A 56315-nucleotide genomic window follows, 5' to 3' on the forward strand; every position below is an offset into this window, starting at 1 on the left:
CAGCCGACCGGCCATCACGGCCGCGCCGACTGCCGCTGCCCTCGGAAGCACGATAAAGGCGACGACGGACCGGGCGGTCAGGAGTTTCGCCCTGGTCCGCCTGGGAAGCACCACGCACACCGTGAACAACGATCAGCGGCGCGTGCCCCTGACGATTTCCGGCTCGAACGGGACGCAGTACATCCTGGCCCTGCCCTCCGATCCGGGCATCGTGACACCCGGCAACTGGATGCTCTTCGCCCTTGACGCAGGTGGTGTCCCGAGCATCGCGAAGATCATGCGGATCCGTTGAAGCTTCCGGGCCGTGAGTTTCGCTCCGACCCATGCGAGCGAAACGCTATGGCGTTCGAGTAAGTCGTACATGAGGGGTTTAACAGGCTCCGTCCAGGGTCATATCTTAAGGAAGCACACGATGAAGACGAGAATTATCGCCTCAGCGACGGCATTATTCTTATTTGTATCGGGGAATATGGTCGCCAGTGCGCAAGGGGCCCAGTCCTCGACGTCGGGCAACAGCGGACAGGCTCAGGTTGACGGCACGGGTTCCTGCACGATTATCTCGCGGGGCAATCAACAGAAGACGTGCATGAACCGCGTTCCGCAGGCCTCCTGCGCCGCGAACGCGCGCGAGCAAAGGACGACGTTCGATTGGAAGGCCGGGATTGAATGCCCTTGAAGGCACCATTGCGCGCCCATCCGGCCGTTTATCTGGTTGCCAGAGCCTGTTCGATCCGACACCTCCCGATGAGGTTGAGGGTGGGATAATTTTGGAAGGTACGTCAAACAGGCTCTGAGGCTTTCGTCCTGGGTCGGGCGGCAGAGGATTGGTCGCCGACGCGAGCATGATGGCGCGCTTCGTCCTCGGCGGCAGCGATGGTGCCGACCGGCGCGGGCAGGCGGCGGTGATCGGACCAGTCGACCCACTCCAGGGTGGCATACTCGACCGCCTCGAAGGCGCGCTGCGGCCCGCGCCGATGGATCACCCCAGGCCGGTCCGGGGCAAGCCCCCCGCCTTGAACGGACCGTCGATCGTCACGACGCCGGTGCCGGCGACGCATTCGCGGTGGTCCGGGCCGGGCTGAACGACGGGTTCGGCGCCGCCATGTCCAGGGCCCGGACGGCCGGTCCCGCACGCCTCACGCGATGGTTCGGATCGCGGCCGGCAGGGCCGCGATCGTCGCGCGGGTCATGGCGGCGCAATCCGCATCGCCCCCGACCTCCATCGGCGTCGTGCCGGAGGACAGCGTCACCGCGATGGCCGCCTCGATCAGCCGGGCCCGCACCTCCAGCTCCGGCGCGGCGTGCCGCTCGGCGAGCCAGTCGAGCATCATCGCGGCGGACAGGAACATCGCGCAGGGATTGGCCTTGCCCTGGCCGGCGATGTCGGGCGCGGTGCCGTGGGCGGGCTGGAACAGGGCGTGGCGGTCGCCGATATCGGCCGAGGGCGCCATCCCCATCCCGCCGACGAGGCCGGCCGCCAGGTCCGACAGGATGTCGCCGAACATGTTCTCGGTCACCATCACGTCGAGGGCCCAGGGCTTCTTGACCATCGTGAGCGCCATGGCGTCGACATAGGCGTGATCGGCCGCGATCTCGGGGTAGGCGGCCGCGACCTCGTCGAACACCTTCCGGAAGAAGGCCATCGAGGTGAACACGTTCGCCTTGTCGATGCAGGTCACCCGGGCCGAACCGCGCCGCGCCCGGCGCCGCTCCGCCAGCCCGAACGCGAAGGCGCTGGCGCGGGCCGTGCCGGCCCGGGTGATCCGCATCGTGTCGCAGGATTCCCGGTCCTCGATCACCTGGCCCCGGCCGCGGGCGTAGAACAGCCCCTCCGTCTGCTCGCGGACGAGCACGAAGTCGATGCCGCGGGCGCGCTCGTCGGCGAGGATCCTGGGCAGGCCCGGAAACCAGCGGATCGGGCGCACGCCGGCATAGAGGTCGAATTCCATCCGCAGGTCGAGCTGCGGGATGATCTCGGTGCCGTCCGGAAACCGCACGTCGGGCCAGCCCATGGCGCCGAACAGGATCGCGTCGGCGTTCCGGCACGCCGCGACGGTCGCCGCCGGCAGCGCGTCGCCGCTCTCGAGGTAGTACTGGGCGCCGGCCGGGTGCGGGGTCAGCGCGAGGGCCGGCCCGCCGGAGACCGCCTCGGCCGCCGCCAGCAGCGCGAGGCAGGCCGCCATCACCTCGCGGCCGATGCCGTCGCCCGGCAGGACCGCGACGCTCAGCGAAGTCGTGATGCCGGCCATGCGGGCCTCCCGTCGGTTCGGGTGAGGGAGCCGCCCGTCACGCGGCCGGACCGTGCGGCGGGAGATGGAGCAGCACCGCCTCGACCTCCGCCGCAGGATGGCGCGGGTAGCGGGCCATGACGAGCGGGTCGTGACCCGGGACGATCCGCTCGGGATCGCCGGCGAGCCGCGCGAGCGTGCGCCAGCTCTCCATCATCGCCGCCACGTCGACCACGATCGGGAAGGGGTTCTGCTGGGCGAGGTTGGCGTAGAAATGCGCCGCGTCCGACGCGAGGACGACCGGGCCGCGGGCGGTCTCGACCCGCACGCATTGCAGCCCCCTCGTGTGTCCCGGCACCGCATGGACCGTCACGCCCGGCGCGATCGCGGCCGTGCCGTCCACGAAGGCGACCCGGCCCTCGTAGACGCGCCGCACCATCGTGCAGACGTCCTCCACCGAGAAGGCGCCGCGCAGTCGCGCGTGGCACATGCAGCGCCCCGTCGCGTAGGCCATCTCGGAATCCTGGAGATGGAAGGTCGCGTCCGGGAACGCCGCCAGGTTGCCGGCGTGGTCGTAATGCAGGTGCGTGATGATCACGTCGCGGACCGCCGCCGGATCGATTCCGATGAGCCGCAGGCCCTCGACGGGGTGGCGCACCATGGTCCGGCCGTAAGCCTCGCAGGCCGGCCGGTCGAAGCCGGTATCGACCACGATCACCCGGGTCGCGTCGCGGATCACCCAGACGAAGTAGTCGATCGGCATCGGCGCGTCGTGCGGGTCGCCGGTCTCCGGCGCGTAGAGGAGGTTCGCCGAGGCCGGGCGGTCGTGCGTCGCGTAGCGCAGCGCGATGATCTCGTAGGCCGGTGCGTCCATCGCCTCACGCGCCTTGCCGGTTTGCCAGGAACGCGTCGATCGCGGTGTGGTCCGCCTCGGTCCCGAGTTCCTCGAGGGCCTCCTGCCACAGGGCGGCGACGGCGTGCGACAGGGGCGCCGGGACGCCCTCGTGGCGGGCCAGCTCGTCGGCCGTGCGCAGGTCCTTGGCCATCAGCGCCAGGGAGAAGCCCGACGCGTAGGTCTTCGGGATCACGAAGGGCTTCAGCTTGACCTCAGTCGAGTTGTTGCGGCCGGTGGAGACGTTGAGGATGTCGGTCATCAGCGCGGGATCGAGGCCGAAGCGGGCGCCGATCCGCAGCGCCTCGCAGGCGGCGGTGAGGCCTGCGGCCGAGACGTAGTTGTTCAGCGCCTTCATGGCGTGGCCGGAGCCGACCGGCCCGGTCTCGAAGATCGCGGTGCCCATGCGCGCGAGGAGCGGCCGGACCGACGCGGCCGCCGCCTCGTCCCCGCCGACCATGATGGCGAGCGTGCCGTTGACGGCACGCTTCACCCCGCCCGAGACCGGCGCGTCGATGAGCACGATGCCGGCCTGCGCGAGTTCGCCGGCGAGGTCGCGGGTGCCGACCGGCGCCGACGAGCTCATGTCGATCACGATCGCGCCCGGGGCGAGGCAGCCTGCGACGCCCTCGGGGCCCGCGAGCACGGCGCGCACCGCCTTGCCGTCCGGCAGCATCGTCACGGCGACGTTCGCCTGCTCCGCCGCGTCCCGCGCCGAGGCCGCCGCCCTGCCGCCGGCCGCCGCGAAGGCAGCGGCGGCGGCCGGGGAGGGATCGAATCCGACGACCGTGAAGCCTCCCGCGACGAGCCGGCTCGCCATCGGCAGCCCCATCTTGCCCAGCCCCAGGAATGCGATGCGGGCGGATGACGGATCGATGCTCATGAGGTCGTGTCGCTCCCTTCCTTCGACGCCGGACGGTTCTCCGGCGCATCGGTCTCACCATCACGCCTGAGAGCTTGTTTGCCTCGAGGGGCCATTATCGTCAGCGTCTCTTTGACCCGACCTGCGCCCTCATCCTGAGGCGCCCCCCGCAGTGGGCCTCGAAGGAAGGCTCCAGAAGGCTCAGGTCTATCTGGAGCCCTCCCTCGAGGCTGCTGCAAGCAGCAGCACCTCAGGATGAGGGCGCGGGTTGGACAAGCACGTAAGCCAAGCCAAACAGTCTCTGAGGCGATGCCCTCAGCCGCCCTCGTGCGCGGCATGCTTACGTCTTGTCGGGAACGGCGCCCTCGGCCTTCAGGACTTCGTGCGCGGCCTTGAACGCGTCGAGGCCGGCCGGGATCCCGCAATACACGGTGGCGTGCAGCAGGATCTCCTTGATCTCGTCGACGCTGACGCCGTTGGCGAGCGCGCCCTTGACGTGGAGCTTGAGTTCCGCCGGCTTCGACAGGGCGGTCAGCATCGCCAGGTTGAGCATCGAGCGCGTCTTGCGGTCGAGCCCCTCGCGCGTCCAGGCGTAGCCCCAGCACCATTCCGTGGTGATGCGCTGGAACGCCATCATGAAGTCGTCGGCCTTGGCGAGGCTGCCGTCGACGTAGTCCGCGCCGAGCACCGCCCGGCGGACCTCGAGACCCTTCTCGAACTGCTCGCTCTCCGCCATCGTCCCCTCCCTGACCCGTCTGTTTCCCGTCACGCTAGCAGGCCCTCCGGCGGAGATCGACCGGGGCGCGGGGCGAAACGGCCGCAGGTCCGGACAGTTCTGCGCGTGGCGCAGAGCCGAAAGAGGGCGGCGCTTCGCGCGACGCAGGCCGGATGGTCGTGCGGGGCCGACGGACGGCCAGCTTGCGTGAGCGCCCGCAGCACGGCCATAAGTCCCGGCATGGACGCCCGGGAGGCCATCCGCATGAGCGCGCCGCAGCACGGGCTGGTCCGGCTCCTGGCCGCCGACGCGTTCTTCGCCCAGCTGGGCGAGGACGCCATCGCGGCCATCGCCGGCCTGTGCCGGACGCGCAGCCTCGCGCGGCACGAGACCCTGTTTCAGAAGGGCGACCCGGGCGACGCCCTCTGCGCGGTCCGCCGCGGCCGGATCCGCATCGCCACCGGCACCGATCACGGGCGGCCCGTGACGCTCAGCCTCCTCGGGCCGGGCGATGCCGTCATCGCGCGGCGGGATTTCCTCGGGCTGCTGGCCCGCGCCGCCGCGATGGCGGCCCGGATCGTCGGGCTCCTCTGCGAGCGGCTTCGCTGGATGAGCGAGCGCAGGGAGGAGGCGACGCCGCTGCCGCGCGACCCCCGGCCGGCGCGGCGCCTGGTCATGGTGTCGGAGGATCACGGCGCCGAGATCCCGGTGACGCGGGCCGAGCTCGCGGCCTTCATGGGCGCGGCGCGGGAGCCGCGTCGTTCAGGGGTGGCGCCGCTCCGGCATCATCGATCTCGGCCGCTCGCGCGTGACCGTCGAGGCCACCGGGCGGCTCGCCGCGCCCGGCGAGCGGTCGCGGCTCCGAGACGGCAGGAAGGATACCAATCCATGAGACATCTCCTGCACGCGGCGGCCGCCCTCGCCGTCATCCTCGCCGCGGGTGCCGCCTCGGCCCAGACCGGCTGTCGCGAGGAGACGCGGTTCGATCCGCCCCTGCGCGTCCTGCGCTGCACCGACGGGCTCGTGCTCGAGACCGAGCAGGGCAGCGGGCTGCGGCCGATCGACCGCGACGGCGACGGGCACCTGGAGGGGGCCGAGATCGGCGGCCGCGCCGTCCTCGTCACCCTGCCGCCGAGCGCGCGCGTCCGCCGGGACGGCTTCCAGATCCTGACGCCGCACGCGATCGCCTCGGTGCGCGGCACCGTCTACGCCGTCGACGTGACCGGCGCCAGAACCTCGGTCTTCGTGCGGCAGGGGCGCGTCGCGGTCGCGCGGCGGGGTGCACCGGAGGCCTCGGTCACGCTCGGGCCGGGGGAGGGCGTCGACGTCGATGCCGAGCAGGCGCCGCTCGCGGTGCGGCGCTGGCCGCAGGAGCGCGTCAGGGCGCTGCTCGAACGGCTCGGGCGCTGACGGGCGCGCTCCGATGCCGGTTGCCGAACCGGGCGCGCGCCGTCGCCGGATCGACCGACGCTTCGCGCTCCTTGCGCTTGCCGCCGTCCTCGGCTGGAGCGGCTGGCTCGCGCAGCGGCACGTCGCCGGGCGCGCGACGCTCCTCGACCGCGCCGAATCGGCCCTCACGGACCTGCGCCTGCGGCTCGCCGGACCGCGCCCGCCGCCCGCCGGCCTCGTCATCGTCGCCATCGACGACGAGACCGTGCGGCGCGAGGGCGGGTTTCCGGTCGCCCGCGCGACGATGGCGCGGCTGATCGAGGGGATCGCGGCCGCGCGGCCGCGCACCCTCGCGATCGACGTCCTGTTCCTGGAGGCCGGCCGCCAGCCGGAGGCGGACCGCGCGCTTCATGCCGCCCTCGCCAGGGCGCCCACGGTCCTGGCCGCGGCGGCCGTCTTCGAGGACGGCGCGAGCGAGGCCGGCATCCCGGTCGCCGCCGCCCTGCACCGGCCGGCCCCGGAGATCGGCGCCGCCACGGCGTCGGGCCTCGTCAACGTGTCGGAGGATGCCGCCGGCGTCCCGCGGCACCTGCCCCTCGTCGTGAGGACGGGCGAGGCGGTCGCCGCGCATTTCGTGCTGCGGGCGGCGTCCCTGGCGGCCCGGACCGATCCGGTGGTCGGCGAGGGCGCGGTGCGGATCGGGGCCACGACCGTCCCGCTCGACCTCGGCCGTCACCTGCCGCTGCGCCCCTACGGCCCGCGGCGCACGATCCCGACGCTGAGCGCCGCAGCCCTCCTCGACGGGACGGTCCCGGCCTCCGCCCTGGCCGATCGGGTCGTGGTGGTCGGCGCCACTGCGCTCGGCGGCAGCGACACCTTCGCGACGGCCTTCGACCCGGTCCTGCCGGGCGTCGAGCTCCTGGCGACCGGCATCGCCCACCTGATGACCGGCGGCGGGCTCGTGCGCGACGCGGGCGTGCGGCGGCTCGATGCCGCCGCGTCCGTCCTGCTGGCCGCCGCCGCCGCGCTCCTGATCGCGCTCGCCCCGCCCGGTCCGGCCATCGTCCTGGCGCTCCTCCTCCTGGCGGGCTGGCTGGCCGCCGGTGCGGTCGCCTTCGCGGGGGGCACGTGGTGGAGCGCCGCCCTGCCGCTCGCCGCGGCCGGGCTCCCGGTGCTGCCGCTCGCCGCCGCACGGCAGGCCCTCGACCGGCGCCGGGCCGCGGCGCTGGCGCGGTCGGAGGAGGCCCTGCGCCGGCTGCAGCCCGCCGCCCTCGCGGACCGCCTCGCCTGGGACCCGGCCTACCTGGCCGAGCCGGTCGCGCGCGACATCCCGGTCCTGTTCATCGACCTCACCGGGTTCACCCGCCAGAGCGAGCGCCTCGGCCCGGTCCGCACCCGCGCGGTCCTCAAGGCGTTTCACGATCTCGTCGACGCCACCGCCTCCGGGCAAGGGGGCCTCGTCGTCAACTTCATGGGCGACGGCGCGATGGTGGTGTTCGGCGCGCTCGATCCCGACCCCGCCGTCGGCGCCCGCGCCGTGGCGGCGGCCGAGGACCTGATCGCCCGCACGGCGGAGTGGATCGCGCGCGAGCCCGAGCTCGCCGGCGCTGGGCGCGCGCTCGACGTGCGGATCGGCGCGCATCACGGGCCGGTGATCCTCTCGCGCCTGGGCAGCGACACCAACCAGCACATCACGGCGACGGGTGACACGGTCAACGTCGCGAGCCGCCTGCTCGCGGTCGCCTCGGAGGCGAAGGCCCGCCTCGCCGTCAGCGCCGACCTGCTGGCGGCGGCCGGCATCGCGGCGCCGGGCGAGCACTTCGACGAGCGGCGCGTCACGGCCATCCGCGGCCGCGCGCAGACCCTCGAGGTGTGGCTGGGGCGCGGCCGGCTGGCGTCATGAGCGCATGGACCAGGCCCCAGGGCTTGTCGCCGCGCAGGCTCCGGATCTCCCGGAGAGGCGGGCCCGGGCAAGTGTGACCCGGATCACGGTTCCCGGCCGCGATCGGGGCCAGGGTGGCGTCACCCCAACAGGGAGACACACCATGACGACGACCTCGATGAAGATGCTCTCGATGAAGATGCTCCTGGCGGCCGGCCTCGCCGTGGCGGCGCTGGCGGGCGGCAGCGCGACCGCGGAGGCCCGCGGCTTCGGGCACGGCGGCTTCCGCCATCACGGCGGGTTCGGCCACCATGGCGGCTTCGGGTACCGCGGCGGCTTCGGCCGGTTCGGCCATGACGGGCGCTTCCACCGCCGCGGCTACCGCCATCGCTTCGGCAATCTGGGCTTCGGCGGCCTGGGTTACGGCGTCCTGAGCGCCGATTATGACGAATGCCGCCTGGTCTTCAGCCCGGTGCTCGGCCGGTACGCCCGCCTCTGCGGCTGACCGCCTCCGCCGCGCCGGACCCGAGGCTGTCCGGCGCGGCGTGACCCCGGGAGCGGCCGGCCCTGGCCGCTCCGGCCTGCCGCCCAGTCAGGCGCCGCGCGCGGTACGGCGCAGGGCCTGGGGCGGCTGGCCGAAGACGCGCAGGAAGGCGCGGCGCATCCGTTCGGGATCGCCGAAGCCGACCGACAGCGCGATCCCCTCGATCGGCTCGCCGGAGGATTGAACCCGCTCCCGGGCGGCCTCGAGGCGCAGCCGCTCCACGGCCTTCGAGGGGGTCGTGCCGGTCTCGGCCACGAAGGCGCGGGTGAAGTGCCGCGCGCTCATGCCGGCGCGGGCGGAGAGGTCCTCGACCGTGAGGGGCAGGTGCAGGTGCTCGCGGATCCACGACAGGAGCGCCGCGAAGCGGCCGCTCGGGGATTTGAGCTCGAGGAGCGACGAGAACTGCGACTGCCCGCCGCTGCGGCGATGATAGAGCACGAGCTGCCGGGCGGTGTCCTGGGCGATCACCTCGCCGCAATCCTCGGCGACCATCGCCAGGGCGAGGTCGATCCCGGCCGAGATGCCGGCGGAGGTCCAGATGAGGCCGTCGCGGGTGAAGATCTGGTCCGGCCGCATCCGCACCCCGGGGTAGCGGGCGATGAAATCGGTCGTGCGGGACCAGTGGGTGGTGGCGCGCCGCCCCTCGAGCAGCCCGGCCTCCGCCAGGATGTAGGCGCCGCTGCAGACGCTGGCGACCCGGGCGCCGCTTGCCGCCAGCGTGCGGACGAAGGCGAGCACCGCCGGGCACCGCGCCGCCTGCGCGACCCCCTCGCCGCCCGCCACGATCACGGTCGACAGGAGGTCGACCGAGGGCAGGCCTGAGGCCAGCATCTCGGCGCCCGAGGAGCTGCGCACCGGACCTGCCCGCCCCGCCAGGACGCAGGACCCCGGCAGGGCCGGAACGTGCCGCCGGGCGATCTCGAACACCGAGATCGGGCCGGCGACGTCCAGGAGCTGGAAGTCCGGGAAGATCAGGAAGCCGATCATCGCGTGTCCGGGAACGAGGGAACTTCGCCATTCCGGCCGGAATGGCACCATGCCACCCTGCTCGGGTCAAGCCGATCGATGCGATCGATCAGGCAGATCAGCATGGAGAGGATCGTGGCGCCCCCGCTTCAGATCGGCCTTCTCGTCTTCCCGGATGTCACCCAGCTCGACATGACCGGTCCGGTCCAGGTGTTCTCCAGCGTGCCGGGCGCCCGGGTGCACCTCATCTGGAAGCGCATCGAGCCGGTGCCGAGCGACGGGCCGATCGTGCTGACGCCGACGACGACGTTCGCCGACTGCCCGCCGCTCGACGTGCTCTGCGTGCCCGGCGGCTACGGCACCGATCCGCTCCTGGCGGATCGGGAGGTGCTGGACTTCCTGCGCAAACAAGCGGCCGTCGCCCGCTACGTCACCTCCGTCTGCACCGGCTCGCTCGTGCTCGGCGCCGCCGGGCTGCTGCGGGGCTACCGCGCGGCGACGCACTGGAGCGCCCGGGAGGCGCTGTCCCTGTTCGGCGCCACCGTCTCGACCGAGCGGGTCTGCATCGACCGCAACCGCGTCACCGGCGGCGGCGTGACGGCGGGCATCGACTTCGCGCTGACCCTCGTCGCCCTGATGATCGACCGGCCCACCGCCGAGGCGATCCAGCTGCGCCTCGAATACAACCCGGCGCCGCCGTTCGAGGCCGGCTCGCCGGACACGGCGCCGGAAGCGGTGCTGGCCGCCATGGAGGAGCGGATCGCGCCCGCCCGCGCGCGCCGGCTCGAGGCGGTCCGGCGGGCGGCCGCCCTGTCCGCGTGACGAAGGCACCCCGTCCCGCCGCGGGGCACGGCCCCGTGGCGCAAACCCGTCGACCGGAGACCCGAATGACCTTGCGCCGACGCCTCCCCACGCGAAAGACCAGGAGGGCCCGCGCCCTCGCGGCCGCCCTCGCGCTCCTGGCCGGGCTGCCGGCGGCGTCCGCCGCGGCCGACCTGTCGGGGGGCGTCGTCCGGATCGGCATCGTCAACGACCAGGTCGGGCCGCTCTCCGACCTCGCCGGGATGGGCTCCGTCGCGGCGGCGCGCCTGGCAATGGAGGAGTTTCGACGGCTCGCGCCGGAGGTGAAGGTCGAGATCGTCTTCGCCGATCACCAGAACAAGCCCGATCTCGGCTCGCAGATCGTGCGCCGCTGGTTCGACGTGGAGGGGGTCGACGTCGTCGCGGATGTCGGCAACTCGGCGGTCGCGCTCGCGGTGCAGGCCGTCGCCCGCGACCGCAACAAGCTCGTGCTCTATTCTGCGGTCGCCACGACCGAGATCAGCGGGGCGCAATGCGCCGAGACCGGGCTGACCTGGCTGCACGATTCCTACAACCTGGTCGCCGGCCCGATCCGGCGCCTCGTCGCGCAGGGGCAGGACACCTGGTTCTTCGTCGCCTCCGACTACGCCTTCGGCCGCAACATGGTCGCCGAATCGCAGCGCGTCCTCGCGGCGGCCGGGGGACGCTCGGTCGGGGCGGTCTTCCACCCGCTCGGGACGAGCGATTACGGCGCCTACCTGCTCCAGGCGCAGGGCTCGGGCGCCAAGGTCGTCGCCTTCGCCAATGCCGGCGCCCAGCTCGTCACCACGATGAAGCAGTGGCACGAATTCGGCATGAACCAGGCGGGACAGACACCGGTGGCGCAGCTGATGTTCCTCACCGACGTCCACAGCATGGGGCCGGCGGTCGCCCGGGGGATCACCACCCTCACGGCCTGGTACTGGGACCGGACCGACGAGACCCGGGCCTTCGCGAAGCGGTTCCACGCGCGCCACGGGGCGATGCCGACGGCCCCGCAGGCCGCCGTCTATTCCGCGGTGCTCCACTACCTCAAGGCGGTGGCGGCGGCCGGCACCGACGCGACCGGCCCGGTCCTCGCCGCGATGCGGGCGACGCCGGTCGACGACGCCTATGCGCGCGGCGCCACCCTGAGGGCCGACGGCAAGCTGATCCACGACTTCTACCTGGTGCGGGTGAAGGACCCGGCCGAGGTGAAGGGCCCGTGGCAGTATTACGACGTGGTCGAGACGGTCCCGGCCGCCGACGCCTACCAGCCCCTCGCGGCGAGCGAGTGCCCGCTCGCCCACGGGCCCTCGGCCCGGCGCTGACGCGCGGGTGACGACCCGCGCGGGCGGCGATACATCTCGGATCCCGGACCTCGCGTGGCGGTGAGCGCATGCATGACCTTGTTCTGAGCGGTGGCCGGGTCGTCGATCCGGAGAGCGGGTTCGACGGGATCGCCGACCTCGCCCTCGCCGACGGCAAGATCGCCGGGATCGGCCGCGACCTCGGCCCGGCGCGGCGGGTGCTGCCGGTGGACGGGCTCGTGGTGGCGCCGGGCTTCATCGACCTCCACGCCCACGGCCAATGCGTCGCGGCCGACCGGATGCAGGCCTTCGACGGGGTGACGACCTCGCTCGAGCTCGAGCTGGGGGTGTGGCCGGTGGCGCGCTGGTACGACGAGCAGGCCCATGCGGGCCGCGTGCTCCATTACGGCGCCGCGACCGGCTGGGTCTTCGCCCGCATCGCCGCGATGACCGCGCAGCAGACCGAATCGAGCATCGCCGGCATGGGGCGCGCCATGCAGGACCGGCGCTGGGCCGACCACGCCGCGAGCGCGGCGGAGACCGCCGACATCGTCGCGCGGGTGCGCGCCGGCCTCGACCAGGGCGGCCTCGGCATCGGCTTTCCCAACGCCTACGCGCCGGGGGCCGGGGTGAAGGAGCTGTCGGAACTGTGCAGCCTCGCGGCGCGCGTCGGCACGCCGACCTTCACCCACGTCGCCTACATGTCGAACATCGATCCCTTGAGCTCGGTCGAGGCCTATACCCGGCTGATCGGCCTTGCCGGCTCGACCGGCGCCCACATGCATATCTGCCACTTCAACTCGACGAGCCTGCAGGACGTCGAGCGCTCGGCCGAGCTCGTGCGCAATGCGCAGGCGCAGGGGCTCAAGGTGACGGTCGAGGCCTATCCGTACGGGACGGGCTCGACGGTGGTCGGCGCGGTGTTCTTCGCCGATCCGGCCTTTCCCGAGCGCACCGGCGGCGGCTACGCCTCGGTCGAGACGCTGGCGACCGGCCACCGCTTCGCCGACCGGGACGAGATCCTGGCCGCGCAAGAAGACGATCCGGGCGCCCTCGTGCTCTGGCACTTCCTCGACACGGCGGCGAACGAGCGCCACCGCGCGCTCCTCGACGTCTCGGTGCTGTTTCCGGGCGGCGCCATCGCCTCCGACGCGGTGCCCTGGCTGATGCCGGACGGCACGACCTATGCGGGCGACGCCTGGCCGCTGCCGGACGAGGCGGTCTCGCATCCGCGCTCGAGCGGCACCTTCACCCGCTTCCTGCGCGAATGGGTGCGGGAGCGGCAGGCCGTGTCGCTGATCGAGGGCCTGGCCAAGTGCACGCTGATCCCGGCGCAACTGCTCGAGGCGAGCACGCCGGCGATGCGGGAGAAGGGCCGGCTGAAGGCCGGCTGCGACGCCGACATCGTCTGCTTCGACCTCGCGACCCTGACCGACCGGGCCGATTTCCGCCACCCGAACCGCCCGTCCGAGGGCGTGCGCCACCTGCTCGTCGGCGGCGAGGCGGTGATCGCGGACGGCGCGCTGGTGCGCGAGGCCCGGCCGGGCCGCCCGGTCCGGCGGCCGGTCGCCGCGTGAGCGTCCCGGTCGTCCTCGTCGCGGGCTTCCTCGGGGCCGGCAAGACCACCCTGGTCAACGCGCTCCTGCGCGACCCCGGGGGCCGGCGGATCGCCGCCCTCGTCAACGATTTCGGGGCGATCGACGTCGATGCGGACCTGCTGGGTCTCTCGAACGACGGCGTCGTCAGCCTGCGCAACGGCTGCATCTGCTGCAGCCTGCAGGGCGATCTGATGCGGAGTCTGACGCGCCTGCTCCGCCGGGACCCGGCGCCGGACGCGATCGTGATCGAGACCAGCGGCGCGGCGGACCCGGCCGAGATCGTGCGCCAGCTCCTCGACCCGGTCATCTTCGCGGCGACCCCGCTGGAGACCGTCGTCACGGTGGTGGATGCGCGCCACCTCGCCGACCGGCCGGACCTGTTCGAGGATGGCCTGTGGCGCGCGCAGGTCGCGGGCGGCGACCTGTGCGTTCTGGCGAAGACCGACCTCGTCGACGCATCCGACCTCGCGCGCGTCCGCGCAGACCTCGCCCGCCACAAGCCGCCGCGCCTCACCTTCGACGCGCCGGCGCTCCCCGCGGCCGACCTGCTGTTCTCCGGCGAGGGCCGGCCACCGGAGGGCCGCGCCCCCGCCCGCCTCCCGCGCCTCGCCGCGGCGGCGGACCTGTTCGAGAGCGTGAGCTTCACGGCGCAGCGGCCCCTGTCGCTCCCGCGCTTCCAGGCGGCGGTCGGCCGGCTCGCGCCCCGCCTCCTGCGCGCCAAGGGCTTCGTCACCTTCGACCATCAGCCCGACCGGCCGATGCTGTTTCAGCTCGTCGGCACCCGCGCGACGCTCGTGCCGACAGCGGTGACCGGGGACCTCGCGGCCCGCCTCGTGCTGATCGCTCGGGCCGGGGACCTCGACCGCGACCGGGCGGCCGCGTGGCTCGACGCGGCGGTCGGTCCGGGGGACGAAGCCCGGTCGGGGTGATCGTCCGCTGGGCTGCCGAGGGTGGGAACCGGATGTTGGCCTGATGCCCGGAAGCGGACCTTCCGCTCGGCGCCCATTGCTGCCGTCCAGCCGATCCAGACGGCTTCCCCGAACCGGCCCTTCGCCGGGTGGGTGCTATGGAGCGGCCCGCGCGAGATGTGACGTCTTGATTTGACGCCTCGGTGATCCGCACGGCCCGGCAGGCCCCTCGTCTCACGGCGGAAGAGCCCGTCGCCCGGCGCCGTGCCCGGGGCAGACGCGATTTGCGCGGCAATTGTCCGCTTGGATCAAGTCAAAAGAACGAGGACCGTCTAGAGTACGAATTTCCGTCAGCTCTGGGCGGACCAAGAAGACAGAGTCGAGCAGTTCATGGACACGCGGCAGCGGGGTGATCCTTGCCCTCCTTCTCGGGACATTCGGATGAGAGGCGCAGGGGAATTCGAACGTCCGTACCGCTCAGGGCACCGTCACGACCACTGACGCGCAGATCGATCGCATGGAGCAGGACTCGATGACGACGTCAGACACGACGCCCATCGATCCCGGTCCCGAGACGGAGGGTCGGGAGCGGCCCGCCCTTCGCGTGCCGCGCCGCCGACGCTGGGGTCGTCTCGTCGCCGTCATCGCGGGTCTGGTCCTCGTCGCAGCCGGGTTCGGGCTGGCTCACCTCTGGTCGCCGCACGCCAACCTGCGCATCACCACGGGTCCGCCAGGAAGCACAGCGCAGCGCTTCATTTCGGCCTTCGCGTCCGTCGCGAAAACCCAGCATCCGCGCATCAACCTGGACCTCGTGCAGGTCGACGACCTGGCGGCGAGCGCCAAGGCCCTGGAAGACGGCCGCACGGACCTCGCCATCGTGCGCAGCGACGTGGCACCACCCGCCAACGGCCAGACCATCGTCATCCTGCGCCGGGACGTCGTCGCCTTCGTCCTCCCGCCCAAGAGTCACGTTGGTTCGATCGCGAACCTGGCCGGCAAGACCGTCGGGATCCCAGCCGGGCGGCTGCAGGCCTACAATGCCCAGATCCTCGACACGGTGCTGGGCTACTTCGACGTGCCCGCGAAGGACGTCGGCAGGGTCTTCCTGTCCGTCGGCGAACTGGGGGAGGCTGCCCAGCAGAAGAAGGTGGCTGCCGTCCTCGCCGTCGGTCCCATGGCGCCCGGGGAGGTCGTCGACGTCGTTGCCGCCATCGCCCGCGCGACGAAGGGAACCCCTGGGATCCTCGGGCTCGACGAAGCGGAGGCCATCGGCAAGCGCTTTCCCGGCTTCGAGCCGATCGACGTGCCCACCGGCGCGTTCCGGGCAAGGCCCGCCACACCGAGCGACACCGTGACGACGCTCGCGGTCACCTATCGGTTTGCCGCGCCGGAATTGATGCCGAACGTGGTCGCGGCCGCCATTGCCCGCTCGATCCTGACGACGAAGGCCAGGTTCATAGCGCTGACGCCGCTGGCCAACCAGATCGAGGCGCCCGACCCGGACGCCAAAGGGCCGCTGCTGCCGGTGCACCCCGGTGTTGCGAACTACCTGACCAACGGAGATCAGAGCTTCTTCGACCAGTTCCAGCAGTACTTCTACGTCGGTGGCCTCGCCCTCAGCATCGCCGGCACGCTGTTTGCCGCCGCGACGACCTACTGGAGCCGGCGTCGGTCGGAGGCGGATTGGCGGCCGATCACGCGGCTGGTCGAGATCGCGGAAGCGGCGCCTCGCGCGGACGCGTCAGAGCTCGCCGCCCTGGACGAGGAGTTCCACCGGCTCGTCTCGTCCGTGCTGGGCAAATCGCCGGGAGGCGGCGACACGGATCGGATGTCGGCCTTCTCGACGGCCCTGACGCATGCGCGGCACGCCCTCGACCATCGACGGGCGAGCCTCGCACCGGAGCCGGGCGTTCGGCCCGCCACGACGCTCGTCGCGGCGCAGTGAGCGCCACCGGCCTCGGCTGGCTCACCGCGTCGCGTCCGTCCCTGTTCCGATCCGAGCCGCAGCGCGATCGGCACCGGATCGGTCGAGCGACGCGGCGACCGTCCTCACGGGGCGACGAACGGAGACCGGGTCGGAGCTTACGGCTCACCGCCATCCGGGACTGCGCTGCCGGGCCTCAGCATGATCCGCCGCAACCTGCTGCGGCCGAGCACCCGACCGAGTTCGCGGTACGCGAAGTAGGGCGTCAGCGCCACCAGCAGGATCCAGGCGAGCGAGGCCAGGCCGAGCGGGCCTCCGGCAATCTCGGGGAGGACCTGGTCCACCGCCTTCCCATGCCACATTCCCTCCAGCACCGCCTCCAGCACGTAGGCCGCGACCAGCACGACGGTGAAGGCCGAGGCACGATAGAGGATCACCGTGACGAGCCGCCCCGCCTCCAACCGTCGCCCGATGCGGCGGGAGCCGACGCCGGCCGCCTCGGCCAGCAACATGATCTTGGCGAACAAGAGCGCGTTGATCAGGCCGAGAACGTAGAAGTGGCGGCTCGATTCGTGCAGAACATCGTGATCGACGCGGGCGTAGATGTTGAGGCTGAAGACAATCAGCGTTCCCAAGACCACGATGAGGTAGAGAGCAAACCAGAGATAGCGCTCGGCCTCGTCAATGGCCCGCCGAGCCCATGACGGCCCGGGGATTGCTGCGGCGGGATCTTTGATGCCTGCTGCGGGTGCCATCTGGGCTTCCGTTCGATTCGCCGAGGGCTGCACGGATCGCGTCCTGCGGTCTGGCAGGAGCGAGCGCAGCGCGAATGCCGGAGCCCTCGTGGATCTCACGTCAGCTTCGGCGTCTCCCGCTGACAGCGCGTCCGCTCCGGCCTGTGACTCCAGATCTCCCGTGTGCGGCGTCAGCTGTCACTCGGTGGGACAACGCTGATAGCTCCGAAGGCTTTGGAAATCCGACCCTAGCGAGACCATGCCGTTCTCCTCCGAGATGAGGATCAGGTTCGCAATCGATGGCTGCGGCTGTTCGCCGGTCGCGCATCGCATGTGCGCGGAGTAGATTGAGCCAGTCCGTCCGGCGGTTTCACCGACCCAGTCGATCGTGCATCGCGCGTCGGCGCGGGTGTAGGCCGACGCGGTGATCGAGAGGGGTGGCTGATCGCCATTCGTGCATGACTGCCCGGCCGCGATCCACGCGCCCCGGAACGCCTCCGGGACAGCCTTCAGGCGCTTGATATCCGCCGTCGCAGCGTGGGGGGCGACGAGGATGACGACGATTACGGCCATGCGGGTGAAACGCATGCCTACCTCCTGTCTCTCCACGGCGTGCAGACCATCCGGCCCGACCCGGATCCCTGGCAGGGGGGGTCAGAGCGTGGCGCTCGTAATGCGGGTGACCGGCGGCGGCGACCACGATCCGTTGAGCACGGCGTCCTTCGGCCAGTAGGTCCGCAGCATCAGGGCGAACGGCCCTCCCGGGGCCGGCAGCCAGTTCGACTCCCGCTGCGCGCCGGGACTCGCGGTCTGGATGAAGAGATCAATCGACCCGTCCGGATTGGCCTCGAGGTCGTTGCGCGGACTGACCGAGTACCGGTTGATCGGGTTGTCGACAAAGAAATAGTCGGCGTCGTACATCGTCAGCGACCAGAAGCCGTCGACGGGCGGCAGCTCGCCCGCAGGGAACCGCATCACGTACTTGGACGCGCCGTTAAGCGTCCGGCCCGCGGCATCGACCGTGGTCAGGGGGTAGACCGCATCCTGCGGCAGGTTACAGCCGAGCCCGACCGCGGTCACGAGTGCGCGCTGCAGGTAGTCCTTGCCGTAGTCCCCGCCATCCGTCGTGAAGGTCCAGCCGTTCACGCGCCGGCCCGTCGCCTTCAGGTGACCCATGATGCGGGAAATGGCCTCCCTCGGTGCCTGAGCGATGGCCGCCCGAACGGCGGGCGGCTGGGCTGCCGGATCGAAGGGCTGGCCGGGCACGATGCCGAGGGAGGCCATCTTGGCGACCGGAACACCGTCCGCGAGCGCCGGGGGGTTGTCCTTCATCAGCGCAGCCAGGAGATTGAAGTAGGTCGTCGCGTCCATGCGGTCGACCTGCTCGCGCACGGCCGTCTTCGTGTCGATGCCGGGATCGACCCGGCCCGCGGGCGGGGTGTAGGTCCGGCCGGCCGCGCTCGCCGGGACCAGCCGGTACTGGTCCTGGATGGCGTGCACCGCCCTGTAGTCCTCGGGCGTGCCCGTGCAGTAGGTCCGCCCGATGATCCAGATCAGGCTCGTCGGGGCCTGGATGAGCCTGGTGCCGGTGGGCACGCTGCCGCTCCAGCCGGGACCGGCGATGAAGTAGGTCTGCGGCCCCGTCCCGGTCGTGCGCTTGCCCGGCACGGCGAAGACGTTCGTCCAGGCGCTCAGCATCGGCATGAGGAAGTAGCGCCCGTCCTCGTCCGGGATGCTGAGGAGGTAGGGCTCCTTCCCGACGTCGAGGAAGGCGCTGGAATAGAGCGTGTCCGCGTTGGGCGCGGTGACGGCGCGGAATTTCGCGTCCGGGTAGGTCCGCAGGTTGGCGAACTGGCCCATCGGGGCGTTCTTGCCCTCGGGCGCGGCCACGTTGGTGAGGACGCGGCGGGTCATCTCCACGGTGACGAGGGGGTAGCCGTAGATATAGGCCTCCACGGCCAGCTCCAGCGGATCGGCCACCGCGTGCGTGCCGATGAGCGGCGCGTCCTGGACCGTGCTCTGTGCCCTTGCGGCGGGCAGGCCCGCGCCGACGAAGGGAAGCGTTGCAGCGCCCGCGGCGAAGATGCGCCTGGTGACATCCATGACCGCCTCCGGTGAAGGGCCCGCTCGAGCAGGCGGCTTCAGGACAATCCCCCTACGACGCGCCCCGGACGGAGCCTCCGCCCGTCGGTCCGGGTCCGATCGGACCGGCTTCACCGACCGTCGGCACGACGCGAACTCGCGACGCGAGCCGTATCGGATCGTCGCGTGCAGCAGCATACCGAGGCCGCACCAGGCAGCTTGACCGAACGGGACAGCTTTCCGGTTTCGCCGCTTGCCCTTACCCTCTCGCCCTCGCCCTGCCCGGGAGCATCGTCGCCTGTCGCCCCCCGGCGCGTGGACGAGAGGCACCTCGCCAAGCCCTCACGCCGACGGGGCTCACTCCGCGTCCCCACGGGTCAGGCCGGGTCGTTCTCCTTCGGGTCGAAGGGCTTGGCGCCCTCGTCGGCGGGCGATTGCGCGTCGGGGTCGAGGCGGCCGTCGACGAGGCGGTCGCCGGTCCTCGGCTCGGGGGCGTCCGCGCCGCGCCGGTTCTTCGGGTCGTCCTCGTTCCGGGGTGTCTCGTCGGGCATGGGTGCCTCCTCTCGGAGGCCGGCAGATAGGGCAGGCTCACCCCCGGGGCGACCTCTCGGGCCGCCGCATCCAAGCGATTGACCGGCGGCGAAGCCTGCCTCCCGACGGGCCGCCGGGCGTGGGGAACCGACACACGAGCGCTCCCCAAGCCTCAACGGCGGCCCGGGCTGAAGGGGGCGGCCGGCACGAACGGGGTCTCGCCCGACATCGCCTCGGCGAGCAGGCGGCCGCTCGCGGGGCCGAGGGTGAAGCCCTGGTGGCCGTGGCCGAAATGGAACCACAGGCCGGGATGGCGCGGCGCGGCGCCGATGACCGGCAGCAGGTCGGGCATGCAGGGGCGCGTGCCGGACCAGGGCGCGTTCTCGCGCGGGCCGTCGAGATCGACGAGGTCGCGGGCGGCGGCCTCGGCGCGGGCGAGCTGGACCGGGTCGATCGCCGCCTCGGGCCGGCTCAGCTCGGCGCCGGTGGTGATGCGCAGGCCCGCCGCCATCGGGGCCAGCACGGTGCCGTTCTGCGCGTCGAGCAGCGGCAGCGCCAGCGTGCGGCGGCTGCGCCAGTGCCGGTGATAGCCGCGCTTGCGCACCATCGCGACGCGGTAGCCGAACCGGCGCAGGAGGTCGGGCGACCACGGCCCGAGCGCCACCACCGCGGCCTCGGCTTCCACCGGCCCGTCCGCGGTCGCGACGCGCCAGCCCCGCCCGGACGGCGCGAGGCTGTCCGCCTCGCCCTGGCGCAGGGTGCCGCCGCGCCGGGTGAACAGAGCCGCGTAGGCCGCCACGAGCGCCCCCGGATCCCGGACCGACCACGGATCCTCCCAGTGGATCGCCCCCGCGCCCGTCGCTTTCAGCGCCGGCTCCGCCGCGCCCAGCTCGGCCGGCGACAGGACCCGGGAGCGCACGCCGTAGCGCGCCCGCAGGCGCTCGGCCTCGGCCACGCCCGCGTCCATGGCGCGCGCCGCCCGGTGCAGGACGCGAAAGCCGCCCCGGCGGACGAGGTCGGCGGCGCCGGCCTCCTCGATCAGGCCTGCATGCTCGGGGGCCGCATGGGCGATGAGGCTCGCATAGGCGCGCGCGGCGGACTCGTGGCGGCGCGGGGCCGAGTGCCACCAGTAGCGCAGGAGCGCGCCGAGATGGCGGGGGAGGGCGCCGACCTCGTAATGGACGTCGTTGCTGCGGCCGGTGGCGATCGCGAACAGGCTCGCCCAGTCGCGCGGCATGGCATAGGGCTCGACCGCCTCGCTCTGGATGATGCCGGCATTGCCGTAGCTCGTCTCCCGCCCCGGCGCGCCCCGGTCGACGAGGATGACCGACCAGCCGCGCTGCTGCAGGTGGAGGGCGGTGCCGACGCCGACCATGCCGGCGCCCAGAACGATCGCGCTGCGCAACACTCTCCGCCCCGGATTGGCGTGATGGACCGGCCCGTCACCGCGGCGGAGGCCGGTCCCGACGATACGCGCCGGCCGCACGGGTGCAATGCCGCGAAACCGGCGATTCCCGCCATTCCGGCGGATCATACGGCTTCCGCTCTATCTCTTCAGATCGAACGAGCGCGGGGTCCCCTCTCCATTTTTGTTCGAACGGACGAGGCGGAAACAGTATCAGCCGTTCATCGGCCACTTGAGCGCGGCGGCCGCAAAGGCGTCCGGAAACACGGTCACGAACCGGCCGTCGCGGTACTGGATCAGGACCGGATCGCACAGGGTGTTCTGGCCGTCGGCCCCGAAGGCGATGCCCCGCCACGGCATGATGGTCTGCCCCGCCGGGGTGTTGGTCGCCGCCAGCGCCTCGCGGATCTTCGCGCCGTCGAGGGAGCGCGCCCGGTTGATCGCGTCGGCGAGCACCAGCATCGCCTCGACGAGCCGCGCGGTGTTGTCGTTGAGGTCGCGCCCGGCGCGGGCCCGGTACATCTCGTTCACGACCCCGATGGACGGGCGCTTGGCGGCCAGGTCCAGGGCGAAGGAGGCGCGGCTGACGAGCCCGTCGAGCTTGTCGCCGACGCTCTCGAAGGTCGCCTTCTCGGCGAAGCCCGCGGCCTGGGCGATCATGGCGCGCGGCCGGTAGCCGAGCTCCGCCATGGTCTTGACCAAGAGGATCGCGTCGGTGGTGTAGCTCGACGGCAGGACGACGTCGGCGTCGGCGCTCTTGAGCTGCTGCACCTCGGCCGTCAGCGAGGGCGAGTTCGAGCGGTACTTCACGTCCGCCGCGATCCTGTAGCCGCGCTCGGTCGCCAGCTTGCGCTGCACGGTCGACGAATCGACGCCGAAGATCGTGTCCTCGTAGAACAGGGCCACGCTCTCGACCCTGGCGCCCTTCTTCCGCTCGGCGTCGAGGAGGTCGAAGATCGCGGCCGAGAACATCTCGTCATGGGCGGCCGGGCGAAAGAAATACCGGAGATTGCGCTTGTGCAGGCTCGGCGACGAGCTGTCGGCGGCCACGAACGGCACGCCGTAGCGCTCGCAGGTGACGCTCACGGTGGCGGCGACCGAGGAGTGGTAGGTGCCGACGATGCCCGCCACCTTGCTCTGCGTGATCAGGCGCTCGGCCTCCCCGCGGCCCTTCTGCGGGTCGGCCTGGTGGTCGGCCATCACCAGCCGGATCCTCGCGCCGCCGAGCCCGGAAAGGCCCGCCGCGCGGGCGCCCGGAAGGTCGAGGTCGTGGACGCCGTTGACGATCTCGATCGCCGTCTCGAGGGCGTGGCGCCCGTCGACCCCGACCTGCGCGTTGGCGCCCGACATCGGGTAGACGGCGCCGATCAGCACCTCCTCGGCCGCCCGCGCCGGACGGGCCTGCGCCAGCGCCGCGAGGGCGGCCGCGCCGCCGAGGAGGACGTCTCTGCGATGCATCATCTCGCTCTCTGACCGGTTCGCGGCGCACGCCCCCGGCAGGGTGGGCGTCCGGCGCGTGCGCTGCAAGGAGAGTGCCGCAGGCAAGGGCCGCCGAACCAGGAACGCGCGGCGAGGGACAGGTTCTGCTTGCCGGTTTCGGCTTGCCGGTGCCGGAAGGCCGCGACGCGATCCGCCCCGTTCCGCCGTTACACCATCTGCGGCCCGAGGACCGCCGCGACGTCGCGCAGGACGGGCAGGAAGCTCTCCAGCATGCGGTCCACCGCGACCCGGTCGACATTCGCCCCGGCATTCAGGGCGCAGACGATCCGCCCGTCGTAGCGTCTCACCGGCACCGCCAGGGAGCGGTACCCGACCTCGGCCTCCTGGTCGACGAGGGAGTAGCCCTGCGCGCGGTCGCGGTGGATGGCGCTCCGCAAGGCGGCGCGGTCGACCAGGGTGTGCGGCGTCAGCGCCTCGGGCCGGATGCGGTCCAGGAAGGCGGCGAGGTCGCCGTCCTCGAGGCCGCCGAGGAGCACCCGCCCCATCGAGCTGCAATAGGCCGGGATCCGGTAGCCGATATCCACGCCCACGCCGAGCAGGCGGGTCGGCCCGGCGCGGGCGATGAACACGATGTCGTCCCCGTCCAGGATCGCGGCCGAGCAGGCCTCGTTGAGCTGCGCCGCCACCCGCTCGACGGCCTGCTGCAGCGTCGCCGACAGGCTGTTGGACGCCAGATACGCGGTGGCGAGGGACAGGACCTTGGGGGTGAGCTGGAACAGCCGCCCGTCCGACCGGACGTAGCCAAGGCGGTCGAGGGTGTAGAGGGCCCGCCGGACCGTCGCCCGCGGCAGGTCGACCTCCCGGGCGACGTCGGCCAGCGTCATCAGGCGGCGCTCGGCGCCGAAGGCCGCGATCACGCGCAAGCCCCGCGCCAGGGCCTCGGAGAAGTCCGGGCCGTGCTCGTCGACGAGGCGCTGGTCTGTCTCGGAACGTCTGACGCGCGGCATGGATCGGTCTCTGGTGCGGCACCCGGATGCATGAGCCGGCCCCCCTGTGCGTGGCCCCGCCCGGCCTGGCAAGAGCCCCGTCCGCGCTTGCCCACCGGGCCTGCGCCCTCGAGATCGGGGGCGAGGCGGCGCGATCCAGATGGCCGTGCGGCAGGCAGGCCTGCCCATCGTTCGTGCTTGCAACACCCCGAAACCGACTTACAATTGAACTTATGTTCGTTGAACGAACGAGCCCAGCCGGCGCGGGCAGCGGCTCGACGGGAGGCCACCGCCATGATGAGCCGTGAGCAGAACGACCACATCACCCGCAGCGGACCCGGGACGCCGCTCGGCACGCTGATGCGCCGTTACTGGCAGCCGGCCGCCCTCGTCGACGAGCTGCAGGGCGAGCGCCCGGTGGTGCCGGTGCGGCTCTTGGGCGAGAACTTCGTGCTGTTTCGCGACGAGGCCGGGCGCTACGGGCTCCTCGACCGCGACTGCCCGCATCGCGGCGCCGACCTCGCCTTCGGCCGGCTCGAGCACGGGGGCCTGCGCTGTGCCTTCCACGGCTGGCTGTTCGACGTCGAGGGGCGCTGCCTCGAGACGCCCGCCGAGCCGGCGGGGAGCAAGCTCTGCCAGAACATCCGGCAGCGTGCCTATCCGGTGATCGCGCGCAGCGGCATCCTGTACGCGTATCTGGGCGAGGGCGAGCCGCCGGCCTTCCCCGAGCTCGACTGCTTCCTGGCACCCGACGCCTACACCTTCGCGTTCAAGGGCCTGTTCGAGTGCAACTGGCTCCAGGCGCTCGAGGTCGGGATCGACCCGGCCCACGCCTCGTTCCTGCACCGCTTCTTCGAGGACGAGGACACCTCCGCCTCCTACGGCAAGCAGTTCCGCGCGGCCTCGGCCGGCAGCGACCTGCCGATGACCAAGATCCTGCGCGAGTACGACCGGCCGATCATCAACGTCGAGCGCACGGAATACGGCATGCGGCTGATCGCCCTGCGCGAGATCGACGAGGCGCGCACCCACGTGCGGGTGACGAACCAGGTGTTTCCGCACGCCTTCGTCATCCCGATGTCGGCCGACATGACCATCACCCAGTGGCACGTGCCGGTCGACGACGAGCATTGCTACTGGTACGCGATCTTCACGAGCTACGCGGCACCCGTCGACAAGCAGCGGATGCGCGACCAGCGCCTGGAGCTCTACGAGCTGCCGGAGTACCGCTCGCGGAAGAACCGGACCAACGATTACGGCTTCGATCCGCACGAGCAGGCTCATTCGACCTATACGGGGATGGGGCTCGACATCAACGTCCACGACCAATGGGCGGTGGAATCGATGGGGCCGATCCAGGACCGCACGCGCGAGCATCTCGGGCAGTCCGACAAGGCCATCATCCTCTACCGCCGGATCCTGCGCGAGCAGATCGAGAAGGCCGCGAGCGGCGACGCCCCGCTGATGGTCCTCGACGCGCGGCACGCAAAAAGCATCCAGGGACCCGCGACGATGGACGGGATCGGCCCGTCGAAGGGATGGGAGACCTACTGGATGGACGTGGACGTGCGCCGCCGCCGCGGGGCCCCGTGGATGCCCGCCCTGCCCGCCGACGCCGCCCCGGACGCCTCGCCCGACGCAGGCCGCCGGGACGCGGCCGAGTAGGGCCAGGCGGCGATCGCCAGCTCATCCGGAGGACGACGGCGGTGACATTCGTACAGGACCACGGATTGTGGAGCCCTGCGCAGGCCGAGGCGGCCCGCGAGGTGCGCGAGCGCTGCGACCCGGAGCGGATCGACACCGTCCGCCTGTCCTTCCCGGACCAGCACGGGATCCTGCGGGGCAAGACCCTCGTCGTCGCCGAGGCCGTCAAGGCGCTCGACAGCGGGTGCGCGATCACCACGACGATGCTCGCCAAGGACACCTCCCACCGCACCGTCTTCCCGGTCTTCAGCGCCGGCGGCGGCTTCGGGATGCGGGAGATGGAGGGCGCCGCCGACGTCCTGATGGTGCCCGACCCCACGACGTTCCGGGTGCTCCCCTGGGCGCCGCGGACCGGGTGGCTGCTCTGCGACCTCCACTTCCGGGACGGCCGCCCGGTGCCCTTCGCCACGCGGGGCCTCTACCGCTCGGTGCTGGAGAAGCTGTCCGAGCGGTCCCTCGACTACGTGGCGGGCCTCGAGGTCGAGTTCCACGTCTTCAAGCTCGACGACCCCCGCATGGCGCCGAGCGATGCCGGGCAGCCCGGGGCGCCGCCGGGCGTCAGCCTGATCTCGCACGGCTACCAGTACCTCACCGAGCAGCGCTACGACCAAGTCGAGCCGGTCCTGGAGATCCTGCGCAAGGACATCGTCGCGCTCGGCCTGCCGCTGCGCTCGATCGAGGTCGAGTACGGGCCGAGCCAGTGCGAGTTCACCTTCCAGCCCACCGTCGGGACGCTGCCGGCCGACCTGATGGTGCTGTTTCGCAGCGCCGTGAAGCAGATCTGCCGCCGCCACGGCTACCACGCCACCTTCATGTGCCGGCCCCGCATCCCCAACGCGGTCTCCTCGGGCTGGCACCTGCACCAGTCCCTGCGCGATGCGCGGACGGGGGCGAACGCCTTCGTCTCCACCGACCGCGCCCGGCCGCTCTCGGCGCTGGGCACGGGGTTTCTCGGCGGGTTGCTGGCCCATGCGCGGGCCGCGAGCGTGTTCACCACGCCGACCATCAACGGCTACAAGCGCTACCGCTCCTACTCGCTCGCGCCCGACCGCGCGGTCTGGGGCTGCGACAACCGCGGGGTGATGATCCGGGTGCTCGGCGGCCCGGGCGATCCGGCCACGCGACTCGAGAACCGGGTCGGCGAGCCGGCGGCAAACCCCTACCTCTACATGGCCTCGCAGATTCTCGCCGGGCTCGACGGCGCCGACCGGAACCTCGATCCCGGCCCGAGCGCCGACACGCCCTATGAGGCGGCAGCCCCCCTCCTGCCGACCTCGCTGCGCGAGGCGGTTTTTGCCTTGCGCGAGGATCCGTTCTTCCGTAGCGCGCTGGGCGCCTCTTTCGTCGACTACTACACGCACATCAAGAACGCCGAGATCGAGCGCTTCCAGTCGGAGATCACCGAGTGGGAGCAGCGCGAGTATTTCGAGATCTTCTGATCGAGCCTGACACGGAGCGTTGAGAGATGAAGCCCGGACGTCCGTTCCGTTTCGCCGTCGCCCTGGCGCTGGCCTGCGCCGCATGGCCCGCCCCGGGCCGGGCGCTCGACCAGCCGGTCCGCATCGGGGTCCTGAGCGACATGAGCGGCCCGTTCTCCGACCAGGTCGGCGCCGGCTCCGTCGCCGCGGCCCGCCTCGCCCTCGAGGACTTCGCCAAGGAGAGCGGCGGTATGAAGGTCGAGCTTCTCTCCGCCGACCACCAGAACAAGCCCGATGTCGGCCTCGGCATCGCCCGGCGCTGGCTCGACCAGGAGAACGTCGCGGCGATCGTCGACCTGCCGAATTCCGGCGTCGCCCTCGCGGTCGCCAACCTGATGCGCGAGCGCAACCGCGTCGCGCTGGCCTCGAGCGCGATGACCTCCGACCTGACCGGCAAGTTCTGCGCACCGACCACCGTGCAGTGGGTGTCCGACACCTGGGCGCAGGGCTCCGCCACGGCGCGGGCGCTGGCCGAGCGCGGCGCGAAGCAATGGTACTTCCTCACCGTCGACTACGCGCTCGGCCACGCCCTCGAGCGCGACGCCACGCGGGCGCTCACCGAGACCGGCGGCCGCTCGACCGGCGGGTCGCGCCTGCCCCTCGGCACCGGCGATTTCTCCTCGGCGCTGCTGACTGCCCAGAGTTCGGGCGCCCAGGTCCTGGCGCTGGCCAATACCGGCGCCGACATGATCAACGCGATCAAGCAGGCCGGCGAGTTCGGGCTGACGCCGAAGATGAAGGTCGCCGCCCTGTTCATCCAGCTCTCCGACACCCACTCCCTCGGCCTCGCGACCGCGCAGGGCCTGCAGCTCGTCTCCGCGTTCTACTGGGACCGCACCGACAGCACGCGCGCCTTCGGCGAGCGCTTCGCCGCCCTGATGAACGGCCGGCGCCCGACGGAGGACCATGCCGGCGTGTACTCGGCGACCCTCGCCTACCTGCGCGCCGTGCGGGCCGCCGACACGGTCGAGGGCGACCGGGTGGTGGCGACGATGCGCAAGGCCCCGATCGAGGATTCGCTCTTCGGCACCGTGACCATCCGCCCGGACGGTCGCGCCGTCCACGACATGTACCTCTACGAGGTGAAGGCCCCCTCCGAGAGCAAGCGGCCCTACGACTACTACAAGCACGTCACGACCATCGCCGGCGACCAGGCCTTCCGCCCGATGAAGGACGGCGACTGTCCGATGAAGGACAGGAGCAACTAGAGCACGGCCCGATCATGGTGTCGTAGGCGCTCCGGGCGTCCCGATCAGAGCCGCAAGTCGAGGCCCGCGAAGGCAGTCCAATCAAGGCATCCCGGCGAAATCCGTCGCCATCCGGCGCCTCTGCCCGCGGAGGGGCGCCTCGGTGCACGGCCGGGACCATGGCGCGCAGGGGCGTGCCGCGCCTCGAGGATCGTGCGCGAGGATCGTGGAAGTGTCTCGTGAACGTCGTCGGCGCATGACCGGCAGGCGGTCCGGTGCTCGGGATGGACGCGCCTGTTCTCCCGATTCGGAGGCCCCGGGCCGCGCGACAACGACGGGAGGCCGCGCGATGACCAATCACGTGACGACCTGCTGCACCGTGCGGGGGCCTTCGGCCGACGTGGCGGCGTTCCGGGCTCTGATGGTCGTGGATGCGCCGCTCCGCACGGCTCCCGCCGCGGGCCTCATGGCCCGGCTGCGCGCCCTGACGCGCCGGACCGCACCGGATCCGGGCCCGGCACCGGCGAGCGCGGCTCTCGACTTCAATCGCATCCTGCCGATGCCGCGGACGCTGGCCGAAGGTCCCGAGCAGGCCGCATGGGCTCTGGAGCACTGGGGTACGCAGCGCAACGCCGAGTATTACGAGGAGACGGCCTGGAGCGGCGACGGCGCGGGCGGCGCGTCGCTGGCGTTTCGCCTGTCGACGGCGTGGAGCTTTCCGGCTCCGGTGTTCGAGGCGCTGCAACGGCGCTTCCCGGCCCTGCGGATCGACGTGGTCGGCTTCGAGGAGGCCTGGCATTTCGCGGTCGAGGGCACCTACGGCCCCGGCGCGACCGGGGCCGCCGAGGTCGAGCCGACGGCGGCGCTGTATACCAGGGTCTATGGTGTGCCACCCGACCCCGACGAGGAGCGGTGAGGGCCCGTTTGCCCGTCACCGAGAAGCGGCACCGGGAGACATGGCGGCGCACGTCGTTCGACGCCGGCTCATCCCGGCCGAATCCGTGACGGGCTGTCCGGTCCGGATCGCATGACGTGGCGCCTTCGAACCGCTTCACCCGAAGGCGCCGGCGAAGGCCGGCCTGTCCGCTGCCCCGCCCGGATCGGCGGGGTCAGGACCAGGCGCCCCGGCCGATCGTCCCGATCAGGGCCCGCAAGCGCGAGAGGGTGTGGATCGAGACGCAGCGTCGCGCGGTGCAGATCCGGGCCAGCGCCTCGATCTGTGCGTGAGCGAGCGCGAGGCCGAGCACGGTGACGCCGTCACCCGCGAGGCGCCGGCACGCCTCCCGGGCATCGGCGACGAGGTAGGCCGGATCGTGGATGTCGATGTCGGAGGGTTCGCCGTCCGTGAGGACGAGGATCAGGCCCGGGCCGGGCGGGAGCATCCCGCCGGCATGCCGCAGGGCGGCACCGAGGCGCGTCGAGCCGCCGGGCGCGAGGGCGGCCAGGCGGCCGGCGGCGATCCCCGGAGCATCGCTCCACCGCTTGATCCAGGTCGCCCGGACGTCGTGCCGCCCGGCCGAGCGGAAGGCCATGACCGCGAGGGGGACCTGCAGCCGTGGGAGCGCGCCGATGACGGTGTAGGCGACGTCGAGGGCCGCGTCGATCAGGCGGCCGCCGCCCGGCGCCGGGTCGGCCGTCGACAGCGACACGTCGATGAGCAGCAGCACCGGGACCGGTGCGGGCCGGCGCTGGATCCGGGCGTACAGGCGCGGCTCGGGCTGGCGGCCGGAGCGGATCAGGCCGACGGCGTCGACCGCCGCGGCGAGGTCGAGCTCGTCGCCGTCGAGCTGCCGCCTCCGCCTGGTCATCCGGGACAAGCGCAGGAGGCTCAGGGTCCGGTCGAGGCGCGGATCGGGCGCGACCGACCGGGTGGGGCCGGTCGCCGGCTCCTCCTCGCGCACGCTCGCCCAGTCCGGCCGGGCGCAGCGGATGCGGTGGTCCCATTCGGGATAGCGCCGGAGGGACGCCGCCGGTCCGGGCGGCGGATCGACCCCGGCGGCGCGGGCGGCCGCGTCGCCCGGCAGCCGCTCCGGGCCGGAGGCGGCCTCCGGCTCGGGCTGCTCCCACAGGCCGGCATGATCGTCGCGGTAGGCGGGCTCGACGATGTAGGAGCGCGGGCTGAACGGCACGCGCATCTGGCCGAGGTCGTTGCCGAGCCGGTCGCCGAGGCGGCGGCTGAAGCCCGGGTCGGTCCAGGCCGAGGGGTCGGCGAAGAACAGCGCCCGGCCCTTCGCCACGAAGGCGTCCGGGTCGTCGGATCCGGGGTCGAGGAGCGCGCGCGACAGCCGCGCCATCAGGTCCGGCGCCGTGCGGGCGCCGGGCTCGGCGGCGTGGAAGGGCAGCCAGAGCCGCCGCAGGCCCGGCCGCTCGCGCAACGCCAGGGCCTCCACACGGGCGTCCTCGATCAGCGACACCAGCGCGACCTGCACGGGCCGCAGGGACCCGGCCGCGAAGCGCCCGGACCCGAAGGCGAGGTGGGCCCCGATATGGGCGAGGCTCGCCTCGGCGAGGCGGTCGTCCGCGGCCCGCACCGGGGCGGCCCCGTGCGGCAGCCGGATCTCGTCGTCGTCGAAGCGCGGGCGCTGCGGCGGGCCGCCGGGCTCGGGGAGAGGCCAGGTCGCGATCGGGCGGGTCCGGTTCCACAATGCCCGCAGGAGCGCCGCGCGCCGCCGCTCGCCCCCGCGGCTCACGGCACCTGCGCGGCGATCGCCGCGGCGAGGGCGTCGCGCAGGGCCGGGTCGTCGGTGAGGGGCGTCGCGACGGCAAGCGCGCAGGCCGGCGCGAAGCCGATCCCGCCCGCGATCAGGCGGCCGGCATGGATCAGCATCCGGGTCGAGGCGCCCTCGGTCAGCCCCTCGGCGACGAGGGCGCGGGAGGCCGCGCCGACCTGCACCAGGCGCGTGGCGCAGGACGCGTCCACCCCCGCCTCGTGCGCCACGATCTCGGCCTCGAGGTCCGGCGCCGGATACGTGAAGGCGAGGGCACCGAAGCGCTGCTTCGTCGATTCCTTCAGGTCCTTCTGCAGCGCCTGGTAGCCGGGATTGTAGGAGACCACGAGGAGGAAGTCGGGATGGGCCGGCACCACCTCGCCGCTGCGCTCGAGCGGCAGCATGCGCCGCGCGTCGGTGAGGGGGTGGATCGCCACCAGCGTGTCGGAGCGCGCCTCCACCACCTCGTCGAGGTAGCAGATGGCGCCGAAGCGCACCGCGCGGGTGAGCGGCCCGTCGTGCCAGACCGTGCCGCCGGCATCGAGCAGCCAGCGCCCGACGAGGTCGGGGGCGCTCATGTCCTCGTGGCAGGCGATGGTGACGAGCGGGCGCCGCAGCCGCCAGGACATGTGCTCCAAGAAGCGGGTCTTGCCGCAGCCCGTCGGCCCCTTGAGGATCATCGGCAGCCGCGCCGCATAGGCCGCCGCGAAGAGCGCGGCCTCGTCGCCGACGGGGCGGTAATAGGGCTCGGTGCGGATGAGGTAGTCGGTGAGCAAGGGGCGCCCGGACATCGCCTGAGGGAGTTCAACGTCACCCTCCCCCGCAGCGGGGGAGGGTTCGGACCGGCGGGTCTACCGATGCGCCGCCGCGCCCTCGCCGACGAGCGGGATGCCCTCGATCGGGCATTCGGGCGTGCCCACGCTCGCGCGGGTGATGCCCCGGACCGCGTCGCGGGTGCCGTCGGGATCCTCGATCCAGCGGCGGTAGAAGTCGTAGGGGCAGGCCGACAGCCCGTGCCGCTCCTCGCGGGAGTTGATCATGCCGGTATAGCCGCGGTGGAGCAGCTTGAAGAGGTGGTTCTCCGACTGCCAGTGCTGGCGCGCGTCGCGGATCAGGAACTTCGACAAGGCAGCGTACTGGATGCCGTTCTCCTCCTCGCCGCATTCGCCGAGCGTGCGCCCGTCGAAGCCCACCAGCGCCGAGTGGCCGAAATAGGTGTAGACGCCGTCGAAGCCCGAGGCGTTCGCCACCGCCACGTAGACGTTGTTGGCGAAGGCCATCGCCTTCGACATCAGGATCTGCTGCTCCTTGGCCGGGTACATGTAGCCCTGGCAGCGGATGATCAGCTCCGCCCCGCGCATGGCGCAGTCGCGCCAGATCTCCGGGTAGTTGCCGTCGTCGCAGATGATCAGGCTGACCTTGAGGCCCTTCGGCCCCTCCGAGACGTAGGTGCAATCGCCCGGATACCAGCCCTCGATCGGCACCCAGGGCATGATCTTGCGGTACTTCTGGACGATCTCGCCCTGATCGTTCATCAGGATGAGGGTGTTGTAGGGCGCCTTGTGCGGGTGCTCCTCGTGGCGCTCGCCGGTGAGCGAGAACACGCCCCAGACCTTCGCCTTGCGGCAGGCCTCGGCGAAGATCGCGGTCTCCTCGCCCGGGATCACCGAGGCGGTCTCGTACATCTCGGCGGCGTCGTACATGATGCCGTGCGTCGAATATTCGGGGAAGACGATCAGGTCCATCCCCGGCAGCCCGGCCTTCACGCCCACCACCATGTCGGCGATCTTGCGGCAGTTCTCCAGCACCTCCGCCTTCGTGTGCAGGCGCGGCATCTTGTAGTTGACGACGGCGACGCCGACGCTGTCGTGGCTGCTCGAAATGTCACCGTGATGCATGGCGTTCTCCCGTCTCGCTTCAGGATCGTCGAGGACGACGCGGGATCCCCTCTCCCGTGCGGGAGAGGGGTAGGGGTGAGGGTCCAGGTGGTTCAGCAAGTATCCACCGGCCGTGGTGCTGGCAGCGGAACCGTTCAGAGTTCTTGCGGCATGGTCCGGGACCCTCACCCCTGCCCCTCTCCCGCACGGGAGAGGGGTCGATGCGTGTCAGTGGCTGATCATCCACGGCCGCGCGGCCGGGAAGCTCTTGGCGGCGGCGGGCGCAGCCGCCTTCGCCTTCGCCTTGGGCGCGCAGCAGCCGCAGCCGGCGCCATGGCTGCGGCGTGGGGCGTGGCGGCTGCGCTCGTTGGTGGCGTGGGCGGTCTTCGCGGCCGCATCCATGCCGGACAGCCGCGGTGCGGTCAGGAAGGCCCGCTCGCAGGCCTCCCCGCAATCCGGGCAATCGTGCGGATCGCGGAACTGCGCCATCGGGCGCAGCACCGTGAAGGGCCCGCAGGTCTCGCAGGCGTAGTCGTAGACCGGCATCTTACTTGTCCGGCGAGATCGGCATCTGGATCGAGCCGTCGATGAATTTCGTCGGCCCGGCCGCGCCGGGATTGATGTCGAACTCGAAGATGCCGGTCGGCAGCCACAGCGTGGCGCAGGCATTCGGCACGTCGACGACGCCCGAGACGTGGCCCTGCACCGGCGCGGTGCCGAGGATCGAGTAGGCCTGCGCCCCCGAATAGCCGAACTTCTTCAGGTACTCGATCGCGTTGAGGCAGGCCTGGCGGTACGCCACGGTCACGTCGAGATAGTGCTGGCCGCCGCTCTCGTCGACCGAGATGCCCTCGAAGATCAGGTAGTCGTCGTAGCGCGGGGTGATCGGCGAGGGCTTGAAGATCGGGTTCTTGATCCCGTACTTGGCCATGCCGTCCTTGATCAGGTCGACCTTGAGGTGGACCCAGCCGGCCATCTCGATCGCGCCGCAGAAGGTGATCTCGCCGTCGCCCTGGCTGAAATGCAGGTCGCCCATCGAGAGGCCGGCGCCCGGCACGTAGACCGGGAAGTAGATCTTCGAGCCGCGCGACAGGTCCTTGATGTCGCAATTGCCGCCGTGCTCGCGCGGCGGGACGGTGCGGGCGCCTTCCGCCGCCGCCTTGTCCTTCGCCTCGCCCGCGAGCCGGCCCATATGGGCGGTCGGGCCGAAGGGCGGGTTGGCGAGGCCGGGCACCCGGGTCGGGTTGGTGGCGATGAGCGCCGTCTCGCGCGCATTCCAGGTCGAGAGCAGCTTCGGGTCGGGCAGGCAGCCGATCAGGCCCGGATGGATCAGGCCGGGGAAGCGCACGCCCGGCACGTGGCGCGACTTGGTGAACAGGCCCTCGAAGTCCCAGATCGACTTCTGCGCCAGGGGGAAGTGGTCGGTGAGGAAGCCGCCGCCGTTCTGCTTCGAGAAGAAGCCGTTGAAGCCCCACATCGACTCCTGCTTCGCCCCGATGTCGAGGAGGTCGACGACGAGGAGGTCGCCCGGCTCGGCGCCCTCGACCCCGACCGGGCCGGACAGGAAGTGCACGATCGACAGGTCGATGTCGCGCACGTCGTCGGCCGAGTCGTTGTTCTTGATGAAGCCGCCGGTCCAGTCGTAGGTCTCGATGATGAAGTCGTCGCCCGGCTTGACCATGGCGACCATCGGGATGTCCGGGTGCCAGCGGTTGTGCACCATGTCGTTCTCATAGGCCGACTGGGTGAGATCGACCTTGATCAGGGTCTCGGGCATGTCCTCTCAGCTCCTCGCTCGGGTTGGATCGGGGGCAGGGGATCCCGTTCCGGCTCAAGGGCACGCCCCGGCCGGTCGGCTCCTGCCTTCTCTCGGTCATCCGGCTCGCGCCGGATCGCTTGCGCCGGCCCGCGATGCGCCGACGAAAGGGCCTCAGCTCGCGAGCAGCTCCTTGAGCGCGTCGTCGAGGATGCGGATGTCGTCCGGGCTGGTGCCGGGGCCGCCCGCGAAGTGGCCCCACCACGTGTCGATGACGCGCAGCTCCGCGTTCGGCATCGCGGCGGCCTCGATGGCGTTGTCCTCGGGCGGGAAGTAGAGGTCGGTCGAAGCCGGCATCAGGATGGCTTTCGCCTTGATCGCCCCGAGGGCCGCCTTGACGTCGCCGTTGAACATCTCGTTGGCGCTGATGTCGCCGTTCTGCCACGTCCACAGCATGGCGAGCAGGTTGTTGGCGTCGCGGTTCAGGAACAGACCTTCCCAGAAGCCGACCAAGAAGTCCTCCAGCGAGGCGTAGCCCATGTGGGTCAGATCGGCCTCGATCCGGTAGAAGGTCTGCGACAGGCCCCAGCCCGCATAGACCCGCCCGAAGGCGCGAAGGCCTCGGTCCGGCGGGGCTTCGTACCAGCCGTCCTTGAAGGCCGCGTCCGCCTGCAGGGCGGCCTTGGCGCCCTCCAGGAACACGAAGTTGTGCCGCGAGCACTTGGCCGAACCCTGGAAGGGCAGGATGCGCGGGACCATGTCCGGGTAGAGCGCGGCCCAGTGGTAGGTCTGGAGCGCCCCCATCGACCAGCCGGTGACCAGCACCAGCGTCTCGATCCCGAAATGCTCGGTGACGAGGCGGTGCTGCGCCCGGACGTTGTCGTAGGCCGTCACGTTCGGGAAGCGCGGCCCGTTCCACGGCGCGGGCGTGTTGCTCGGCGAGGAGGACAGCCCGTTGCCGAACATGTTGGGGATGATGATGAAATACTTGTCCGGGTCGAGCGCCATCCCGGGCCCGATCAGCCACTCGTTCTCGGTGTGCTGTCCCGAGTACCAGGTCGGGTAGACGATCGCGTTGTCCTTGGCGGCGTTGAGCGTGCCGAAGGTCTTGTAGGCCAGCTTGGCGCTGCGCAGGGTCTTCTTCGACTGAAGCACGAAGTCCCCGAGCTCGAAGATCTCGTAATCCGCCATGGGACCTCCTGTCAGACCGAGAGGTAGCGCGCGACCTTGGCCTCATCGACGTCGGCGCGGGCGTCCTCGTGGACGATGCTGCCGTTCTCGATCACCAGCACGCGGTCGGCGATGTCGAGGGCGAAGCTCAGCACCTGCTCGGAGACCACGATGGAAAGCCCGCGCTCGTCCCGGATCTTTTTCAGCGTCCGCCCCATCTCGCGGATGATCGAGGGCTGGATCCCCTCGGTCGGTTCGTCGAGGAGCAGCACCTTCGGCCGGCTCGCGAGCGCCCGCGCGATGGCGAGCTGCTGCTGCTGCCCGCCCGAGAGGTTGCCGCCGCGCCGCCCCTTCATCTCGAGCAGCACCGGAAACAGGTCGTAGAGGTCGCCCGGGACCTTGCCGGCGCCGGTGACGGTGAGCCCCGTCTCGATGTTCTCCTGCACCGTCATGGCCGAGAAGATCATCCGGCCCTGCGGCACGTAGGCCAGGCCCGCGGCGACGCGCCGGTAGGTCTTGAGCGCGGTGACGTCGGTCTCGCCGATCCGGATCCGGCCGGCGCGGGTCGGCACGATCCCCATCAGGGTCTTCATGAAGGTGGTCTTGCCCATGCCGTTGCGGCCCATGAGCGCGACGATCTCGCCGGGCGCGACGGACAGGTCGATGCCGTGCAGCACCTCGCTCTGGCCGTAGGCCGCGTGGAGGTCGCTGACCGCGAGGAGGGGAGCGGCGCCGACAGTGGGGGCGAGGGGCGGCGCGGCGGCGGGGACGGTCTGGAGCATGGCGCGGCCTCCCTCAATGCCCGAGATAGACTTCGACGACCTTGGGGTCGTTCTTCACCCGCTCCATCGAGCCCTCCGAGAGCACGCGGCCCTGGTGCAGCACCGTCACCCGGTGGGCGATGTCCTCGACGAACTTCATGTCGTGCTCGATGACCAGCACCGAGCGGCCCTTGATGATCTGGTGCAGCAACTCGGCCGTCTTCTTGCGCTCGGCGACGCTCATGCCGGCCACCGGCTCGTCGAGCATCAGGAGCTCCGGGTCCTGGATCAGCAGCATGCCGATCTCGAGCCACTGCTTCTGGCCGTGGCTGAGGTACTCCGCCCGCGCGTCGAGATGGTCCTTGAGGAAGATCATCTCGGCGATCTGGTGGATGCGGTCGCGCACCTCGGCGTCGCGGGTGAAGGTGAGGGCGCCGAAGACCGTGCGTCCCCGCGGGAACGAGATTTCCAGGTTCTCGAACACCGTGAGGTCGTCGTAGATCGACGGGGTCTGGAACTTGCGCCCGACGCCGGCCTGGACGATGGCGCTCTCGGAGAGCCGGGTCAGCTCCTGGCCGCGGTACTTGATCGAGCCGGAGGTCGCCTTGGTGCGCCCGCAGATCAGGTCGAGGACGGTGGTCTTGCCGGCGCCGTTCGGGCCGATGATGACCCGGATCTCGTCCGGATCGACGTAGAACGAGACGTCGTTGACCGCCTTGAAGCCGTCGAAGGAGACCGTGAGGGCCTCGACCGCGAGCAGGAAGTCCTTGTCGTTCGGGGTGGCGCCGGGGAGGAGGGCGGCGTTCATCGCGGGGAGGCTCCTATTCGGCCGGGGCGCCGTGCGGCAGCACGGTCGGGGCGGCGGGGGGCTTCGCCCTGCCGGGCAGGCGCGGCTCGACGTGCTGGCGCCAGATGCCCGCCAGGCCGTTGGGGAAGGCGAGCACGACCGCGATGAACAGCGCGCCGAGGCCGAACAGCCAGAGCTCCGGAAAGCTCTCGGAGAAGCTGGTCTTGGCCCAGTTGACGAGCAGCGTGCCGTAGACCGCGCCGAACAGCGACAGGCGCCCGCCGACCGCGGTGTAGATCACCATCTCGATCGACGGCACGATGCCGACGAAGGAAGGCGACATGAACCCGACCTGCAGCGTGAACATCGCGCCCCCCACCGCCGCGAAGGCGGCAGCCAGGCAGAAGGCGAAGATCTTGAAGCTCGCCACCGAGTAGCCCGAGAAGCGCACCCGGTCCTCCTTGTCGCGCATCGCGACGAGGATGCGCCCGAGCTTCGAGCGCTTCACGTACTGGGCGATCAGGATGCAGGCGATGAGGAGCCCGCCGTTGACGAAGTAGAGGATCGACTTCGCCGAATCGGTGCGGATGTCCCAGCCGTGGAGGGTGCGCAGGTCCGTGATGCCGTTGATGCCGCCGGTATAGCCCTGCTGGCCGATGATCAGGATGGTGAGGATCGCCGCGACCGCCTGGGTGATGATCGCGAAGTAGGTGCCGCCGACCCGCCGCTTGAACATCGCGGCGCCGACCACGAAGGCGAACAGCGTCGGCACCGCCACCACCGCGATGAGCGTCAGCGGCAGGGAGTGGAACGGCTTCCAGAACCACGGCAGGGCCGTGACCTGGTTCCAGTCCATGAAGTCCGGGATGCCCGGGGTCGACTGGATCTTGGTGTTCTCGACCGAGGAGGCCTCGAGCTTCAGGTACATCGCCATGCAGTACCCGCCGAGCCCGAAGAACACGCCCTGGCCGAGCGAGAGGATGCCGCAATAGCCCCAGCAGATGACGAGGCCGAGCGCGACGAAGGCGTAGGTGAGGTACTTGCCGACGAGGTTGAGACGGAAGCCGTCGAGGGCGAGCGGCAGCACCACCAGGATCAGCGCGGCGAGGACGAGCAGGCTCAGCCACTCCATCGGCTTCATGAACGGGTTGTCGTTGACGGTCGGGAGTTTCATGGAGCGGGCTCCTCAGCGCCGGACCTTGAGGGTGAAGAGCCCCTGCGGGCGCAACATCAGGATCGCCACGACGCCGAGCAGCGTCAGGACCTTGGCGGTCGAGCCGGACAGGAAGAACTCGAGGGTCGACTGCGTCTGCGAGATCGAGAAGGCCGACGCGATGGTGCCGAGCAGGCTCGCGGCGCCGCCGAAGACCACGATCAGGAAGGTGTCGACGATGTAGAGCTGGCCCGAGGTCGGCCCGGTCGAGCCGATCATCGTGAAGGCCGCGCCCGCGATGCCGGCGATGCCGCAGCCGATGCCGAAGGTGGTGCGGTCGACACGGTCGGTGTCGATGCCGACCGCGCCCGCCATGACGCGGTTCTGCATCACCGCGCGCACCTGCTTGCCCCAGCGCGAGGCGAAGAGCAGCAGCGCCACCGCGAGGGTGATGAGCACCGTCACGCCCATCACGAACAGGCCGTTGATCGGGATCTCGATCGTGTCGGTGGCCTGGACCGAGCCCATCATCCAGGCGGGCAGTTCGACGCCGACCTCGCGGGCGCCGAAGATCGAGCGGTAGGCCTGCTGCAGGATCAGCGACAGGCCCCAGGTGGCCAGCAGCGTGTCGAGGGGCCGCTTGTAGAGGTGGCGGATCAGCGCCCACTCGACCAGCATCCCGAGCGCCCCCGAGGCCAGGAAGGCCAGCCCCATCGCCACGAAGAAGTAGGCCGGGAACAGCCCGGGCAGGTGCGCCTGGAAGAAGCCCGAGCACAGGTAGGTCACGTAGGCGCCGAGGATCATGAACTCCCCGTGCGCCATGTTGATGACGCCCATCTGCCCGAAGATGATGGCGAGGCCGAGCGCCATCAGAACGTAGACCGAGAACAGGATCAGGCCGGCGAAGCCCTGCATCACGAAGATCGAGCCGAGATCGCCGAGGGAGTAGTCACCGAACATGGGCGGGCTCCGGGATGGAAGGGCGCGGGGCGAGGATGTTGACGCGGGCGGCGCGGGAACCCCTCTCCCGTGCGGGAGAGGGGTTCCCCGCGCGCGTCGCGAGGGCCGGCGGACTACTGGTACCCGACCGGGAACGGGTTCGGCTCGATCAGGTCCGCGCTCTCGTAGACCACGTCGAACTGACCGTCCGCCTTGGCGAGGCCGACCCGGGTCTTCGACCAGAGGTGATGGTTCTTGTGAATGCGCACGTAGCCCTCCGGCGCGCCCTTGAACTCGATGCCGGTCGAGCCCGCCGCGATCTTGTCGACGTCGAACGAGCCGACCTTCTCGGCGGTGAGCTTCCACAGGAAGGGGCCGAGATAGGCGGCCTGCGTGACGTCGCCGATCACCGTCTTCTCGCCCCACATCTTCTTGAAGGCGGCGACGAACTTCTCGTTGTTCGGGTTCTTGAGCGACTGGAAGTACTTCATGCAGGCGTAGGCGCCGGCGATGTTCTCGCCGCCGATGCCGTCGATCTCGTCCTCGGTCACCGAGATCGTCATCAGCACCTGCTTCGACAGGTCGATGCCGGCCGCCTTGAGCTGCTTGTAGAACGCCACGTTCGAGCCGCCGACCACGTCGGTGAAGATCACGTTCGGCTTCGTCAGCTTGATCTTGTTGATCACCGAGTTGAACTGGGTGTGGCCGAGCGGGAAGTACTCCTCGCCGACGACCTTGCCCTTGATCACGTTCTCGACGTGCTTGCGGGCGATCTTGTTCGAGGTGCGTGGCCAGATGTAGTCCGAGCCGATGAAGAAGAAGGTCTTGCCGCCCTTCTCCTTGGCGACCCAGTCGAGGCCGGCCAGGATCTGCTGCGTCGCCTCCTGGCCGGTATAGATGACGTTCTTCGACTCCTCCAGACCTTCGTAGAAGGTCGGATAGTAGAGCATGCCGTTATACTGCTCGAAGACCGGCAGCACCGCCTTGCGGGAGGCCGAGGTCCAGCAGCCGAACACCGCCGCGCACTTGTCGTTGACGAGGAGCTTCTTGGCCTTCTCGGCGAAGGTCGGCCAGTCGGAGGCGCCGTCCTCCTGGATGATCTTGATCTTGCGGCCGAGCACGCCGCCCTCGGCGTTGATCTGCTCGATGGCGAGCTTTTCCGCCTGCTGCGCGCCGGTCTCCGAGATCGCCATCGTGCCGGTGACGGAGTGCAGGATGCCGACCGTCACCTCGGTGTCGGTGACGGCGAGCCCCGTGGTGTTGACCGCCGAGGTCGGCGCCGCGGCGACCGCGAAGCGGGGCAGGGCGGCGGCAGCCGGCACGGCCGCCAGTCCCATCAGCAGCCGGCGCCGCAGCGCGGATTCCAGGACCCGGTCGTTCTCAGCCATCGCTCGTCCTCTCCTGCAGCCGTGTCGCGGGGGTCCCGGACGAGCCGTCCCCGGTGCGATCGGACGTTAGGCTAGGCAGCGTTGTGCGACGCAGCATATACGCTGTTTTGCGTATACCGCCCGGCCGCGCGGCTGGACAGGATCATGCGCTCCCGTGCGGCGCGCGGGCCGGACAGTCCGCAGGCAGTCTCCCGGGCGGTCCGGCTCGGCGCGCGCCTTGCTGGTATCGCGGAACGAGGGTCGAAGACTGCGCCACGACGGGCGCGATGCGGAGGCTCATGCCCGGACGACAGCGCATCATCCCGGTCCGCCGCGACTACAACCGGTGGGTGGCGAACGAGACGCTGGAGGACTTCGCCCTGCGCTTCACGGCGAAGCGCGCCCGGCGCTGGTCGGTGATGCGGGTCGCCCAGACGGCGCTCGGCTCGGTGGCCTTCCTGGCCCTGGAGGCGATCGGCGGCACGCTGATCCTGTCGAGCGGCTTCACCAACACGCTTCTGGCGGTGCTCACCGTCGGGCTCGTCATCTTCGCCACCGGCGTGCCGGTGAGCGCCTACGCGGCCCGCTACGGGCTCGACGTCGATCTCCTGACCCGCGGGGCGGGTTTCGGCTATATCGGCTCGACCATCACCTCGCTCATCTACGCGAGCTTCACCTACCTGTTCTTCGCCATCGAGGCGGCGATCCTGGCGCTCGCCCTCGAGCTCGGCTTCGGTCTGCCGCTCGCCGTCGGCTACCTCGTCAGCGCGCTGGCGGTGATCCCGCTCGTCACCTACGGCATCGCGCTGATCAGCCGGTTCCAGCTCGTCACGCAGCCGGTCTGGCTGGCGCTGAACCTCCTGCCGGTCGCCTTCATCGCGGCCTACGCGGATGCGCCGCTCGAGGCCTGGATGCGCCATGCCGGCCTGTCGGGCGAGCGGGGCGGGGGCTTCGACCTCCTCCTCTACGGCGCGGCCTGCGGTATCCTGTTCTCGCTCATCGCGCAGATCGGCGAGCAGGTGGATTTCCTGCGCTTCGTGCCGCCGCCGGAGCCGGCGCGGCGCGGGCGCTGGTGGGCGGCGGTGCTCGGGGCGGGGGCGGGCTGGATCCTGCCCGGGATGCTCAAGATCCTGCTCGGCTCGTACCTCGCCGTGCTGGCGCTGGCCCACGGCGTGTCGCCCGAGCGCGCGAGCGAGCCGACCCAGATGTACGCGGTCGCCTTCGGCTACGTCGTGTCGGCGCCCGGCGCCGCCATCGCGCTGACCACGCTCTTCGTCGTGCTCTCGCAGCTCAAGATCAACGTGACCAACGCCTATGCGGGCTCGATCGCGTGGTCGAACTTCTTCTCGCGCCTGACCCACAGCCATCCGGGGCGGGTGGTCTGGCTCCTCTTCAACGTCGCCATCGCGCTGCTCTTGATGGAACTCGGCGTCTACAAGACCCTGGAGCGCACGCTCGGCTTCTACGCCCTGGTGGCGGCGGCCTGGATGGGGGCGCTCGTCGCCGACCTCGCGGTCAACAAGCCGCTCGGCCTCTCGCCGCCCGGCATCGAGTTCAAGCGCGCGCACCTCTACGACGTGAATCCGGTCGGCACCGGCGCGATGGCGCTCGCCTGCCTCCTCGCCTGCCCGGCCTATGCGGGCCTGTTCGGGGAAGGGCCGCAGGCCTTCGCGGCCTTCGTCGCGCTGGGCACCGCCTTCGCGGCCGCCCCCCTGATCGCCTGGGCGACGGGGGGACGCTACTACCTCGCGCGCCGGCCGCGCCGGCACTGGCGGCATCGCGGCGAGATCACCTGCGGGGTCTGCGAGCACGGCTTCGAGCACGAGGACATGGCCCACTGCCCCGCCTACGGGGTGCCGATCTGCTCGCTCTGCTGCTCCCTCGACGCCCGCTGCGGCGACCTCTGCAAGCCGCATGCGCGGCTGGGCGCCCAGGCGCGCCACGTCGCCGAGCGCCTGCTCCCGGCGCGCGTCGCGGCGCTCGTCGACTCGCGGCTGGGGCGCTACGCGGGGGTGATGCTGGCGCTCTGCGCCGCCGCCGGGCTGATCCTCGGCGTCATCTACGCCGAGGGCGCGCACCGGGCGCCCGAGCACCGCGCGGTGCTGGCGCAGGCGCTGCAGGCGGTGTTCTTCGTCATGGCGGTGATCTTCGGGGTGGTGGCGTGGCTCTTCGTGCTGGCGCAGGAGAGCCGCCGCGTCGCGCAGGAGGAGACCGCCCGCCAGACGGCACTCCACCGGGCCGAGATCGCCGCCCACAGGGTCACCGACGCCAAGCTCCAGAAGGCCAAGGAGGCGGCGGAGGCGGCCAACCTCGCCAAGAGCCGCTACGTGGTGGGCATCAGCCACGAGCTGCGCACGCCGCTCAACGCCGTGCTCGGCTACGCCCAGCTCCTCGAGGCCGACGCGGCGATCCCGCCGCAGCGCCGTTCCGGCATCCGGGTGATCCGGCGCAGCGCCGAGCATCTCTCGGGCCTGATCGATGGGCTCCTCGACATCTCGCGCATGGAGGCGGGCCGGCTCCAGCTCCACCGCGACGAGGTCCGGCTGCCCGACTTCCTCGATCAGATCGTCGACATGTGCCGGCCGCAGGCCGAGGCGGTCGGGCTGGAGTTCCGCTTCGACAGGCCGAGAAGCCTGCCGGCCCTCGTCGCGACCGACGAGAAGCGCCTGCGCCAGATCCTCCTCAACCTGATCTCGAACGCGATCAAGTTCACGGCCCGCGGCCACGTCGAACTCCAGATGACCTACCGCAGCCAGATCGCCGAGTTCGCCGTGACCGACACCGGCACCGGCATCCCGGAGGCCGACCGCCAGCGCATCTTCGAGCCCTTCGTGCGCGGCTCGCTGCCGGCCGCCACGAGCACGCCCGGTACCGGGCTCGGCCTGACCATCGCGCACCTGCTGGCGCAGGTGATGGGCGGCGAGATCACGGTGACGAGCGAGCTCGGGCGCGGCAGCACCTTCCGGTTGCGGCTGATGCTGTCCTCCCTGGCGGGCCCGGCCCGTGCTGCGCCCGCCGAGGCGCCGATCACCGGCTATACCGGGCGGCGGCGCACGATCTTCGTGGTCGACGACGACCCGGCCCATCGCGACCTGATGCGCGAGATCCTGGTGCCGCTGGGCTTCACGCTGCTCTCGGCCGCCGACGGGCCGACCTGCCTCGATCTCGCCGCGGGCTGCCGGCCCGACCTCTTCCTCCTCGACATCGCCATGCCGGGCATGAACGGCTGGGAACTCGCCCGGGCCCTGCGCGCCTCCGGCCACGGCCCGGCCCGCATCGCCATGATGTCGGCCAACGCCCACGAGATCAGCCCGGTGCGGGGCGAGGACGCGCCGCACGACGCGATGATCGCCAAGCCCTTCGACCTGCGCGACTTCCTGGGCCGCATCCAAGGGCTGCTCGGCCTCGACTGGACGAGCCCGGAGGCGCCCGCGCCGCATCACGGCCCGCGGCGGGCGGGCCCCGAGGAGATCGCCGAGCTGATCCGGCTCGGGCGCATCGGCCACGTGCGGGGCATCGAGGCGAAGCTCGCGGAGATCGAGGCCGCGGCGCCCGAGCCCTATCTCGCCGAGCTGCGCGGCCTCGTGCAGGCCTACGACCTGCCGCGCTACATGGCGATGCTCGAAGGGATGCGCGGCGATGCCTGAGCCCGGCCGCGACCTCGTCCTCGTCGTCGACGACTCGCCCGAGACCCTGAGCTTCCTCACCGCCGCGATCGAGGCGACGGGCGCCACCGTGCTGGTCGCGGTCTCGGGCGAGGCCGCCCTGGTGCTGGTGCAGGAGATCACCCCCGACATCGTCCTCCTCGACGCGGTGATGCCGGGCCTCGACGGGTTCGAGACCTGCCGGCGCCTGAAGGCCGACGCGGCGCTCGCCCACGTCCCGGTGATCTTCATGACCGGCCTGTCCGAGACCGAGCACATCGTGCGGGGTCTCGAGGCCGGCGGGGTCGACTACGTCACGAAGCCGATCTCGGCCGGCGAGATCCTGGCGCGGATCCGCGTCCACCTCGCCAATGCGCGGGCGGCCCAGAGCGCGCGGCTCGCCCTCGACAGCGCCGGGCGCTTCCTGTTCGCGGTCGACGCCGCGGGGGCGGTCCGCTGGTGCACGCCGCAGGCGGTGAGGCTCCTGCGCGACCTCGACCCCGCCGCCCCGGGCGACCCGGCGCTGCCGCCCGCCGCGCGGGCCTGGCTGCGCGCCGGGTCCGCCGGCCCGCTGACGCTGACGCTCCGCGACGGCCGCCGCCTGCAGCTCAGCCGGATCGGCCGCGTCGGCGGCGACGAGGTGCTGCTGCGCCTCACCCTCGAGAGCGGCGGCGAGATCGAGCGCCTGCGCCGGGTGCTCGGCCTGACCCACCGGGAAGCCGAGGTGCTGCTCTGGGTCTCCCGCGGCAAGGCCAGCCGCGACATCGGCGAGATCCTCTCGCTCAGCCCCCGCACCGTCACCAAGCACCTGGAGCAGATCTACGCCAAGCTCGGCGTCGAGAACCGCACCTCGGCCTCGGCGCTGGTCGTGCGCGCGCTCCAGGACGAGCGGGCCTGACCGGCCGCCTGCCGGATCGGCGCGGCTTCGGATTGCGTCGCGCGACCGGGCGGCGTCGGGCCGGACGGCAGGCGGAGGCGGGCACGGTCGCCCGGTCCCGCGGCGAGGCGGCTGCGCCGTCGCCCGTGTCCCAGCGCGGCGCCGGTGATGATCCCGTGACGGCAGCGCCCTCCTCTAACCACAAGGGCCGTCCCCTCACGACGGAAACAGGTTCCCGGGAGGACCGGCGGCGATCCGGCGGACCACGTCGAGGAGCACGTCGGCGCCCGCCACCAGGTCGGCATCCGCGGTGAATTCCCGCGGATTGTGGCTGATGCCGTCCCGGCTGGGGACGAAGATCATTGCTGCCGGGCAGAGCCGCGCCATCATCTGCGCGTCGTGGCCGGCGCCCGACGTCATCCGCCGGGTCGACAGGCCGCGTGCTCCGGCGGCGGCCTCGATCGCCCGGACGAGGCCGGGATCGAACGTGACGGGGTCGAAGCGGGCGAGCCGGCGCACCGAGACCGCGACGCCCTCGGCCCGGGCGATCTCCTGCAGCCGCGCCGCGACATCCGCCTCCAGCCTCGCGAGCGCGTCCGCGTCGGGATCGCGCAGGTCGACCGTGAGCACGGCGCGCCCCGGGATCACGTTGATGGCATCGGGCTCCAGGCGGAGACGGCCGATCGTGGCGACGCTGCGGCCGTTGCCGCGGCGCGCACGCTCGCGCAGCCAGGTCACGAGCCCGGCTGCGGCGACGCCCGCGTCCTGCCGCAGGCTCATCGGCGTGGTCCCGGCATGGTTGGCCGTGCCCTCGATGACGACCTCCTGCCAGGAGATCCCCTGCAGGGTCTCGACCGCCCCGATCGCGATGCCCTCGCGCTCCAGCACGGGACCCTGCTCGACATGCAGCTCGACATAGGCGTGCGGCACGAGAAAGCCCGGCGCCTGCGGCCCGGCATAGCCGATCCGCGCCAGCTCCTCGCCGAGCCGCGTCCCGTCGGTCCCGACCGTCGCCAGGGCCTCCTCCGGCGGGAGGCCGCCGGCATAGACGAGCGAGCCCAGCATGTCCGGGGCGTAGCGCACGCCCTCCTCGTTGGTGAACGCGGCGACGGCGAGCGGGCGCGCGGGGATCTCGCCCGCGTCCCGCAGGGCCTCGACGACGCCGATCCCGGCGAGCACGCCCGCGCAGCCGTCATAGGCGCCGGCATCGATCACGGTGTCGATGTGCGAGCCCATCATCACGGGAGCGCCCTGCGCCCCTGCCGGGCACCACAGGCCGATCAGGTTGCCGATCCAGTCGATCTCGACCGCGAGCCCGGCCTCGCGCATCCAGCCCGCGACGGCGTCGCGGCCGGCGCGGTCGGCGTCCGACGCAGCGAGGCGCGTGCGCCGTCCCTGGTCGTCGCGACCGATGGCGGCGAGCGTCCGCAGGCGGTGCAGGAAACGCGTGGCGTCGATGCCGGAGGATGGGGACATGGCGGGCTCGCTCCTGACCGGTCAGGCCGCCGGCAGGCGCCGGCGGACAATGGCGAGGGGGAAGGCGGCGCCGTCGGGGAGCGCCGCGTCGTCGAAGTCGTGGGCCGGGTCGTGCAGCGGCGCCGAATCGCCGTGACGCAGCGGGGCATGGGACGCAAGGTCGGGCACGTCACTCCGCGAGGGGCCCCTCGGTGACCAGGATCAGGAGGCGGCTCCCGGCATCCAGCCCGAGCTCCTCCGCCCGCCCCGGGTTGCCGAGCGCCGCGATGGCGCCGGCGAGGCCCGCCGCCCCCGACGGCGTGGTGGCGGGTCCTCCATGCGCCGCGAGGATGTCCGGCGCCTCGGCCAGCCCGGGCTCGGCCACCGTCACCACCTGCGCGCCGTACCGCTTCAGCACGGCGATGGCCGGCGCACTGGCCTCGCCGCAGGACAGCATCTCGGCGGCCGTGTGCAGGTCGCCCGGAACGCGGACCGGGCGGTCCGCCGCCATGGCGGCCTCGAGGCAGGCGGCCGAAGCGGGCTCCACCGCGACGATCCGGGCCGGCGCGGCCAGGAAACCGGCCAGGCCTTCCGCAATCGCCGCGGCGAGGCCGCCGACCCCGGCCTGCACGAACAGGTGGGTCGGCCGCTCGTCCCCGGCCCGGGCCACCTGCGCGCGGATCTCCGACGCCATCACGCCGTAGCCGGCCATCACGTCGTGCACGACCGGGTCATCGGGATCGTCGGTGGTGTCGGCGACGAGGAGACCGGACCCGGCGCGGGCGGCCTCGGCCGCGGCGTCGACGGCGTCGTCGTAGGTGCCCTCGATCCGGACGATCTCCGCGCCCTGATCGCCGATGCGCCGGGCGCGCGACGCGGGCACCCCGGCATGCAGGAACACGCGCGCCGGCGCTCCGGCGAGGCGGGCCGCCAGGGCGACGGCGAGCCCGTGATTGCCGTCGCTGGCGCAGACGAGGGCGGGCTGCCCGGCCGGGCGGGCGGCGACGAGGCCGGCGACGTCGCGCCCGGCGGAGCGGGCGAGCGCCCGCAGCCCGGCATAGGTGCCGCCGAGCGACTTGAAGCTGCCCAGCAGCCTGCGGCCCTCGTCCTTGGCGAGGACCCGGGCGACGCCGAGGCGCGTCGCCAGCCCCGGCAGCGCGACGAGGGGCGTGGCGGCGTAGCCCGGATCGAGGCGCAGCAGATCGGCCGCGATCGCGTCCGGTGTGGTGTGAGCGTGGGTCGTCATGCGGTCAGCCTAGCGAGACCCGGCGCCGATTGGCGCCGAAATCATGCTGGCTTACGCTGCTTTCCGTCGCGCAGGGCTGCATGATGCCGGAAACCGCCAAACTCGACGCCTTCGATCGGGCCCTCCTGGATGCGGTGCAGACGGATAACCAGACGCCGGCGCGCGTGCTGGCCGAGCGGGTCGGCCTCTCGGAGAGCGCGGTCCTTCGGCGCCTGAGGCGCTTGAGAGGCGAAGGGGTGATCGTGGCCGACGTCGCGGTCGTGAACCCCGCGGTGCTGGGAACGCCGCTCACGGTTCATGTCCTGGTCTCGCTGGAGCGCGAGACCTCCGACCTGCTCGACGCGTTCATGCGACGCCTGCGACGGCGCCCCGAGGTGAAGGCGGCCTGGTACGTCACCGGCGATACGGATTTCGTGCTCCAGCTGCGGCTCTCCGGCATGGATGCCTACGAGGCGTTCGCGCGCGACGTCTTCCACGACGATCCGAACGTGCGCGGCTTCCGGACGATCGTGGCGATGCGCCAGATCGTCGGATCCTGAGATCACGGGCGCCGGCAAACCGGCCCGTACCGGACGAGGAGGGAGGACGGTTTCAAGGTCCGATCCCGGCGGGCAGACCGCCGTGATCATGCACCGGACCGAACGGACGCCCGGCGCGTTCCGTTACGCCATGCCCTCGGGAGCACCTTCGCGGCAGGGAGGCTGCCGGGCTCTCTCAAGATTCTCCCTGATCTCTGCCTCTGCGACCGGCCGCCGCTCTCGCGCAGGGCCACGGCCTCCCGTGCGGATGCGGGGGTGAACGCGCGCCGCATCCTTCCCGTCACGCACCGTCCCGGCGCGCAGCGAGGGTCCCCGAGGAGTCCGCGAGGCCGGTTCTCCCGCTCACTCCAGGAACGCGAAGCCCATGGTGCGGGCGTGGTAGTGCAGGCCGCCGTCCTGCACGATCAGGAAGCGGGCGCGAGCCTCGCCCTCGTTGTGGTGCGCGTGCGGCGCACCCGGCGGCGTCACCAGGGTCGCCCACGGGGTCCAGTCGCAGCGGGCGCCATCGACGGTCGAGAAGCAGCGTTCGCCCGCGACCACGAGGGTCACCGCCGCCGAGTTGTGGCGGTGCGCGCGCTGATGCGTGCCGGGCGGCAGGGTGTTGAGCGACAGGGTCAGGGTCGGCAGGATGTTGCGGCTCGCCTCGAGCCCGTCCGAGGAGAAGATCAGCGCGAGGCCCGAGGTCGCGGCGTTGGTCCCGGCGGCCGTGATCACCGCGAGCTGACGCTCGATCTCGGCGGCCGGGTAATGCACCGGAGCGACCGGTGCGGCGGGCGGGCGCGAGGCGTCGTGGGCGAGCTGGGGCTCGTTGCTGACGCACCACAGGACGGTCCGGCTCTGCGCCGCGTGCGTGACCGCGCATCCGGGCAGCAGCATCACGTCGCCGGGTCCCCAAGACAGGGTCTCGGTCCCGGCCTGCGTCTCGCCGGTGCCGGCGATGACGAACCAGACAGAGCCGGTCGCCGCGAGGTCGCAGGCGAGGCGCTCGCCCGCCGCGATCGTGGCGTAGCGGGCGAGCATCAACGGGGTCGTGGCCGGGAACGGGCAGGCCAGCGCCTCGGCCTGGTCGCAGGGGATGAAGCCCGTCGGCGCGTCCGGGGCGAGCGCCCGGGCGGCCGCGCGCGTGAACACCCGGCCGGGCACCGGCGGCAGCTTGATGTTGAAGGCATTACCGGAATTGAAGTAGCGCGCCCGCGCCTCGGCCGGCCCGGCCGGGCTTTCCGGCAGCTGGACCGGCAGGTCCGCCATGTCGATCGGTGCCATGTCGGTGGGCATCATGTCGATCGGTGCCGCCTCCACCGGCGCGCGGTCGGCGTCCGGGGCGAAGGTCTCGGTCATCGTGCGTCTCCTCGGGCGAGGGGCAGGGCGTCGGCGAAGGCGAGGTCGTCGAGCACGCGGGCGAGCACGGCCGCGCCGGCGGCGAGGTGGGCCGGCTCGGCCCATTCGGCCGGGGCGTGGCTGATCCCAGACCGGCAGGGGATGAAGATCATCGCGCTCGGGGCGAGGCCGGCGAGGTGGCGGGCATCGTGGCCGGCCGCCGAGAGCAGCGGCATCGCCGGAATGCCGAGCGCCGCCGCCGCCCGCCCGATCCGCTCCCGCAAGACCGGATCGAACCCGTTCGAGGGCGCGTCGACGAGCGGCGTCACCGCGACCGCGCAGGGCGTGGCCTCGGCCCGGCACAGGGGCGCGATGCGCGCGCCGGCCGCATCGAGCACGGCGTTGTCGGGGTGGCGCAGGTCGATGCTGAACCGGACCTCCCCCGCCACCACCGAGGGGGCGTTCGGCCTCACCTGCACCCGCCCGATGGTGAACTTGATCGTGGGGTCGAGGCCGCCGATCTCGCGGTGGAGCGCACAGGCGCAGCGCGCGAAGGCCGCGACCGCGTCGCGGCGCTCGGCCATCGCGAGGGTGCCGGCATGGCCCTCCGCGCCGGAGAGGCACACGGAGTACGTCTTCTTGCCCTGGATGCCGGTGACGATCCCGACGGGGATGCCCGCCGCCTCGAGCACCGGCCCCTGCTCGATGTGGAGTTCGAGATAGGCTCCGACCGGCGCAGCCAGGGGCCGGCGCGGCAGGTCGGGGAAGCCGGCCAGGAAACGGTCGAGGGCGTCCCCGGCGCCGATCCCGTCGGCGTCCCGGACGGCCCGGATCGCCGCGAGGTCGCGTAACCCGCAATAGGCCTCCGAGCCCATCATGCCGGGGGCGAAGCGGCTGCCCTCCTCGTTCATCCAGGCGACGACGACGCAGTCGCGCGCCGGCACCCGGCCGCTCGCCGCCAGATCCGTCACCGCGTCGAGGGCGGCGAGCACCCCGGCCGCGCCGTCGAAGCGCCCGCCGGTCGGCTGGGTGTCGAGGTGGCTGCCGAGCAGGACCGGCGGGGCCGCCCGGTCGCGGCCGGGCAGGACCAGGAAGAGGTTGGCGGCGGCGTCGGTCTGAGGATCCAGGCCGGCCTCGCGGCCCCAGGCGATGACGCGTCGCCACGCCTCGGCCTCGCCCTCGGTGAGGGCCTGGCGGTCGACGCCGCCGCCCGGGATGGCGCCGATCTCGGCGAGTGCCATCAGCCGGCGCCAGAGCCGGTCGGGATCGGTCATGATTCAGCGCGTCCGCATGATCTGGCCCGGCAGCGCCCGCGGATCGCGGGGCAGCCAGCGCCCGGCCTCGACCTGGGCGATGAACTCGGCGACGAGCGCGTTGAAGGCGGCGGGCTCCTCGAGGTTGAGGGTGTGGCCGGTCTTCGGGAAGACCGAGAGGCCGCAGGCGGGGATCGTCCTCTTCAGGAAGAGGCCGGGCTGGAGGCAGTGGTCGTCCTCGTCGCCGACCACCACCAGGGTCGGCACCGCCATCCGCTTCAGCTCGTCCTCGAGGTCGTAGAAGGATGGCCGGCGGGCCTGGACGCCGCGCATCGTCATCGCGGCGCCCCTGTCCGAGTGAGTGGCGAGCCGCTCGGCGAAGACCTGCCAGCCGCGCGGGTCCTTGTTCTGGAACTGCACCCTGCTGGCGCCCAGGGCATAGATCTTCGAGAACTCCTTCGCGCCCTTGCGCTCGAAATTCTCGGCCACTTCGAGGGAGACGCCGCGAAAATACTCCTCGAACTCCTTCTCGCAGCCGTAGCCGGCGCCCGCGACCGTCAGCGAGAGGGCGCGCTCGGGGTATCGCAGGCCGACATGCACGGTGCAGAACCCGCCCATCGACAGGCCGACGATGTGGGCCTTGTCGATGCCGAGACCGTCGAGCACCGCCACCGCGTCGTCGGCGGCGATCGCCTGGGAGTAGGCGTCGAGGCTCTCCGGCACGTCGGACGGCGGGTAGCCGCGCGCCGCGTAGGTGATGCAGCGGTGCCGCCGGCTGAAATACTGCATCTGCGGCTCCCAGCTCGCGTGGTTGCCGCCGAATTCGTGGATGAACAGGATCGGGGTGCCGTCCCCCGCCTCCTCGACGTGAAGCTGGACGCCGTCCTTGGTGGTGATCTTCATGGTCGACTGTCCTGGTCTGCCGCTCCGGTCCGAGCCCGGAACGGGGCAGGGCCTGTTTGAGACGTAGAATTATCTTCGCGAGCGACTGGTCTGTCCCGCCCTCGACCTCATCCTGAGGTGGATGGTTGGAACTCCCGGCTCTTTGAAGACGCCACAGATGTCACTGGTCAAACAACCCCTCAGAATTGCGGGGGCAGATCGTTCAGCCTGCGCGCCTCCTCCGCCAGGGCCGGCAGCAGGTCGCAGAACCGCTCCACCCACGGCGTCGGCACCGAGGTCGAGACCTTGACGAAGCGGTCGCCGAAGCGGGCGGTGTGGTAGGTGCCCTGGCGGATCATGATGCCGCGGCGGCGGTAGCACTCGACCAGCGCCTCGGGCCGGATCCCGGCGCCGATCGTCTCGAGCACCAGGAAGTTGCCGTGCGAGGGGAGGACCGGCAGCGCCAGCTCCTCGACCCGGCCGGCGGCTTCTCCGATCATCGCCTTGTTGGCCCGGTCGATGCGGCGGACCTTCTCCATCCAGTCGGGCTTCACCGCCAGGCCGGCCTCGGCGGCGCGCTGCGCGATCACGCTGGCGCCGAGCACGCTGGTGGTGCGCGACGCCATCTCCTCGAACAGGGCGGGGGAGGCGACGAGCGCCCCGATGCGCAAACCCGCGAGGCCGAGCCACTTCGAGAAGCTCAAGGAGACGACCGCGTTCTCGGGGTCGGCGAGGAGCGCCGGGTGGTGGCCCTCGGCGAAGTCGCGATAGGTGCAGTCGTGGACGAGGAGCGCGCCGCATTCCCGGGCGATCTGCGCGAAGGCCTCGATCTCGTCCTTCGTGTAGCGGATGCCGAGGGGGTTGTTGGGATCGACGAGGTAGATGATCGCCGTGCGCGCGTCGACGTTCGCGCGCAGCGCCTCCGGGGTCAGCCGATAGGCGCAGGCGGGATCGTAGATCGGGATCTCGATCACCGTGGCGCCGGCCTGCGCGGCGAACAGGCACGGCCACTTCCAGGTGGGGTCGGTGGTGACGAAGGTGGTGCCGGGCCGGCAGCGGGCGCGGCACACCATCGCCAGCGCGTTGACGCCGCCCTCCGTCACCAGCGCCTCGGCGCCCGGCGTGCCGAGATCGGCGATGATCGCGGCGCGCAAGGATTCGAAGCCCAGCGGCGGCGCGTAGGCGTTGAAGGCGCCGTCATCGACCGCCCGGATCATCGCGGCGCGCACGGCCGGGTGCGCCTCGATGTGATTGGTGTTCTGGCCGAGCCAGATCAGGTCCGGCGTCGCCGAGAGGTCGTCGAAGTAGCGGTTGCGGGTGAGGGCGGGGGAGGCCATCTCAGATCACCGAGCCGCGGGAGGCGATGCCGCCGTCGATGGTGACGACGGTGCCGGTGATGTAGCCGGCCCGGGGCGAGGCCAGGAAGGCGCAGAGGTCGGCGACCTCCTCCGAGGTGGCGGGGCGCTTGCCCGGGTACTTGTCGAACAGTTCCTGCCAGCGCGCCTCGTCGCCCAGCATGTCGATCGCCTTGCGCTTCATGATCTTGAGCATGCGGTCGGTGGCGACCGGCCCGGGATTGATCGCGACCACCCGCACGCCGTGATCGAGGCTGCGGCCGCCGAGCGCCTTGGTGAACGACATCAGCGCGGCGTTGCCGGTGCTGCCTGCGATGTAGCTCGCGTCCCAGTTCTCGCCCGAATTGCCGATGACGTTGACGATCACGCCGCCGCGGCCCTTCAGGCGCGGATAATACAGGCGCGACAGCGTGATGTAGCCGAACACCTTGAGGTCGAAGCCCCGGCGCCAGTCGGCCTCCTCCAGGATCTCGATCGAGCCGGCCGGGATGTCGCCGGCATTGTTGACGAGGATGTCGATGTCGCCGGCCTCCGCGGCGAGCCGCTCCATCGCGGCAGTGCTCGACAGGTCGAGGGCGTGCACGGTCACCCGGATGCCGTACTCGGCTTCCAGCGCGCGCTTGGCCTCCTCCATCGCCGCGCCGTTGCGGGCGGCCAGATGCAGGTGGCAGCCCTCGGCCGCGAAGGTGCGGGCGACGGCGAGGCCGATGCCCTTCGAGGCGCCGGTGATCAGGGCGGTCTTGTCGGTGAGGTCGAGCTGCACGGGGCACTCCTGGCGACGACAGGTATGCATGGCGCAGCAATTTGCATACCAAGCCGGTGGTCACTCGAACGCCGCCAGGAAGTCGAGCAGGTTGTCGCCGAGCAGCGCGACGTGGTCGCGCATCGCCCGGTGCGCGCCTTCCGGGTCATGGGCGAGGATCGCCCGCATCACCGCCTCGTGCTCGCGGATGGTGTCGCTCATCCGGTTCGGCATCCGGGTGACGCGGCGGCGATAGGCGGCGACCTGGTTGCGCAGGCGCCGGGTCTGGTCGGCCAGGAAGGCGTTGCGGGCGGCCTCGTAGATCGCCTCGTGGAACTCCTGGTTGACGTCGTAGAAGGCGTCGGCGTCGCGGCCGTCGACGAGGTCGGCGAGGCGCTGATGGATCGGCTCGATCGTCGCCCGCCAGGTCGGCGGCACGCGCCGGGCGGCGAGCCGCGCGCACAGGCCCTCGAGCTCCGCCATCACCTGGAACATCTCGATCAGGGCGTGCGCCCCGATGCTACGCACCACCGCGCCCTGGCGGCCGCGCAGCTCGACCAGGTTGCTCGCCGCGAGCAGCCGGAACGCCTCGCGCACCGGCGTGCGCGACACGCCGTAGCGCAGGGCGATCTCCTGCTCGTCGAGGCGGCTGCCCGGCTCGAGATGGCCGGCGGCGATCGCCGCCTCGAGCTGCTGGCGCAGGCCCTCCGCCAGGGTCACGCCGGGGGGAGGGGAGGCGGAGGGGCGCTTCTCCTCGAGCCGAATGACGTCGTTTTGTGCGCTTGCCGACGCCTTATGCATCTGTGAGGCTCATTTTTGTATACGTCATACCCGAGTCCCATCCATTCCCGATCGTTCCGGCCGCATGCACCGCCCGCTCGACGGCACTGGCAAGCCCGATGCCGCGGATCCGGCCCGCATCCGGCCGGCGCTGGCACATCCGTTGCAGAGGTCCGTGCATCGCGGCCGGTGCTCAGGCATGCCAGAGGCGGCCCTCGTTATACAAGAACCCGAAAGGACGTCTCTTGCGGGCCATGCTGCGACACCAGGACGACGCTCCCGCCCCGGCGCCGGAGCCCGAGCCGCTGATCGAGCTGAGGGGCGTCGACAAGACCTTCGGGCCGGTCAAGGCGCTGTCCGGCCTCTCGGCCCGGGTCGGGCGGGGCGAGTTCGTCACCGTCGTGGGCCCGAGCGGCTGCGGCAAGAGCACCCTGTTCAACATCGTGGCGGGCCTGGAGGAGCCGGATCCCGGCGGGGCGCTGCGGTTCGAGGGGCGGAGCTGCCACGCCGCCGACCTGCTCGGCCGCGTCTCGTTCATGCCCCAGCGCGACCTGCTGCTGCCCTGGCGCAACGTGATCGACAACGCGATCCTGGCCCTCGAGATCGAGGGCCGGCCGCGGAAAGAAGCCCGCGCCGAGGCGCTCAGGATGCTGCCCGAGTTCGGCCTGTCCGGCTTCGAGGCGCAGTACCCGCACCAGCTCTCCGGCGGCATGCGCCAGCGCGTGGCGCTCATGCGCACGTTCCTGTTCGAGCGCGACCTGATGCTGCTCGACGAGCCGTTCGGGGCGCTCGACGCGCTCACCCGCACGCTGATGCAGCGCTGGCTCCTCGACGTCTGGCAGCGCCACCGGCGCACGATCCTGTTCATCACCCACGACGTCGACGAGGCGATCTTCCTCGGTGACCGGGTGCTGGTGATGACCGCCCGGCCGGGCGCGGTGAAGCTCGAGCAGCGCATCGACCTGCCGCGGCCGCGCCGGCCCGACCTCGTCACCGCCCCCGAATTCATCCGGCTCAAGCGCACGCTCCTCGAGGCGATCGAGGAGGAGAGCCTGAAGTCGTTCCAGGTCGCCCAGGAGAAGGCCAGATGAGCGAAGGCCAGATGAGCGAAGGCCCGACCGCGACGGCGCGCGCCTGCGATCCCGCCGAGTGGGAGGCGCGCGTCGCGCTCGCCGCCTGCTACCGCTTGGTGGCGCAGCTCGGGATGGACGACCTGATCTACAACCACATCTCGGCCCGCGTGCCGGGACGCGAGAACGAGTTCCTGATCAACCCCTACGGCCTGCTCTTCGACGAGATCACCGCCTCGAGCCTCGTCAAGATCGACGTCGAGGGCACCATCCTCGACGACACGCCCCATACGGTGAACCTCGCCGCCTTCGTGATCCACGCGGCGATCCACAAGACGAGTCACGACGCGGCCTGCGTGCTGCACACCCACTCGGATGCCAGCGTGGCGGTCTCGGGCCAGGAGAAGGGCCTGCTGCCGCTCAGCCAGTTCGCGATGCGGTTCTACGAGAGGCAGGCCTTCCACGACTACGAGGGCGTGGCGATCGACCTCGACGAGCAGGCGCGCCTCGTGCGCGACCTCGGGCCCCACAAGGTCATGCTGATGCGCAACCACGGCATCCTGACGGTCGGCCGCACGCCCGGCGAGGCGTTCATGCTGCTCTACTACTTCGAGCGCGCCGCCCGCATCCAGCTCGACATGCAGGCCGCCGCCGCTGCCGGTGCCGCCCTGGTGATCCCTCCGCACGAGGTCTGCGAGCGCGCCGCGCGGCAGTTCTGGGAGCTGCAGGGCGACATCCTGATCCCCGGCGAGCGCGAATGGCCGGCGCTGATGCGCCGGCTCGACCGCACCGACCCGTCCTACCGCCACTGAAAGCGAAAGCCCCCGATGCTCAAGCGCCGCCACCTCCTCGCCGCCCTCGCCGCCATCGCCCTCACGGGTCCTGCGCTCGACGGACCCGCCGGCGCTGCCGAGCCCGTGAAGGCGTCCTTGCGCCTGAAATGGCTGCCGCAGGCGCAGTTCGCCGGGTTCTACGTCGCCGTTCAGAAGGGCTACTACAAGGCCGAGGGGCTCGACCTGACGATCAACCCGGGCGGGCCGAACCTGCTCGCCG

The 56315-nt window shown here is 71.6% G+C and carries 52 protein-coding genes and 2 pseudogenes (2 of these 54 only partly in view); 20 read left to right on the forward strand and 34 right to left on the reverse strand.

Going from position 1 to position 56315, the window contains the following annotated elements; translation table 11 throughout:
* Both EU555_RS13035 and EU555_RS13040 read left to right on the forward strand, forming a co-directional pair.
* On the forward strand, window positions 1-292 hold the 3' end of the coding sequence (locus EU555_RS13035) for an RICIN domain-containing protein (RefSeq protein WP_167858530.1). It extends 2627 nt beyond the left edge of the window; only the last 292 of its 2919 coding nucleotides appear in the window; its start codon lies beyond the left edge, outside the window; the stop codon is at window positions 290-292.
* 120 nt (window positions 293-412) lie between these two features.
* Window positions 413-676: a hypothetical protein gene (locus tag EU555_RS13040; RefSeq protein ID WP_135415057.1), complete on the forward strand. Its 264-nt coding sequence runs from the start codon at window positions 413-415 to the stop codon at window positions 674-676.
* Between the two features lie 103 nt (window positions 677-779).
* Here EU555_RS13040 and EU555_RS36990 read toward each other — a convergent pair.
* The 6 genes and pseudogenes from EU555_RS36990 to EU555_RS13065 all read right to left on the reverse strand — a co-directional run.
* A pseudogene (locus EU555_RS36990) lies at window positions 780-983 on the reverse strand (hypothetical protein); the annotation flags it as partial.
* A gap of 153 nt (window positions 984-1136) precedes the next feature.
* A complete protein-coding gene (locus EU555_RS13050; RefSeq protein WP_135415059.1) occupies window positions 1137-2249 on the reverse strand; it encodes an isocitrate/isopropylmalate dehydrogenase family protein in 1113 nt (370 codons plus the stop codon).
* A 37-nt stretch (window positions 2250-2286) separates the two neighbouring features.
* Complete coding sequence (locus EU555_RS13055) at window positions 2287-3102, reverse strand: N-acyl homoserine lactonase family protein (RefSeq protein WP_135415060.1); 816 nt, start codon at window positions 3100-3102, stop codon at window positions 2287-2289.
* 4 nt (window positions 3103-3106) lie between these two features.
* Window positions 3107-3526, reverse strand: a complete 420-nt coding sequence (locus EU555_RS37600) for an NAD-binding protein (protein ID WP_342636474.1) — start codon at window positions 3524-3526, stop codon at window positions 3107-3109.
* Window positions 3515-4006 (reverse strand): annotated as a pseudogene (locus EU555_RS37605) (NAD(P)-dependent oxidoreductase); the annotation flags it as partial. The pseudogene EU555_RS37605 and the gene EU555_RS37600, both read right to left, overlap by 12 nt.
* A 316-nt stretch (window positions 4007-4322) precedes the next feature.
* Window positions 4323-4718 carry a carboxymuconolactone decarboxylase family protein gene (locus EU555_RS13065; RefSeq protein ID WP_135415062.1) on the reverse strand — a complete coding sequence of 132 codons (396 nt, stop codon included), beginning with the start codon at window positions 4716-4718 and terminating at the stop codon, window positions 4323-4325.
* Window positions 4719-4961: 243 nt separating this feature from the next.
* On the opposite strand from EU555_RS13065, the gene EU555_RS37610 reads away from it, so the two are divergent.
* The 3 genes from EU555_RS37610 to EU555_RS13085 all read left to right on the forward strand — a co-directional run bounded on the left by EU555_RS37610 (window position 4962) and on the right by EU555_RS13085 (window position 8473).
* The gene (locus EU555_RS37610) at window positions 4962-6107 is read left to right on the forward strand and encodes a cyclic nucleotide-binding domain-containing protein (RefSeq protein ID WP_342636473.1); all 1146 of its coding nucleotides are present in this window, start codon (window positions 4962-4964) and stop codon (window positions 6105-6107) included.
* Window positions 6108-6120: 13 nt separating this feature from the next.
* Window positions 6121-7989, forward strand: coding sequence for a CHASE2 domain-containing protein (locus EU555_RS13080; RefSeq protein WP_135415064.1), 1869 nt, complete (start codon window positions 6121-6123; stop codon window positions 7987-7989).
* 142 nt (window positions 7990-8131) lie between these two features.
* Window positions 8132-8473, forward strand: a complete 342-nt coding sequence (locus EU555_RS13085) for a hypothetical protein (RefSeq protein ID WP_135415065.1) — start codon at window positions 8132-8134, stop codon at window positions 8471-8473.
* Between the two features lie 87 nt (window positions 8474-8560).
* Here the strand turns inward: EU555_RS13085 and EU555_RS13090 are convergent, their stop codons facing one another.
* Entirely contained in the window at window positions 8561-9499 is a 939-nt protein-coding gene (locus EU555_RS13090; RefSeq protein ID WP_135415066.1) for a GlxA family transcriptional regulator, read from the reverse strand.
* A 114-nt stretch (window positions 9500-9613) separates the two neighbouring features.
* Between EU555_RS13090 and EU555_RS13095 the strand changes: the two genes are divergently transcribed.
* The 5 genes from EU555_RS13095 to EU555_RS13115 all read left to right on the forward strand — a co-directional run bounded on the left by EU555_RS13095 (window position 9614) and on the right by EU555_RS13115 (window position 16058).
* Complete coding sequence (locus EU555_RS13095; RefSeq protein ID WP_135415067.1) at window positions 9614-10300, forward strand: DJ-1/PfpI family protein; 687 nt, start codon at window positions 9614-9616, stop codon at window positions 10298-10300.
* 65 nt (window positions 10301-10365) lie between these two features.
* Window positions 10366-11628, forward strand: a complete 1263-nt coding sequence (locus tag EU555_RS13100; RefSeq protein ID WP_135415068.1) for an ABC transporter substrate-binding protein — start codon at window positions 10366-10368, stop codon at window positions 11626-11628.
* Between the two features lie 29 nt (window positions 11629-11657).
* Window positions 11658-13184: an amidohydrolase family protein gene (locus tag EU555_RS13105; protein WP_281041286.1), complete on the forward strand. Its 1527-nt coding sequence runs from the start codon at window positions 11658-11660 to the stop codon at window positions 13182-13184.
* A complete protein-coding gene (locus tag EU555_RS13110; RefSeq protein ID WP_135415070.1) occupies window positions 13181-14134 on the forward strand; it encodes a CobW family GTP-binding protein in 954 nt (317 codons plus the stop codon). The genes EU555_RS13105 and EU555_RS13110 overlap by 4 nt, the downstream gene beginning before the upstream one ends.
* Before the next feature lie 511 nt (window positions 14135-14645).
* The gene (locus EU555_RS13115; protein WP_135415071.1) at window positions 14646-16058 is read left to right on the forward strand and encodes a TAXI family TRAP transporter solute-binding subunit; all 1413 of its coding nucleotides are present in this window, start codon (window positions 14646-14648) and stop codon (window positions 16056-16058) included.
* A gap of 137 nt (window positions 16059-16195) precedes the next feature.
* Here EU555_RS13115 and EU555_RS13120 read toward each other — a convergent pair whose 3' ends face one another.
* The 7 genes from EU555_RS13120 to EU555_RS13145 form a co-directional block, all read right to left on the reverse strand.
* Window positions 16196-16792 carry a hypothetical protein gene (locus EU555_RS13120; protein ID WP_205820906.1) on the reverse strand — a complete coding sequence of 199 codons (597 nt, stop codon included), beginning with the start codon at window positions 16790-16792 and terminating at the stop codon, window positions 16196-16198.
* Between the two features lie 177 nt (window positions 16793-16969).
* Window positions 16970-17359, reverse strand: coding sequence for a hypothetical protein (locus tag EU555_RS13125; RefSeq protein WP_135415072.1), 390 nt, complete (start codon window positions 17357-17359; stop codon window positions 16970-16972).
* A gap of 66 nt (window positions 17360-17425) precedes the next feature.
* The gene (locus tag EU555_RS13130; RefSeq protein WP_135415073.1) at window positions 17426-18874 is read right to left on the reverse strand and encodes a DUF1254 domain-containing protein; all 1449 of its coding nucleotides are present in this window, start codon (window positions 18872-18874) and stop codon (window positions 17426-17428) included.
* Between the two features lie 356 nt (window positions 18875-19230).
* Window positions 19231-19404, reverse strand: a complete 174-nt coding sequence (locus EU555_RS36130; protein ID WP_167858531.1) for a hypothetical protein — start codon at window positions 19402-19404, stop codon at window positions 19231-19233.
* Between the two features lie 152 nt (window positions 19405-19556).
* Window positions 19557-20789 carry an NAD(P)/FAD-dependent oxidoreductase gene (locus EU555_RS13135; protein WP_135415074.1) on the reverse strand — a complete coding sequence of 411 codons (1233 nt, stop codon included), beginning with the start codon at window positions 20787-20789 and terminating at the stop codon, window positions 19557-19559.
* A gap of 213 nt (window positions 20790-21002) precedes the next feature.
* Window positions 21003-22247, reverse strand: coding sequence for an ABC transporter substrate-binding protein (locus EU555_RS13140; protein WP_135415133.1), 1245 nt, complete (start codon window positions 22245-22247; stop codon window positions 21003-21005).
* A gap of 188 nt (window positions 22248-22435) precedes the next feature.
* Window positions 22436-23236 carry an IclR family transcriptional regulator domain-containing protein gene (locus tag EU555_RS13145; protein ID WP_135415075.1) on the reverse strand — a complete coding sequence of 267 codons (801 nt, stop codon included), beginning with the start codon at window positions 23234-23236 and terminating at the stop codon, window positions 22436-22438.
* 273 nt (window positions 23237-23509) lie between these two features.
* Here EU555_RS13145 and EU555_RS13150 point away from each other — a divergent pair, with 273 nt between their 5' ends.
* The 4 genes from EU555_RS13150 to EU555_RS13165 all read left to right on the forward strand — a co-directional run bounded on the left by EU555_RS13150 (window position 23510) and on the right by EU555_RS13165 (window position 28500).
* Window positions 23510-24880: an aromatic ring-hydroxylating dioxygenase subunit alpha gene (locus EU555_RS13150; protein ID WP_135415076.1), complete on the forward strand. Its 1371-nt coding sequence runs from the start codon at window positions 23510-23512 to the stop codon at window positions 24878-24880.
* A gap of 41 nt (window positions 24881-24921) precedes the next feature.
* Window positions 24922-26358 carry a glutamine synthetase family protein gene (locus EU555_RS13155; RefSeq protein ID WP_135415077.1) on the forward strand — a complete coding sequence of 479 codons (1437 nt, stop codon included), beginning with the start codon at window positions 24922-24924 and terminating at the stop codon, window positions 26356-26358.
* A 26-nt stretch (window positions 26359-26384) separates the two neighbouring features.
* A complete protein-coding gene (locus EU555_RS13160; protein WP_135415078.1) occupies window positions 26385-27605 on the forward strand; it encodes an ABC transporter substrate-binding protein in 1221 nt (406 codons plus the stop codon).
* 328 nt (window positions 27606-27933) lie between these two features.
* Window positions 27934-28500 carry a hypothetical protein gene (locus EU555_RS13165; RefSeq protein WP_135415079.1) on the forward strand — a complete coding sequence of 189 codons (567 nt, stop codon included), beginning with the start codon at window positions 27934-27936 and terminating at the stop codon, window positions 28498-28500.
* A gap of 193 nt (window positions 28501-28693) precedes the next feature.
* Here the strand turns inward: EU555_RS13165 and EU555_RS13170 are convergent, their stop codons facing one another.
* From EU555_RS13170 to urtA, 11 genes are all read right to left on the reverse strand, one after another.
* Complete coding sequence (locus tag EU555_RS13170) at window positions 28694-30274, reverse strand: nitric oxide reductase activation protein NorD (RefSeq protein WP_135415080.1); 1581 nt, start codon at window positions 30272-30274, stop codon at window positions 28694-28696.
* On the reverse strand, window positions 30271-31083 hold the full coding sequence (locus EU555_RS13175; RefSeq protein ID WP_205820909.1) for a CbbQ/NirQ/NorQ/GpvN family protein: 813 nt from the start codon (window positions 31081-31083) through the stop codon (window positions 30271-30273). The genes EU555_RS13170 and EU555_RS13175 overlap by 4 nt, the downstream gene beginning before the upstream one ends.
* Before the next feature lie 60 nt (window positions 31084-31143).
* Window positions 31144-32190, reverse strand: coding sequence for an aliphatic amidase (locus EU555_RS13180; protein ID WP_135415081.1), 1047 nt, complete (start codon window positions 32188-32190; stop codon window positions 31144-31146).
* Between the two features lie 207 nt (window positions 32191-32397).
* Window positions 32398-32715, reverse strand: a complete 318-nt coding sequence (locus tag EU555_RS13190) for an FmdB family zinc ribbon protein (RefSeq protein ID WP_135415082.1) — start codon at window positions 32713-32715, stop codon at window positions 32398-32400.
* A 1-nt stretch (window position 32716) separates the two neighbouring features.
* Complete coding sequence (fmdA, locus tag EU555_RS13195) at window positions 32717-33946, reverse strand: formamidase (RefSeq protein WP_135415083.1); 1230 nt, start codon at window positions 33944-33946, stop codon at window positions 32717-32719.
* 153 nt (window positions 33947-34099) lie between these two features.
* Window positions 34100-35116 (reverse strand): alpha/beta fold hydrolase, encoded by a 1017-nt coding sequence (locus tag EU555_RS13200; RefSeq protein WP_135415084.1) that lies wholly within the window; start codon window positions 35114-35116, stop codon window positions 34100-34102.
* 11 nt (window positions 35117-35127) lie between these two features.
* Window positions 35128-35877 carry an urea ABC transporter ATP-binding subunit UrtE gene (gene urtE, locus EU555_RS13205; protein ID WP_135415085.1) on the reverse strand — a complete coding sequence of 250 codons (750 nt, stop codon included), beginning with the start codon at window positions 35875-35877 and terminating at the stop codon, window positions 35128-35130.
* Window positions 35878-35890: 13 nt separating this feature from the next.
* Entirely contained in the window at window positions 35891-36664 is a 774-nt protein-coding gene (urtD, locus tag EU555_RS13210; protein WP_135415086.1) for an urea ABC transporter ATP-binding protein UrtD, read from the reverse strand.
* Between the two features lie 13 nt (window positions 36665-36677).
* Window positions 36678-37817, reverse strand: coding sequence for an urea ABC transporter permease subunit UrtC (urtC, locus tag EU555_RS13215; protein ID WP_135415087.1), 1140 nt, complete (start codon window positions 37815-37817; stop codon window positions 36678-36680).
* Window positions 37818-37829: 12 nt separating this feature from the next.
* A complete protein-coding gene (gene urtB / locus EU555_RS13220; protein WP_135415088.1) occupies window positions 37830-38756 on the reverse strand; it encodes an urea ABC transporter permease subunit UrtB in 927 nt (308 codons plus the stop codon).
* A gap of 113 nt (window positions 38757-38869) precedes the next feature.
* Window positions 38870-40123, reverse strand: coding sequence for an urea ABC transporter substrate-binding protein (urtA, locus tag EU555_RS13225; RefSeq protein WP_135415089.1), 1254 nt, complete (start codon window positions 40121-40123; stop codon window positions 38870-38872).
* Window positions 40124-40401: 278 nt separating this feature from the next.
* Between urtA and EU555_RS13230 the strand changes: the two genes are divergently transcribed.
* Both EU555_RS13230 and EU555_RS13235 read left to right on the forward strand, forming a co-directional pair.
* Window positions 40402-43749 (forward strand): hybrid sensor histidine kinase/response regulator, encoded by a 3348-nt coding sequence (locus EU555_RS13230; RefSeq protein ID WP_135415090.1) that lies wholly within the window; start codon window positions 40402-40404, stop codon window positions 43747-43749.
* Window positions 43742-44644 (forward strand): response regulator, encoded by a 903-nt coding sequence (locus EU555_RS13235; protein WP_135415091.1) that lies wholly within the window; start codon window positions 43742-43744, stop codon window positions 44642-44644. Before EU555_RS13230 ends, EU555_RS13235 begins: the two co-directional genes overlap by 8 nt.
* Before the next feature lie 195 nt (window positions 44645-44839).
* On the opposite strand, the gene EU555_RS13240 is transcribed toward EU555_RS13235, so the two are convergent.
* Genes EU555_RS13240 through EU555_RS13245 form a run of 3 tightly spaced genes read right to left on the reverse strand, consistent with a single transcriptional unit; the run spans window position 44840 to window position 47324 of the window.
* Window positions 44840-46099: a Zn-dependent hydrolase gene (locus EU555_RS13240; protein WP_135415092.1), complete on the reverse strand. Its 1260-nt coding sequence runs from the start codon at window positions 46097-46099 to the stop codon at window positions 44840-44842.
* A gap of 21 nt (window positions 46100-46120) precedes the next feature.
* Window positions 46121-46267 carry an amidohydrolase gene (locus tag EU555_RS36135; RefSeq protein ID WP_167858532.1) on the reverse strand — a complete coding sequence of 49 codons (147 nt, stop codon included), beginning with the start codon at window positions 46265-46267 and terminating at the stop codon, window positions 46121-46123.
* 1 nt (window position 46268) lies between these two features.
* Window positions 46269-47324 (reverse strand): pyridoxal-phosphate dependent enzyme, encoded by a 1056-nt coding sequence (locus EU555_RS13245; RefSeq protein ID WP_135415093.1) that lies wholly within the window; start codon window positions 47322-47324, stop codon window positions 46269-46271.
* A gap of 80 nt (window positions 47325-47404) precedes the next feature.
* On the opposite strand from EU555_RS13245, the gene EU555_RS13250 reads away from it, so the two are divergent.
* The gene (locus EU555_RS13250; protein ID WP_245524285.1) at window positions 47405-47863 is read left to right on the forward strand and encodes an Lrp/AsnC family transcriptional regulator; all 459 of its coding nucleotides are present in this window, start codon (window positions 47405-47407) and stop codon (window positions 47861-47863) included.
* A 342-nt stretch (window positions 47864-48205) separates the two neighbouring features.
* Here the strand turns inward: EU555_RS13250 and EU555_RS13255 are convergent, their stop codons facing one another.
* From EU555_RS13255 to EU555_RS13280, 6 genes are all read right to left on the reverse strand, one after another.
* Window positions 48206-49201, reverse strand: a complete 996-nt coding sequence (locus tag EU555_RS13255) for a cupin domain-containing protein (RefSeq protein ID WP_135415094.1) — start codon at window positions 49199-49201, stop codon at window positions 48206-48208.
* Complete coding sequence (locus tag EU555_RS13260) at window positions 49198-50454, reverse strand: Zn-dependent hydrolase (protein WP_135415095.1); 1257 nt, start codon at window positions 50452-50454, stop codon at window positions 49198-49200. Before EU555_RS13260 ends, EU555_RS13255 begins: the two co-directional genes overlap by 4 nt.
* A gap of 3 nt (window positions 50455-50457) precedes the next feature.
* Window positions 50458-51336 (reverse strand): alpha/beta fold hydrolase, encoded by an 879-nt coding sequence (locus tag EU555_RS13265; protein ID WP_135415096.1) that lies wholly within the window; start codon window positions 51334-51336, stop codon window positions 50458-50460.
* Between the two features lie 179 nt (window positions 51337-51515).
* Window positions 51516-52652 carry a pyridoxal phosphate-dependent aminotransferase gene (locus EU555_RS13270; protein ID WP_135415097.1) on the reverse strand — a complete coding sequence of 379 codons (1137 nt, stop codon included), beginning with the start codon at window positions 52650-52652 and terminating at the stop codon, window positions 51516-51518.
* 1 nt (window position 52653) lies between these two features.
* Window positions 52654-53433: an SDR family oxidoreductase gene (locus EU555_RS13275; RefSeq protein WP_135415098.1), complete on the reverse strand. Its 780-nt coding sequence runs from the start codon at window positions 53431-53433 to the stop codon at window positions 52654-52656.
* Between the two features lie 60 nt (window positions 53434-53493).
* Complete coding sequence (locus EU555_RS13280) at window positions 53494-54213, reverse strand: GntR family transcriptional regulator (RefSeq protein WP_135415099.1); 720 nt, start codon at window positions 54211-54213, stop codon at window positions 53494-53496.
* Between the two features lie 233 nt (window positions 54214-54446).
* On the opposite strand from EU555_RS13280, the gene EU555_RS13285 reads away from it, so the two are divergent.
* The 3 genes in view from EU555_RS13285 to EU555_RS13295 are tightly spaced (at most 15 nt apart) and all read left to right on the forward strand, a layout consistent with a single transcriptional unit that may run on beyond the window.
* On the forward strand, window positions 54447-55283 hold the full coding sequence (locus tag EU555_RS13285) for an ABC transporter ATP-binding protein (RefSeq protein ID WP_135415100.1): 837 nt from the start codon (window positions 54447-54449) through the stop codon (window positions 55281-55283).
* A complete protein-coding gene (locus EU555_RS13290) occupies window positions 55280-56074 on the forward strand; it encodes a class II aldolase/adducin family protein (RefSeq protein ID WP_245524286.1) in 795 nt (264 codons plus the stop codon). The genes EU555_RS13285 and EU555_RS13290 overlap by 4 nt, the downstream gene beginning before the upstream one ends.
* A gap of 15 nt (window positions 56075-56089) precedes the next feature.
* Window positions 56090-56315 carry the start of an ABC transporter substrate-binding protein gene (locus tag EU555_RS13295; RefSeq protein ID WP_135415101.1) on the forward strand. The gene runs 791 nt beyond the window's last position, so the window shows 226 of its 1017 coding nt (coding positions 1-226); the start codon lies at window positions 56090-56092; its stop codon lies beyond the right edge, outside the window.

The organism is Methylobacterium nonmethylotrophicum, from assembly GCF_004745635.1.
Classification (GTDB): Bacteria; Pseudomonadota; Alphaproteobacteria; order Rhizobiales; family Beijerinckiaceae; genus Methylobacterium; species Methylobacterium nonmethylotrophicum.

Coding starts and splice junctions, on each gene's coding strand:
- EU555_RS13040 (WP_135415057.1), top strand. CDS start 413: ATGAAGACGAGAATTATCGCCTCAGCGACGGCATTATTCTTATTTGTA.
- EU555_RS13100 (WP_135415068.1), top strand. CDS start 10,366: ATGACCTTGCGCCGACGCCTCCCCACGCGAAAGACCAGGAGGGCCCGC.
- EU555_RS13130 (WP_135415073.1), bottom strand. CDS start 18,874: ATGGATGTCACCAGGCGCATCTTCGCCGCGGGCGCTGCAACGCTTCCC.
- EU555_RS37610 (WP_342636473.1), top strand. CDS start 4,962: ATGAGCGCGCCGCAGCACGGGCTGGTCCGGCTCCTGGCCGCCGACGCG.
- EU555_RS13140 (WP_135415133.1), bottom strand. CDS start 22,247: ATGCATCGCAGAGACGTCCTCCTCGGCGGCGCGGCCGCCCTCGCGGCG.
- EU555_RS13180 (WP_135415081.1), bottom strand. CDS start 32,190: ATGCATCACGGTGACATTTCGAGCAGCCACGACAGCGTCGGCGTCGCC.
- EU555_RS13085 (WP_135415065.1), top strand. CDS start 8,132: ATGACGACGACCTCGATGAAGATGCTCTCGATGAAGATGCTCCTGGCG.
- EU555_RS13125 (WP_135415072.1), bottom strand. CDS start 17,359: ATGCGTTTCACCCGCATGGCCGTAATCGTCGTCATCCTCGTCGCCCCC.
- EU555_RS13160 (WP_135415078.1), top strand. CDS start 26,385: ATGAAGCCCGGACGTCCGTTCCGTTTCGCCGTCGCCCTGGCGCTGGCC.
- EU555_RS13255 (WP_135415094.1), bottom strand. CDS start 49,201: ATGACCGAGACCTTCGCCCCGGACGCCGACCGCGCGCCGGTGGAGGCG.
- EU555_RS13285 (WP_135415100.1), top strand. CDS start 54,447: ATGCTGCGACACCAGGACGACGCTCCCGCCCCGGCGCCGGAGCCCGAG.
- urtC (WP_135415087.1), bottom strand. CDS start 37,817: ATGAAACTCCCGACCGTCAACGACAACCCGTTCATGAAGCCGATGGAG.
- EU555_RS13250 (WP_245524285.1), top strand. CDS start 47,405: ATGATGCCGGAAACCGCCAAACTCGACGCCTTCGATCGGGCCCTCCTG.
- EU555_RS37600 (WP_342636474.1), bottom strand. CDS start 3,526: ATGGGCACCGCGATCTTCGAGACCGGGCCGGTCGGCTCCGGCCACGCC.
- urtD (WP_135415086.1), bottom strand. CDS start 36,664: ATGAACGCCGCCCTCCTCCCCGGCGCCACCCCGAACGACAAGGACTTC.
- EU555_RS13280 (WP_135415099.1), bottom strand. CDS start 54,213: ATGCATAAGGCGTCGGCAAGCGCACAAAACGACGTCATTCGGCTCGAG.
- EU555_RS13090 (WP_135415066.1), bottom strand. CDS start 9,499: ATGATCGGCTTCCTGATCTTCCCGGACTTCCAGCTCCTGGACGTCGCC.
- urtA (WP_135415089.1), bottom strand. CDS start 40,123: ATGGCTGAGAACGACCGGGTCCTGGAATCCGCGCTGCGGCGCCGGCTG.
- EU555_RS13150 (WP_135415076.1), top strand. CDS start 23,510: ATGATGAGCCGTGAGCAGAACGACCACATCACCCGCAGCGGACCCGGG.
- EU555_RS13145 (WP_135415075.1), bottom strand. CDS start 23,236: ATGCCGCGCGTCAGACGTTCCGAGACAGACCAGCGCCTCGTCGACGAG.
- EU555_RS13200 (WP_135415084.1), bottom strand. CDS start 35,116: ATGGCGGATTACGAGATCTTCGAGCTCGGGGACTTCGTGCTTCAGTCG.
- EU555_RS13055 (WP_135415060.1), bottom strand. CDS start 3,102: ATGGACGCACCGGCCTACGAGATCATCGCGCTGCGCTACGCGACGCAC.
- EU555_RS13260 (WP_135415095.1), bottom strand. CDS start 50,454: ATGACCGATCCCGACCGGCTCTGGCGCCGGCTGATGGCACTCGCCGAG.
- EU555_RS13065 (WP_135415062.1), bottom strand. CDS start 4,718: ATGGCGGAGAGCGAGCAGTTCGAGAAGGGTCTCGAGGTCCGCCGGGCG.
- urtE (WP_135415085.1), bottom strand. CDS start 35,877: ATGCTCCAGACCGTCCCCGCCGCCGCGCCGCCCCTCGCCCCCACTGTC.
- EU555_RS13190 (WP_135415082.1), bottom strand. CDS start 32,715: ATGCCGGTCTACGACTACGCCTGCGAGACCTGCGGGCCCTTCACGGTG.
- EU555_RS13120 (WP_205820906.1), bottom strand. CDS start 16,792: ATGGCACCCGCAGCAGGCATCAAAGATCCCGCCGCAGCAATCCCCGGG.
- EU555_RS13245 (WP_135415093.1), bottom strand. CDS start 47,324: ATGACGACCCACGCTCACACCACACCGGACGCGATCGCGGCCGATCTG.
- EU555_RS13230 (WP_135415090.1), top strand. CDS start 40,402: ATGCCCGGACGACAGCGCATCATCCCGGTCCGCCGCGACTACAACCGG.
- EU555_RS13240 (WP_135415092.1), bottom strand. CDS start 46,099: ATGTCCCCATCCTCCGGCATCGACGCCACGCGTTTCCTGCACCGCCTG.
- EU555_RS13235 (WP_135415091.1), top strand. CDS start 43,742: ATGCCTGAGCCCGGCCGCGACCTCGTCCTCGTCGTCGACGACTCGCCC.
- EU555_RS13290 (WP_245524286.1), top strand. CDS start 55,280: ATGAGCGAAGGCCAGATGAGCGAAGGCCCGACCGCGACGGCGCGCGCC.
- EU555_RS13175 (WP_205820909.1), bottom strand. CDS start 31,083: ATGTCCGGGCGCCCCTTGCTCACCGACTACCTCATCCGCACCGAGCCC.
- EU555_RS13165 (WP_135415079.1), top strand. CDS start 27,934: ATGACCAATCACGTGACGACCTGCTGCACCGTGCGGGGGCCTTCGGCC.
- EU555_RS13265 (WP_135415096.1), bottom strand. CDS start 51,336: ATGAAGATCACCACCAAGGACGGCGTCCAGCTTCACGTCGAGGAGGCG.
- EU555_RS13270 (WP_135415097.1), bottom strand. CDS start 52,652: ATGGCCTCCCCCGCCCTCACCCGCAACCGCTACTTCGACGACCTCTCG.
- fmdA (WP_135415083.1), bottom strand. CDS start 33,946: ATGCCCGAGACCCTGATCAAGGTCGATCTCACCCAGTCGGCCTATGAG.
- EU555_RS13115 (WP_135415071.1), top strand. CDS start 14,646: ATGACGACGTCAGACACGACGCCCATCGATCCCGGTCCCGAGACGGAG.
- EU555_RS13050 (WP_135415059.1), bottom strand. CDS start 2,249: ATGGCCGGCATCACGACTTCGCTGAGCGTCGCGGTCCTGCCGGGCGAC.
- urtB (WP_135415088.1), bottom strand. CDS start 38,756: ATGTTCGGTGACTACTCCCTCGGCGATCTCGGCTCGATCTTCGTGATG.
- EU555_RS13080 (WP_135415064.1), top strand. CDS start 6,121: ATGCCGGTTGCCGAACCGGGCGCGCGCCGTCGCCGGATCGACCGACGC.
- EU555_RS36130 (WP_167858531.1), bottom strand. CDS start 19,404: ATGCCCGACGAGACACCCCGGAACGAGGACGACCCGAAGAACCGGCGC.